48 protein-coding genes, 1 tRNA gene and 1 pseudogene (1 of these 50 only partly in view) are annotated in these 57,671 nt (G+C 60.7%); 26 read left to right on the top strand and 24 right to left on the bottom strand.

Translation table 11 applies throughout. The features are described from left to right. The 4 genes from AC4IHP_RS09985 to hutC form a co-directional block, all read right to left on the bottom strand. Window positions 1–1,197, bottom strand: the 5' portion of a protein-coding gene (locus tag AC4IHP_RS09985; RefSeq protein ID WP_490831595.1) for a purine-cytosine permease family protein. It extends 276 nt beyond the left edge of the window; the window shows 1,197 of its 1,473 coding nt (coding positions 1–1,197); it begins with the start codon at window positions 1,195–1,197; its stop codon lies beyond the left edge, outside the window. 149 nt (window positions 1,198–1,346) lie between these two features. Further along, entirely contained in the window at window positions 1,347–3,035 is a 1,689-nt protein-coding gene (hutU, locus tag AC4IHP_RS09980) for a urocanate hydratase (protein WP_434767432.1), read from the bottom strand. 448 nt (window positions 3,036–3,483) lie between these two features. Continuing rightward, window positions 3,484–4,056: a HutD/Ves family protein gene (locus tag AC4IHP_RS09975; RefSeq protein ID WP_490831594.1), complete on the bottom strand. Its 573-nt coding sequence runs from the start codon at window positions 4,054–4,056 to the stop codon at window positions 3,484–3,486. After that, window positions 4,053–4,763: a histidine utilization transcriptional repressor HutC gene (gene hutC / locus AC4IHP_RS09970; protein ID WP_162803449.1), complete on the bottom strand. Its 711-nt coding sequence runs from the start codon at window positions 4,761–4,763 to the stop codon at window positions 4,053–4,055. The genes AC4IHP_RS09975 and hutC overlap by 4 nt, the downstream gene beginning before the upstream one ends. 146 nt (window positions 4,764–4,909) lie before the next feature. Here hutC and AC4IHP_RS09965 point away from each other — a divergent pair, with 146 nt between their 5' ends. Next, complete coding sequence (locus AC4IHP_RS09965; RefSeq protein ID WP_490831593.1) at window positions 4,910–6,274, top strand: formimidoylglutamate deiminase; 1,365 nt, start codon at window positions 4,910–4,912, stop codon at window positions 6,272–6,274. Between the two features lie 121 nt (window positions 6,275–6,395). Here the strand turns inward: AC4IHP_RS09965 and AC4IHP_RS09960 are convergent, their stop codons facing one another. Together AC4IHP_RS09960 and AC4IHP_RS09955 are read right to left on the bottom strand one after the other, a co-directional pair. After that, window positions 6,396–6,965 carry a lipocalin family protein gene (locus tag AC4IHP_RS09960; RefSeq protein WP_460123097.1) on the bottom strand — a complete coding sequence of 190 codons (570 nt, stop codon included), beginning with the start codon at window positions 6,963–6,965 and terminating at the stop codon, window positions 6,396–6,398. Between the two features lie 29 nt (window positions 6,966–6,994). After that, window positions 6,995–7,249, bottom strand: coding sequence for a hypothetical protein (locus tag AC4IHP_RS09955; RefSeq protein ID WP_016772095.1), 255 nt, complete (start codon window positions 7,247–7,249; stop codon window positions 6,995–6,997). Between the two features lie 281 nt (window positions 7,250–7,530). Between AC4IHP_RS09955 and AC4IHP_RS09950 the strand changes: the two genes are divergently transcribed. Continuing rightward, entirely contained in the window at window positions 7,531–9,423 is a 1,893-nt protein-coding gene (locus tag AC4IHP_RS09950; RefSeq protein WP_490831592.1) for a methyl-accepting chemotaxis protein, read from the top strand. A gap of 107 nt (window positions 9,424–9,530) precedes the next feature. Here AC4IHP_RS09950 and AC4IHP_RS09945 read toward each other — a convergent pair whose 3' ends face one another. The 5 genes from AC4IHP_RS09945 to AC4IHP_RS09925 form a co-directional block, all read right to left on the bottom strand. Further along, on the bottom strand, window positions 9,531–10,133 hold the full coding sequence (locus AC4IHP_RS09945; RefSeq protein WP_460123091.1) for a DUF924 family protein: 603 nt from the start codon (window positions 10,131–10,133) through the stop codon (window positions 9,531–9,533). Window positions 10,134–10,136: 3 nt separating this feature from the next. Beyond that, entirely contained in the window at window positions 10,137–11,147 is a 1,011-nt protein-coding gene (locus AC4IHP_RS09940; RefSeq protein ID WP_039756611.1) for a class 1 fructose-bisphosphatase, read from the bottom strand. A gap of 293 nt (window positions 11,148–11,440) precedes the next feature. Further along, entirely contained in the window at window positions 11,441–12,805 is a 1,365-nt protein-coding gene (locus AC4IHP_RS09935; protein WP_490831591.1) for a DUF3999 domain-containing protein, read from the bottom strand. After that, window positions 12,802–16,383 (bottom strand): DUF2339 domain-containing protein, encoded by a 3,582-nt coding sequence (locus tag AC4IHP_RS09930; protein ID WP_490831590.1) that lies wholly within the window; start codon window positions 16,381–16,383, stop codon window positions 12,802–12,804. The genes AC4IHP_RS09935 and AC4IHP_RS09930 overlap by 4 nt, the downstream gene beginning before the upstream one ends. Window positions 16,384–16,552: 169 nt before the next feature. Continuing rightward, the gene (locus AC4IHP_RS09925) at window positions 16,553–19,003 is read right to left on the bottom strand and encodes a glycogen/starch/alpha-glucan phosphorylase (RefSeq protein ID WP_366300833.1); all 2,451 of its coding nucleotides are present in this window, start codon (window positions 19,001–19,003) and stop codon (window positions 16,553–16,555) included. 259 nt (window positions 19,004–19,262) lie between these two features. On the opposite strand from AC4IHP_RS09925, the gene AC4IHP_RS09920 reads away from it, so the two are divergent. Further along, the gene (locus AC4IHP_RS09920; RefSeq protein WP_460123081.1) at window positions 19,263–19,700 is read left to right on the top strand and encodes a YkgJ family cysteine cluster protein; all 438 of its coding nucleotides are present in this window, start codon (window positions 19,263–19,265) and stop codon (window positions 19,698–19,700) included. Between the two features lie 215 nt (window positions 19,701–19,915). On the opposite strand, the gene typA is transcribed toward AC4IHP_RS09920, so the two are convergent. Then, on the bottom strand, window positions 19,916–21,736 hold the full coding sequence (gene typA / locus AC4IHP_RS09915) for a translational GTPase TypA (protein ID WP_016772102.1): 1,821 nt from the start codon (window positions 21,734–21,736) through the stop codon (window positions 19,916–19,918). 139 nt (window positions 21,737–21,875) lie between these two features. Beyond that, window positions 21,876–23,330 (bottom strand): tRNA uracil 4-sulfurtransferase ThiI, encoded by a 1,455-nt coding sequence (thiI, locus tag AC4IHP_RS09910; RefSeq protein WP_042608651.1) that lies wholly within the window; start codon window positions 23,328–23,330, stop codon window positions 21,876–21,878. A 327-nt stretch (window positions 23,331–23,657) separates the two neighbouring features. On the opposite strand from thiI, the gene glnA reads away from it, so the two are divergent. The 5 genes from glnA to ntrC all read left to right on the top strand — a co-directional run bounded on the left by glnA (window position 23,658) and on the right by ntrC (window position 29,223). Beyond that, on the top strand, window positions 23,658–25,064 hold the full coding sequence (gene glnA / locus AC4IHP_RS09905; protein WP_016772104.1) for a type I glutamate--ammonia ligase: 1,407 nt from the start codon (window positions 23,658–23,660) through the stop codon (window positions 25,062–25,064). A gap of 277 nt (window positions 25,065–25,341) precedes the next feature. Further along, a complete protein-coding gene (locus AC4IHP_RS09900) occupies window positions 25,342–25,854 on the top strand; it encodes a DUF4124 domain-containing protein (protein WP_490831589.1) in 513 nt (170 codons plus the stop codon). Then, window positions 25,851–26,474, top strand: a complete 624-nt coding sequence (locus tag AC4IHP_RS09895) for a DUF4124 domain-containing protein (RefSeq protein ID WP_490831588.1) — start codon at window positions 25,851–25,853, stop codon at window positions 26,472–26,474. The genes AC4IHP_RS09900 and AC4IHP_RS09895 overlap by 4 nt, the downstream gene beginning before the upstream one ends. Before the next feature lie 230 nt (window positions 26,475–26,704). Further along, the gene (gene glnL / locus AC4IHP_RS09890; protein ID WP_186552131.1) at window positions 26,705–27,790 is read left to right on the top strand and encodes a nitrogen regulation protein NR(II); all 1,086 of its coding nucleotides are present in this window, start codon (window positions 26,705–26,707) and stop codon (window positions 27,788–27,790) included. Further along, window positions 27,787–29,223 (top strand): nitrogen regulation protein NR(I), encoded by a 1,437-nt coding sequence (gene ntrC / locus AC4IHP_RS09885; RefSeq protein WP_016772108.1) that lies wholly within the window; start codon window positions 27,787–27,789, stop codon window positions 29,221–29,223. The genes glnL and ntrC overlap by 4 nt, the downstream gene beginning before the upstream one ends. 887 nt (window positions 29,224–30,110) lie before the next feature. On the opposite strand, the gene AC4IHP_RS09880 is transcribed toward ntrC, so the two are convergent. Beyond that, window positions 30,111–30,551 (bottom strand): hypothetical protein, encoded by a 441-nt coding sequence (locus AC4IHP_RS09880; RefSeq protein WP_490831587.1) that lies wholly within the window; start codon window positions 30,549–30,551, stop codon window positions 30,111–30,113. Here AC4IHP_RS09880 and AC4IHP_RS09875 point away from each other — a divergent pair. Beyond that, window positions 30,550–31,005, top strand: a complete 456-nt coding sequence (locus AC4IHP_RS09875; RefSeq protein WP_460123065.1) for a tRNA (cytidine(34)-2'-O)-methyltransferase — start codon at window positions 30,550–30,552, stop codon at window positions 31,003–31,005. The genes AC4IHP_RS09880 and AC4IHP_RS09875 overlap by 2 nt on opposite strands. Before the next feature lie 122 nt (window positions 31,006–31,127). On the opposite strand, the gene secB is transcribed toward AC4IHP_RS09875, so the two are convergent. The 3 genes from secB to AC4IHP_RS09860 are packed head-to-tail and all read right to left on the bottom strand — an operon-like array spanning window position 31,128 to window position 32,340. Then, the gene (gene secB, locus AC4IHP_RS09870) at window positions 31,128–31,613 is read right to left on the bottom strand and encodes a protein-export chaperone SecB (RefSeq protein WP_016772114.1); all 486 of its coding nucleotides are present in this window, start codon (window positions 31,611–31,613) and stop codon (window positions 31,128–31,130) included. A gap of 57 nt (window positions 31,614–31,670) precedes the next feature. Continuing rightward, on the bottom strand, window positions 31,671–31,925 hold the full coding sequence (grxC, locus tag AC4IHP_RS09865) for a glutaredoxin 3 (protein WP_130911997.1): 255 nt from the start codon (window positions 31,923–31,925) through the stop codon (window positions 31,671–31,673). Between the two features lies 1 nt (window position 31,926). Beyond that, on the bottom strand, window positions 31,927–32,340 hold the full coding sequence (locus tag AC4IHP_RS09860) for a rhodanese-like domain-containing protein (RefSeq protein WP_016772116.1): 414 nt from the start codon (window positions 32,338–32,340) through the stop codon (window positions 31,927–31,929). Window positions 32,341–32,493: 153 nt separating this feature from the next. Here AC4IHP_RS09860 and gpmI point away from each other — a divergent pair, with 153 nt between their 5' ends. The 5 genes from gpmI (at window position 32,494) to AC4IHP_RS09835 (ending at window position 39,146) form a co-directional block, all read left to right on the top strand. Continuing rightward, window positions 32,494–34,023 (top strand): 2,3-bisphosphoglycerate-independent phosphoglycerate mutase, encoded by a 1,530-nt coding sequence (gene gpmI, locus AC4IHP_RS09855; protein ID WP_460123061.1) that lies wholly within the window; start codon window positions 32,494–32,496, stop codon window positions 34,021–34,023. A gap of 217 nt (window positions 34,024–34,240) precedes the next feature. After that, window positions 34,241–35,527, top strand: coding sequence for a murein hydrolase activator EnvC family protein (locus AC4IHP_RS09850; protein WP_490831586.1), 1,287 nt, complete (start codon window positions 34,241–34,243; stop codon window positions 35,525–35,527). A gap of 31 nt (window positions 35,528–35,558) precedes the next feature. Further along, window positions 35,559–36,878 carry a S41 family peptidase gene (locus AC4IHP_RS09845; RefSeq protein WP_460123058.1) on the top strand — a complete coding sequence of 440 codons (1,320 nt, stop codon included), beginning with the start codon at window positions 35,559–35,561 and terminating at the stop codon, window positions 36,876–36,878. Between the two features lie 2 nt (window positions 36,879–36,880). After that, window positions 36,881–37,657 carry a divergent polysaccharide deacetylase family protein gene (locus tag AC4IHP_RS09840; RefSeq protein WP_460123055.1) on the top strand — a complete coding sequence of 259 codons (777 nt, stop codon included), beginning with the start codon at window positions 36,881–36,883 and terminating at the stop codon, window positions 37,655–37,657. Between the two features lie 115 nt (window positions 37,658–37,772). Then, on the top strand, window positions 37,773–39,146 hold the full coding sequence (locus AC4IHP_RS09835) for a Vps62-related protein (RefSeq protein ID WP_490831585.1): 1,374 nt from the start codon (window positions 37,773–37,775) through the stop codon (window positions 39,144–39,146). On the opposite strand, the gene AC4IHP_RS09830 is transcribed toward AC4IHP_RS09835, so the two are convergent. The 7 genes from AC4IHP_RS09830 to AC4IHP_RS09800 all read right to left on the bottom strand — a co-directional run bounded on the left by AC4IHP_RS09830 (window position 39,127) and on the right by AC4IHP_RS09800 (window position 45,095). After that, window positions 39,127–39,882 carry a substrate-binding periplasmic protein gene (locus AC4IHP_RS09830; RefSeq protein WP_460123048.1) on the bottom strand — a complete coding sequence of 252 codons (756 nt, stop codon included), beginning with the start codon at window positions 39,880–39,882 and terminating at the stop codon, window positions 39,127–39,129. The two genes, AC4IHP_RS09835 and AC4IHP_RS09830, sit on opposite strands and share 20 nt — an antisense overlap. Before the next feature lie 73 nt (window positions 39,883–39,955). Next, entirely contained in the window at window positions 39,956–40,726 is a 771-nt protein-coding gene (hisF, locus tag AC4IHP_RS09825) for an imidazole glycerol phosphate synthase subunit HisF (RefSeq protein ID WP_460123044.1), read from the bottom strand. Between the two features lie 94 nt (window positions 40,727–40,820). Then, window positions 40,821–41,570: a 1-(5-phosphoribosyl)-5-[(5-phosphoribosylamino)methylideneamino]imidazole-4-carboxamide isomerase gene (gene hisA / locus AC4IHP_RS09820; protein WP_460123041.1), complete on the bottom strand. Its 750-nt coding sequence runs from the start codon at window positions 41,568–41,570 to the stop codon at window positions 40,821–40,823. 103 nt (window positions 41,571–41,673) lie between these two features. Then, the gene (locus AC4IHP_RS09815; RefSeq protein WP_011332018.1) at window positions 41,674–41,934 is read right to left on the bottom strand and encodes a DUF2164 domain-containing protein; all 261 of its coding nucleotides are present in this window, start codon (window positions 41,932–41,934) and stop codon (window positions 41,674–41,676) included. Beyond that, on the bottom strand, window positions 41,935–42,573 hold the full coding sequence (hisH, locus tag AC4IHP_RS09810) for an imidazole glycerol phosphate synthase subunit HisH (protein ID WP_016772124.1): 639 nt from the start codon (window positions 42,571–42,573) through the stop codon (window positions 41,935–41,937). Further along, on the bottom strand, window positions 42,573–43,166 hold the full coding sequence (hisB, locus tag AC4IHP_RS09805; RefSeq protein ID WP_016772125.1) for an imidazoleglycerol-phosphate dehydratase HisB: 594 nt from the start codon (window positions 43,164–43,166) through the stop codon (window positions 42,573–42,575). The genes hisH and hisB overlap by 1 nt, the downstream gene beginning before the upstream one ends. A 264-nt stretch (window positions 43,167–43,430) precedes the next feature. After that, complete coding sequence (locus AC4IHP_RS09800; RefSeq protein ID WP_212615073.1) at window positions 43,431–45,095, bottom strand: OFA family MFS transporter; 1,665 nt, start codon at window positions 45,093–45,095, stop codon at window positions 43,431–43,433. Window positions 45,096–45,456: 361 nt separating this feature from the next. On the opposite strand from AC4IHP_RS09800, the pseudogene AC4IHP_RS09795 reads away from it, so the two are divergent. The 12 genes and pseudogenes from AC4IHP_RS09795 to AC4IHP_RS09740 all read left to right on the top strand — a co-directional run. Continuing rightward, window positions 45,457–45,644, top strand: a pseudogene (locus AC4IHP_RS09795) (acetyl-CoA sensor PanZ family protein); the annotation flags it as partial. A gap of 45 nt (window positions 45,645–45,689) precedes the next feature. After that, a complete protein-coding gene (locus AC4IHP_RS09790; RefSeq protein ID WP_490831584.1) occupies window positions 45,690–47,939 on the top strand; it encodes an AsmA family protein in 2,250 nt (749 codons plus the stop codon). Continuing rightward, window positions 47,936–49,003: an A/G-specific adenine glycosylase gene (gene mutY, locus AC4IHP_RS09785; RefSeq protein ID WP_490831583.1), complete on the top strand. Its 1,068-nt coding sequence runs from the start codon at window positions 47,936–47,938 to the stop codon at window positions 49,001–49,003. The genes AC4IHP_RS09790 and mutY overlap by 4 nt, the downstream gene beginning before the upstream one ends. After that, entirely contained in the window at window positions 49,000–49,272 is a 273-nt protein-coding gene (locus AC4IHP_RS09780) for an oxidative damage protection protein (RefSeq protein WP_016772129.1), read from the top strand. The genes mutY and AC4IHP_RS09780 overlap by 4 nt, the downstream gene beginning before the upstream one ends. Before the next feature lie 91 nt (window positions 49,273–49,363). Next, a tRNA-Phe gene (locus AC4IHP_RS09775) sits at window positions 49,364–49,439 on the top strand. Between the two features lie 406 nt (window positions 49,440–49,845). Then, window positions 49,846–50,820 carry a 2,3-diaminopropionate biosynthesis protein SbnA gene (gene sbnA / locus AC4IHP_RS09770; protein WP_490831582.1) on the top strand — a complete coding sequence of 325 codons (975 nt, stop codon included), beginning with the start codon at window positions 49,846–49,848 and terminating at the stop codon, window positions 50,818–50,820. A gap of 5 nt (window positions 50,821–50,825) precedes the next feature. Then, complete coding sequence (sbnB, locus tag AC4IHP_RS09765; protein ID WP_490831581.1) at window positions 50,826–51,857, top strand: 2,3-diaminopropionate biosynthesis protein SbnB; 1,032 nt, start codon at window positions 50,826–50,828, stop codon at window positions 51,855–51,857. After that, entirely contained in the window at window positions 51,851–53,632 is a 1,782-nt protein-coding gene (locus AC4IHP_RS09760; RefSeq protein ID WP_490831580.1) for an FAD/NAD(P)-binding protein, read from the top strand. The genes sbnB and AC4IHP_RS09760 overlap by 7 nt, the downstream gene beginning before the upstream one ends. Beyond that, window positions 53,629–54,243 carry a glutathione S-transferase family protein gene (locus AC4IHP_RS09755; RefSeq protein ID WP_460123017.1) on the top strand — a complete coding sequence of 205 codons (615 nt, stop codon included), beginning with the start codon at window positions 53,629–53,631 and terminating at the stop codon, window positions 54,241–54,243. Before AC4IHP_RS09760 ends, AC4IHP_RS09755 begins: the two co-directional genes overlap by 4 nt. A gap of 15 nt (window positions 54,244–54,258) precedes the next feature. After that, window positions 54,259–55,683 (top strand): L-lactate permease, encoded by a 1,425-nt coding sequence (locus AC4IHP_RS09750; RefSeq protein ID WP_490831579.1) that lies wholly within the window; start codon window positions 54,259–54,261, stop codon window positions 55,681–55,683. A gap of 27 nt (window positions 55,684–55,710) precedes the next feature. After that, window positions 55,711–57,189, top strand: coding sequence for an aminotransferase-like domain-containing protein (locus AC4IHP_RS09745; protein ID WP_490831578.1), 1,479 nt, complete (start codon window positions 55,711–55,713; stop codon window positions 57,187–57,189). Between the two features lie 22 nt (window positions 57,190–57,211). Beyond that, window positions 57,212–57,556 (top strand): hypothetical protein, encoded by a 345-nt coding sequence (locus tag AC4IHP_RS09740; RefSeq protein WP_490831577.1) that lies wholly within the window; start codon window positions 57,212–57,214, stop codon window positions 57,554–57,556. Window positions 57,557–57,671: the final 115 nt, after the last annotated feature.

Genomic DNA, 57,671 nt, shown 5'->3' with positions numbered 1-57,671 from the left:
GCCGTAGCGACCGTTCGGATCGGCCAGCGCCGGGACGTCGTAGCGCTCGCGGGTGATGCAGTAGTAGTCGACCAGATTGATCGCGCTCCACGGGGTGAAGAAGGCGAGCAGAAACAGGATGAACGACTTGAACGCACCGAGGAACGAGTGCTGCCCGAGCAGCGCAATCAGTGTCGCCGCGCCGACGATGAACAGCACGAACACCAGCCGCTGCATGCGGGTAACCGTCAGGTGTCCTTTGAACCCGCTGATGACGGTGGCGATGCACATGAAGCTGCCGTAGGAGTTCAGCGTCGAAATGGTCACTTTGCCGAACGCGATGCTGAAGTACAGCAGCGCTGCGGTGGCGCCGGTACCGCCTAAACCGACGATGTAGGCGACTTCATGGCCAGCGAATTGACCGTTGGCCGAAGCGGCGGCAAACACACCGAGGATCATCGCCACCTGTGCGCCGATCACCGACCCTGCGCCAGCGGCGAAAAAGGTTTTTACCGACGAAGTGGCGCTCGGCAGGTAGCGCGAGTAGTCCGCCACATACGGGCCAAAAGCGATCTGCCAGGACGCCGCCAGCGACACTGCCAGGAGGAAACTGCTCCAGCTGAAATGACGAATCTGCAGGAGTGCGCCGACGTCGGTCTGGCTCATCAGCCGCCAGAACAGAAACACGAAAGCGATCACGCCAATCACGCTGGCGACGCGGCCGATCCAGTGGATCACGCGATAGCCGAGCACCGTGACCAGCACGATGACACTGGCGAAAATCAGGATGCCTACGCTGTCGCTGACACCGAACAACTGACCCAGCGCCTGTCCCGACAGCACCGTCCCGGTGGCAGTGAAACCCAGGTACATCAGGCACACCAGCACGATCGGAATTGCCGCCCCATAAACGCCGAATTGCACACGACTGGAGATCATCTGCGGCAAGCCCAGTTTCGGCCCTTGCGCGGCATGCAGCGCCATCACGCCACCGCCGAGCAACTGGCCGATCAACAGACCGATCAGCGACCAGAACACATCACCGCCAAGCACCACCGCCAGGGCCCCGGTGACGATCGCAGTGATCTGCAGGTTGGCGCCCATCCACAGGGTGAACTGGCTGAACAGACGACCGTGTCTTTCCGCTTCCGGGATGTAGTCGATCGAACGCCTTTCGATCAACGGGGTACTGCCTGCACGTTCGTTGTTAACCGCCATGATTCAACCTCTGTGGATTGCTATTCGGGTTCACTGAAATTCCTCTGTGGGAGCGAGCCTGCTCGCGAATCGGGTGTATCAGTCACAGCAGTAGCGACTGACACGACGCCTTCGCGAGCAGGCTCGCTCCCACTTAAAACCAGAGCGTGTTACCCGCCAGTGATCATCGGCAGATTCAGCCCCTGCTCTTTCGCGCAATCGATCGCAATCTGATAACCGGCATCGGCATGGCGCATGACGCCAGTCGCCGGGTCGTTATGCAGCACACGAGCAATGCGCTCGGCGGCTTCGTCAGTACCGTCGCAGACGATCACCATCCCCGAATGCTGCGAGAAGCCCATGCCGACCCCGCCGCCGTGGTGCAAGGAGACCCAGGTCGCGCCGCTCGCGGTGTTCAGCAGTGCGTTGAGCAGCGGCCAGTCGGACACGGCGTCGGAGCCGTCCTGCATCGATTCGGTTTCGCGGTTGGGACTGGCGACCGAGCCGGAGTCGAGATGGTCGCGACCGATCACCACCGGGGCCGACAGCTCGCCGCTACGGACCATTTCGTTGAAGGCCAGACCGAGCTTGGCGCGCTGGCCCAGGCCGACCCAGCAGATACGTGCCGGCAGACCCTGGAAGCTGATGCGCTCGCGGGCCATGTCCAGCCAGTTGTGCAAGTGCGCGTCGTCGGGGATCAGCTCTTTGACCTTGGCGTCGGTTTTGTAGATGTCCTGCGGATCACCCGACAGCGCCGCCCAACGGAACGGGCCGATGCCACGGCAGAACAGCGGACGGATGTAGGCCGGTACGAAGCCTGGGAAATCAAAGGCGTTCTCGACACCTTCTTCCTGAGCCATCTGGCGGATGTTGTTGCCGTAGTCGAAGGTCGGAATGCCTTGCTTCTGGAACTCCAGCATGGCTTTGACGTGCACCGCCATCGACTGCTTGGCGGCTTTGATCACGGCTGCCGGTTCGGTCTTGGCGCGGGCGCGGTATTCGTCCCAGCTCCAGCCGGCCGGCAGGTAGCCGTTGAGCGGATCGTGGGCGCTGGTCTGATCGGTGACCATGTCCGGGCGCACGCCGCGCTTTACCAGTTCAGGGAGAATTTCGGCAGCGTTGCCGAGCAGCGCGATGGAAATCGCTTTGCCCTCTTTGGTGTATTTGTCGATGCGCGCCAGGGCGTCGTCGAGGTCTTTGGCTTGCTCGTCGACGTAACGGCTTTTCAGGCGGAAATCGATGCTGACCTGCTGGCATTCGATATTCAGCGAGCAGGCGCCGGCCAGGGTGGCGGCCAGCGGTTGCGCGCCGCCCATGCCACCGAGGCCGGCGGTGAGCACCCAGCGACCCTTGAGGTCAGCGTTGTAATGCTGGCGCCCGGCTTCGACGAAGGTTTCGTAGGTGCCCTGAACGATGCCCTGGCTGCCGATGTAGATCCAGCTGCCGGCAGTCATCTGGCCGTACATGGCCAGGCCTTTGGCGTCGAGTTCGTTGAAGTGCTCCCAGCTCGCCCAGTGCGGCACCAGATTGGAGTTGGCGATCAGCACGCGCGGTGCGTTGGCGTGGGTCTTGAACACGCCGACCGGTTTACCCGACTGCACCAGCAGGGTTTCGTCGTCGTTCAGGTTGGTCAGGCTCTCGACGATCTTGTCGTAGCACTCCCAGTTGCGCGCGGCGCGACCGATGCCACCGTAGACCACCAGTTCCTTCGGGTTCTCGGCAACTTCCGGGTCGAGGTTGTTCATCAGCATGCGCAGCGGAGCTTCGGTCAGCCAGCTCTTGGCGGTCAGCGTGTTACCGCGTGCGGCGCGGATCTGCACGTCACGAAACTTGTTGCTGTTCTGGGTATTGTCAGTCACGAAAAAGACTCCTCAGCGATCAATTCAAACCAACCCTGGCAGTGGGCAGCAGCCTGCGCGCCTCGATGCGCGACAAGCGAATCAGTGGACGCTGCGGGGAGTCTCGACCGACTCATACGCATACGTCTTTACTTGTACATACAAGCATATGCAATCAAGCGGCCAACTTGTGGGAGGAGCGTTCAGGAAAAATCGCGAGCGAGGCTGGAGAGCGCCTGAATCGAGGGTTCTGGCGTGGATGAAATTTTTCCGGAAGGAGATTCTGGGGAGATGCAGCTGGGCCAGGTGAGCGCGGTTTTGCGCCACGCTGGGGCGTTCGGTAACAAGTTGGTGCGTGGTTGGGAACACCCCAAAAGCAAAAAATCGCAGCCTTCGGCAGCTCCTACACTGGGTTTGATGTACACCCTGTAGGAGCTGCCGAAGGCTGCGATCTTTTAAGATTTCTGAATCAGCGTCCAGTCAGTTCAATGACGCAGCAACCCGCATTGGTGGAGACTTCGGCCAGACCGCTGTTACCGTCCAGTTGCAGGCAATCATGTCGCCCCAACTGCGAAACACTGTCACCGATCCGGACTTCCAGCAACTCACTGACACTGAACACCAGCAACGTCGATGCCGAGCTGAAAAACCGCTGCTCACCGTCCAGCCACTGCAACCGCGCGCTGTAACGCTGCGGCGCGTAGATCAGATTGAAATCGCGAATTGCACCGCCGAGCAAGGTGCAGGACACCTGACTTTCGCCGCTGAACGCATACGGGTCGAGCGGTAACAGTGGGCGGGAATCGTCACCGTCGACGCACAGGGTCATGCCGTCGCCCTGCAACACGGTGATGACCCGCTGGAAACCGGCGAATGTCGAGAAAGCGCCCGATTCAGCGATGTCGGCAATCGATAGGCGCCAGCCAAAACCGTCCAGGCCTGCGCCCGCATCACGGGTAATTTCCTCGGTGCTGCCGCCGCCATTTTTCCACGGCATGCGCGGGTAGCCTTCGGCGCGTAAAATTTTCACTTGATAATTCATTTATGAAAGCGCCCTTCCAGACGATGGCGCGACCCCGGATGGATCAAACGCGCAGCGGTCACCGGCTGACGTCCCGACCACGTGCGGCGACGGATCAACAGACATGGCTCGCCCTTTTCGATCTGCAGTAACTTGCATTCCGACGGCTCGGCAAGAATCGCTTCGACCACGTGCTCGCCTTCGGTCAGCGGCGCGACCTGGTTGAGATAGGCATAGGGTGTTTGCAGGGTGAAATCCTGCTTGAGGTATTCCGGGGCTACCAGTGCGTTGACGAAACGGTCTTCGATTTGCACGGGGATGTCGTTTTCGTAATGCACGATCAGCGAGTGGAAGACTTTCTGGCCTTCGCGCATGTCCAGCGCCAGCGCGCGCTCGGAGCCGGCGGCCTCTTCTTCGAGGGTGATGACCTGGCAAGTGTGGCGATGGCCGCGCGAGGCGATTTCATCGGCGATGTTGTGTACTTCGAACAGCGCTGACTGGCTCTTCGGCTCGGCGACAAATGTGCCGACGCCTTGCATGCGCACCAACAAGCCGTCGGCGGTCATCTCGCGCAGGGCGCGGTTGATGGTCATGCGGCTGAAGCCGAGCTGGCTGACCAGTTCGCTTTCGGACGGCACGCGGTAGTGCGGCGGCCAGTTACCGCTGTCGATCTGCTGGGTGATCATCTGTTTGACGCGGGCGTACAAAGGCGCCGGACTGTCGCCCATGTTCGCGGCCAACGGAGAAACTGGAGGCGGAGTCGGCACGGTTGATCCCTGTTCATTGGATGAAAGTGACTAGCTTGCCGGAGTTTACCGGGCAGGCAAACGTCTGTATATGTATATACAAATAACACACGATGGGGTGCCGAACGATGTCCGCCTTCTTTGCCGAATGCGCACTGCTGCCTAACGGATGGGCCAATAATGTACGTCTCGAGGTCAGCGCCGATGGCCTGTTGACCCGGATCCAGGCCGATTCCAGCGCAGACGGCGCCGAACGGCTGCGCGGGCCGTTGCTGCCGGGAATGCCCAATCTGCACTCTCACGCCTTCCAGCGCGCCATGGCTGGATTGGCCGAAGTGGCCGGCAACCCCAACGACAGTTTCTGGACCTGGCGCGATCTGATGTATCGCCTCGTCGGAAAAATCAGCCCCGATCAGCTCGGCGTTATCGCTCGCCAGCTGTACATCGAAATGCTCAAGGCCGGTTATACCTCGGTCGCCGAATTTCACTACGTGCACCACGACAGCAACGGCCAGCCGTACGCCGATCCGGCCGAACTGGCCTTGTGCATCAGCCAGGCTGCCAGCGAAAGCGGAATCGGTCTGACCCTGCTGCCGGTGCTTTACAGTCATTCCGGTTTCGGTGGCCAGACGCCCAACGATGGCCAGCGTCGGTTTATCAACGGCACCGAGAATTACCTGAATCTGCAAGCGCGGTTGCAGCCACTACTGGCGCGGCAGAAGGCGCAGTCGCTGGGTCTGTGTTTCCACTCGTTGCGTGCGGTGACGCCGCAGCAAATCAGCGAAGTGTTGGCGGCCAGCGACAAACAATGCCCGGTGCACATCCATATCGCCGAGCAGCAGAAAGAAGTCGACGATTGCCTGAGCTGGAGCGGTCGTCGTCCGTTGCAATGGCTGTACGAGAACGCTGAAGTCGATCAGCGCTGGTGCCTGGTCCACGCCACCCACGCCAACCCGGAAGAAGTCACGCGGATGGCCAACAGTCGCGCAATCGCGGGGCTGTGTCTGACCACTGAAGCGAATCTGGGTGACGGGATTTTCCCGGCAGTAGATTTTCTCGCCCAAGGCGGGCGCATGGGCATCGGCTCCGACAGCCATGTCTCGCTGAGCGTAGTGGAAGAATTGCGCTGGCTGGAATATGGCCAGCGCCTGCGTGATCAGCGGCGCAATCGCTTGTACGGTGCGGACCAACCGATGGTCGGCCGCACGCTGTATGACGCGGCACTGGATGGCGGCGCCCAGGCATTGGGGCAACCGATTGGTGCGCTGGAAGTGGGCAAGCGCGCGGACTGGATTGTTCTGGACGGTAGCGATCCGTATCTGGCGACGGCTTCGGGGGACGGGATTCTCAATCGCTGGTTGTTTGCTGGCGGTGATCGACAGGTGCGCGATGTGCTGGTCAATGGTCAGTGGGTGGTGCGCGATGGACGGCATGCCGGCGAAGAGCACAGCGCTCGCGCATTCACCCAGGTCCTGCGCGATCTCCTGGGCTGACCCAAAACCAAACTGTGGGAGCGAGCCTGCTCGCGAACGCGGTGTATCAGTCAACATTCATATCGACTGACACACCCTCTTCGCGAGCAGGCTCGCTCCCACAGTTGATTTGTATCGAGGCTTAATTGGAGGTCTTGGCCATCTGCCGATCCGACGCGCGCCAGATCAGGCGTGTGGTGTCGTAACCCTGCTGACGCGCCTTGCTCAGCAATTCTTCACGCACTACACCGTTAACGGTTGGCGTGCGTGACAACAGCCACATGTACTTGCGACTCGGATCGCCGACGATGGCGGTCTTGTAATCGTCGCTGACGTACAACACCCAGTACTCGCCCTTCGCCACACCCGGCACCAGGCGCGAGAACCAGTTATCGAATTCGACCCAGAGCTTGTCGGTCTTGCCTGGCACTTGTGGATAAGCCGTGCCTTTGGCTTCTTCCCACTGCCACTCCGGGGTCAGGCAACGGTTGAGCACGCCGACGTTACCGTCAGGCTTGAGGGTGTAGTGGGCTTCGGATTGCGCGCAGTGGCGCTGAAAGAACATCGGCAAACGTGCCAGTTCATACCAGGTTCCCTGATAACGCTTGAGATTGACGCTGTTGACGGTCTTCGGCGCCAACGGGTCGACGCCGGAAGTGGCGCAGCCAGCCAGTACCAGGCCAGCAAAAAGGATCAGCAATAACCGCTTCATTTTTTTCTCCGTGGGCGCGAAGCCCCGGTTTACTTCAGGCCTTGGCCGGAAAACATCAGCACTTTGTCACCGGCGTATTGCACGCTGATAAAGCTGTTCTTGTCGCCCCAGGTGCAGCTGGACATACCGAGCGCGCCCGAGCAATCGGTGGGCTTGCCGAGGAGGGTTTCCACTTCGGACTTGGCCATGCCGGCCGAGAGCTTGGAGTAGTTTTCCTGATTGACCTTGCTGCATGCGGCCAACAGCACGCAAAACGACAGCAGGGCGATAGATCGCAGCGACATGGTGAAACTCCTGGAACGAGGGGGGATGGCATGGTGCCAACCAGAAGCTTAGAAGAGAAAAGTGTCATCTGGTTCCGTGCTCAATTGCCTATTTATCAGCCCGCCTGTCTGACTTTTGCCGATAAATCAGAAACTTTGTGAAGCTGTCGAGCATTTCGTCGACTTTCCCCACAAGCGCCTAATCTTTGGCGCGGCGCGGTCGAAATAAGAGCAGCGCAACGCTGCCGAATATGGCAAATTGCCGCCCTTTCTTGACCAGCCCCTTCGCGGTAGTTCATTCGATGACCAGAAACATGAAATTCAGCCACAAAATCCTGTTGGCTGCTGCCCTTGTGGTGGCCGTTGCGTTCGCCTGTTTCATCTTCTTCAACGACTATCGCCAGCGTCAGGCTTTGAGCAGCAGCACCGAAGCGACCATGCAGGAGCTGGGCAGCCTGACCACCAGCAACATCCAGACCTGGCTGGAAAGCCGCATTCAATTGCTGCAATCGCTGTCGCAGCAGGTCACAGTCGATGGCAACGCGCCCGCCAGCCTGAAGCGCATCATCGACCTGCCCGCCTACACCGGCAATTTCCAGCTCAGCTATTTCGGTGGCGCTGACGGCGTGATGTTCTCGGTGCCTGCCGGCAACCGTGCGCCGGACTACGATCCACGCGCGCGCGGCTGGTACAAAGCGGCCAACAGCGCACAACAGACCATCGTCACCGAACCGTACATCGCCGCCTCGTCGGGCAAACTGGTGATCACCGTCGCCACCCCGGTACAACGTCAGGGCCAGATGCTCGGCGTCGCCGGTGCCGACATTGATCTGACCAGCGTCAGCGCGATCATCAACTCGCTGAACTTCGGCGGCCACGGTCATGCGTTCATCGTCAGCGCCGAAGGCAAGATCCTCATCCACCCGGACAGCAAACTGGTGCTCAAAACGCTGGCCGAGGCCTATCCGAACGGCGCGCCTCAAGTCAGTCCGGGCCTGAAAGAAGTCGAGTTCGGCGGCAAGACCCAGTTGATTTCCTTTACTCGCGTCAACGGCGTGCCTTCGGCTGACTGGTACGTGGCGCTGGTCCTCGACAAAGACACCGCGTTCTCGATGCTCAGCGAATTCCGCACCTCGGCACTGATCGCCATGGTCATCGCCGTACTAATCATCATCGGCCTGCTCGGCATGCTGATTCGCGTGCTGATGCAACCGCTGCTGACCATGGGCCGCGCGATGCATGACATCGCTGAAGGCGAAGGCGACCTGACCAAGCGCCTGGTGATTCACGGCAACGATGAATTCGGCGCGCTGGGCACTTCGTTCAACCGCTTCGTCGAGCGCATTCATACGTCGATCCGCGAAGTATCCTCGGCCACCGGCCAGGTCAACGAAGTCGCCCTGCGTGTGGTCGCTGCCTCGAACTCGTCGATGTACAACTCCGACCAGCAAGCCAGCCGCACCAACAGCGTCGCCGCTGCGATCAATCAGCTTGGTGCCGCCGCCCAGGAAATCGCCCAGAACGCCGCCCTCGCCTCGCAACATTCCAGTGACGCGCGCAACCTGGCGGTCGATGGCCAGCAGGTCGTGGATAAAACCATTCAGGCCATGCAGCAACTGTCGGCAAAAATCAGCGACTCCTGCGGCAACATCGAAACGCTGAACAGCAACACGGTGAACATCGGCCAGATTCTCGAGGTGATCACCAGCATTTCCCAGCAGACCAACCTGCTCGCGCTCAACGCCGCCATCGAGGCTGCACGCGCCGGTGAAGCCGGACGCGGTTTCGCCGTGGTCGCCGACGAGGTGCGCAACCTCGCGCACCGCACCCAGGATTCGGCGCAGCAAGTGCAGAAGATGATCGAAGAGTTGCAGGTCGGCGCACGCCAGGCGGTGACCATCATGACCGAGAGCCAGCGCGAGAGCGAAAGCAGCGTCGGCATCGCCAACCAGGCCGGCGAGCGTCTGGGCAGCGTGACCCAGCGCATCGGCGAAATCGACGGCATGAACCAGTCGGTAGCCACCGCGACCGAAGAGCAGACCGCCGTGGTCGAGTCAATCAACGTTGATATCAACGAGATCAACACGCTGAATCAGGAGGGTGTGGAAAACTTGCAGGCGACGTTGCGCGCGTGTTCGGACCTTGAGCAGCAGGCGGCACGGTTGAAGCATCTCGTCGGCAGCTTCAGGATTTAAGCTGCGGCCTCAGGCCTCTTCGCGAGCAGGCTCGCTCCCACAGTGGAATGCATTTCAATTGTGGGAGCGAGCCTGCTCGCGAAAGCGGCATGAGCCGCACTGAAGATTCAGAATCTTGAGCCGGGCCTGGACAGGAACTCCAATTCCTCAGACGTAGACTCCCGCCCCAACACCGCATTGCGATGCGGAAACCTTCCAAACCGCGCAATCACGTTCTGATGCCGCTCGGCATAATCCAGATTGTCGGCAAACACCGCCCGCTCCGACTCTGGCTGTTCAGCCACCAACCCAATAAATCTGGAAACGGCTTCGTTCTGCACTGCGAGGTTTTCGCAGTGTTCGAATACCAGATAAATGAATACCCGCTGAATCGGTTTCAACTGCCGATCGAAATCCGCTGCAATGCCTTGCGCGACAAGCTTCTGCGCACGCAGATCACCGGAAAAGGCTTTGGGAGTGTCGCGATAGATCATGCGCGGCAGTTGATCGAGCAACAGCACCACCGCCAGCCAACCTTCGGGACATTGCGTCCACTCGGTCAATTCACCGGCCAGCGCCTGATCGACAAAGACCCCGAAACGCGTCTGCGCTTCGAGGTCTTGGCTGTTTCGCTTACCGAACCACAACTTGCCCTTTTCGGCCGCTACTGCGTTGGCTGATTCGGCGTGTCCGAACCACCAGTCGAGCAACGGCTGCCAGGGCGCGTGCATGGTTTATTCCTTGTGGTAGGCCGTGGCGCGAGCGACTTCTTCTTTCGAACCAAGGAACACGGCAACGCGCTGGTGCAGGCCTTCGGGCTGAATGTCGAGAATGCGCTGGTGACCATCGGTGGACGCGCCGCCGGCCTGTTCGACGAGGAACGACATCGGGTTGGCTTCGTACATCAGGCGCAGCTTGCCCGGTTTCGACGGCTCACGGCTGTCGCGCGGATACATGAACAGACCGCCACGGGTCAGAATGCGGTGTACGTCGGCAACCATCGCCGCGACCCAACGCATGTTGTAGTTTTTCTTCAACGGGCCTTCTTCACCGGCCAGCAGCTCGCCGACATAGCGCTGTACCGGGGCTTCCCAGTGGCGCTGGTTGGACATGTTGATGGCGAATTCCTGAGTGGTCTCCGGAATGGTGATGTCTTCGTGAGTCAGGACGAAGCTGCCCATTTCGCGGTCCAGGGTAAAACCTTTGACGCCATCGCCCAAGGTCAGTACCAGCATGGTTTGCGGGCCGTAGATCGCGTAACCGGCGGCAACCTGTTGGGTGCCTGGCTGCAGGAACGCTTTTTCGTTCAGCGGCTCGTTCTGGCTCAGGTATTCGTTCGGGCAACGCAGTACCGAGAAGATCGTGCCGACCGGGGCGTTGATGTCGATGTTCGACGAGCCGTCCAGTGGGTCGAATACCAGCAGGTATGCGCCTTTCGGGTATTTACCGGGGATCTGGTAGGCGTTGTCCATTTCTTCGGACGCCATGCCGGCCAGGTGACCGCCCCATTCGTTGGCTTCGAGGAGGATTTCGTTCGACAGCACGTCGAGCTTCTTCTGCACTTCGCCTTGCACGTTCTCGGTGCCCATGCTGCCCAGAACACCACCCAGGGCGCCTTTGGATACGGCGTGGCTGATCTCCTTGCAGGCACGCGCCACCACTTCGATCAAAAAGCGCAGATCGGCAGGAGTGTTGTTGCTGCGGGTCTGCTCAATCAAATAGCGACTCAAGGTAACGCGGGACATGGACGGCTCCGGTGGAATGGGGGGCGGAAAACCCGCGCAGTTTACAGGGAGTCTGAAAACCTAGCGAGCGAAGACGCCGGCTAACGTGCGCCTGGGTGTATTTGCCTGTATGAGACGTGATTGTCGGTGGAGAGTTCAGGTGTCGGATTGAGCGTAGTTCGGTTCAGCATGACCGGTTGAGGATTTTCAGTGTCTGCCCGGGCGCTTTCGCGAGCAGGCTCGCTCCCACAATGGAATGCATTTCAACTGTGGGAGCGAGCCTGCTCGCGAATGGCGCGCAGCGCCGGCCATGCTCAGGTATTGGCAGGCGGCTTGCGCAACAGGCTGAACGCCATGGCTGCGAGAAACACCACACTGAGCAGCAACACCGCCCACAAGCCGAACTTCTTCCAGTTCGTCCCGGCCACCGCCGCCGTCGTCGCCGTCGAGGTCTGCGTGGCCAGCGCTTCGCCCTGCACCGTCGCCTTGCCGAGGCTCGCCAGCTTCTCTGGCTTGAAATCCGGAATCAACGTTGCCAGCGGCAGGTTCGCCGTTTTCACCGTGGCATTGCCCAAGGCCAGGCTGTACGGCCCGTCGCCCCGGGCGAGGAAGATCACCTGCGTGGCGCGCACCGCATATTTCAGGTCCGGCGCCTGCTCACCCAACCCGCCGCCGCGCTCATCCACGGTCAGCTTGAGTTGCTGCACGGTCTGCCCGGACAGCGGGATTTCGTTCTGCACCACATCCTGATTGTTCTGGGTCAGGCGATAGAGCAAACCGCTGCTCAGTGGCTGCCACGGCAAGTTGCTTTCACGTCGCCCAGCCAACGTGACCGGCGCCAGACTGTTCGGCTGTTTCAGCTCAACCTGCACCCGCTCGACATTCAGACCCATGGGCAACTGCCAGGTGTATTCCCCGGACTTGGTGCTGCTGCCGGCCACGCTTGGCGACCAGACCAAAGGCAGCGGCAGGTTGCGCGGGTCGCTGCTTTTCAATTGCGCCGACGTCAGGACGGGCGCCGACCCCGGCGACTCCCACAACAGGCGCACATAACGCGCGGTCTGCCCCGGCAGGCTCACTTCGTGCTGTTCGATGCGCTCATCGGAAAAGGTCAAGCGTGCCACCTGGCCCTCGCCCCATGACTGCCAGTGCTGCAGATCGTCGCTGGCCTCGATGCTGAAACGCTGGAATCCGTCGCGCTCGCTGGTCCAGTCGAGGATCAACTGTTGCAACGGCGCCTTGATCGCACTGGCATCGAGCAGCCAGCCGCGCAGCACTTCTTCGCCCGCTTCCAGTTGCGAGGACGGCTGCACTTCGACCAGGGTGCCATTGGAGGTCGACTGCACGCGTACATTCGGCGCGCGCTCGCTGGCGTCGGCGGCGTTGTACAGCGGGAACCACTTCACTTCGTGCAGCTTGCCGTCGTCGCGGGTCTGTGCCGATTCGCGAGCCAAGGCGTAGGCCTGCGCTTCGCCGGCGGCGTTGAACACACGCAAATCGCTGAGATCGGTCTGGCGCGCCTGCAATTGCGCGCTCAGCGGCAGGTCGAGGCGATACCACGGGCCGTTGCCGCTCACCGTCAACGGCACTTGCGTGGCGAAGTCCGCCGGTTTTTCCTGAGCGCCAGCGACCATCACCACGCCCAGCGCCAACCACCCCAGATTCAGCATGCGACTCAAGATGCAACTCCTTCGGTTTCCGGCGCGGGTTTGTCCGCCGCCGGTTCAGCCTCAACGCGTTTCGGTGGCAGCGGCGCAAAGTAGCCGACCACCAGCAGCAACACACCGACGCCGATAAACGAGACGATCCGGGCGAGACCGCCACGGTTGCTCAGTTCGACAAAAATCAGTTTGGCCACCACCAGCGCAATCAGCGCCGCGCCGATCAGCCACACTTCGCGGCGATGGCGCAGATGGCCGCCGATCATCAGCCCCAGCGCCATCAACGTCCAGACGATGGACAGGCCGGCCTGCACCAGCATCGACGCGAGCAGTTGATCGAGCTCGAACGGAATGCCGGCCCAGTGATGCGCCGCGCGGGTGACCAGTGCGGTGCAGAAGGCAAACAGCGACACACCGGCAATCAGTTGCGTGGCGTGGTCGGCGTAGTCCTGGCGGATCGACAACTGAGCAACCGCGCTGCGCGACCAGACATAAACGCCGAACAGCGCAAACAGCAGACCCAACTCCAAAGGATTAAGCAGCGGCACGTAAGGCAACGGTTCGGCATTGCCATCGCTTACGCCATTGGCCAGCCAGAACCACGCCAGCATCAGCACCGCCAGCGGTGCCGCCGCATACAAGCGGTACTCGCGGGCAAACGCGGCCACCGGCCACGGCCACGTACGTGGAGCAGCCATCAGCAACAGATAGAGGCTCGGCAGAATCGCCCAGCCCAGCCAGCGCCAGGCATTGTACTGCTCGGACAACAGCAGCAGGCCGTAACGCAACTCCAGCGCCAGCACGCCAATCAGCAGCGAGCAACCGAGCACATGGGCCACGCTCAATGCGCGCGCCGGCAACATCGACGCCAAGCGGCGCAGGCTGAAGAAGTGCACCGCGAACAGCGCCGGCCACGCCAGCCAGCCGAAGTCGGCAGCCGGGTGATAGCGTGCATGCCACGCTCCGAGCAAGACCAGCGCCGCCGCCGGAATCAGCAAAGTGCAGAGCAAACCCAGCGCCGGCCATCTCAGGCGCAACGACAACACCGTCCACAGCGCCCCACTGATCGCAGCGACCAGCAGCAACAACGTGCCTTGCAGGTCCGGCGAGGCGAAACGCAGGATTTCGCTGACCCACGCCAGCGTCCACCAACCAGCGCCCCAGACCAGCAGCACTTGCGACAAGCGCTGCAAACTCAAGGCATCAAAAGCACTGGCATGGTTGCCCAGTTGCAAGCGCCACGCACCGATCAGCGCGGCCAGCCCCAGCACCAGCGGCGTCCAGAAGCCACCGTGGGCAAACGGTGTCAGCCCTTCACTGGACAGCGGCCCGAGCCATTCGGGGCCGGCGAGCAGAAACGCTGCGCCGCCGATCACCTGCAACAGCAGACCGAAAACGAAACTCAGACGCTGTTGCAGGTACAGGCTCAGCCAAATGATCAGCAAACCGCTGGCCGCCCACACTGCACTCGCGGTTTGCCACGGCAGCACGAACAGCACCGCCAGATTGATCAGCACCAGCCCGGCCAGCAAGATCACCGATAAGCCACGCAGCAAACGCACATCCGCGCGCACCATCTCATCGCGAGCCGCGAGCAGCATGCCGCCGATCAAGGCCAGCCCGATCAGCGACGCACTGAGCAAACCGCTCCAACCGGCGCTGAACACCGCCGCCGCGTCTTCGTCGGCACTTTGCAGGCGCAACAGGAACAACGCGCCGCCCAGCAACTGCACGGCGAACGCGGTAAACAGGAATGTGCGCGATTGAATTCGCAAGCCAACCAACAAGGTCGCCAACCCGGCCAAGGCCCAACTGATCGCCGTGCCCTGGATGAACAGGAACAACGGTGCCAGCAGATACAGGAAAGTCAGGCCCAGACATGCCAGCACTGGAAGCCCCTGGCGTTCCCACGGCGATGTCTGCTCAGGCGTAGCCTTGCGCAGTTGAAGGAAACTGAACAGCAGCGCGGCGCCGAGCATCAGCGCGCCCAGCGGTGCGCCGTCGAGCAGGCTGCTCTCGCCGGGCTGCAATTGGCTGAGAAACGCCAGCGCCGAACCCAGTTGCAACAACAAGGCAAAAGCCCGGGCGAACGGCCGATGCTGACGTAAACCAAGCCAGAAAATCCCTGCGCCTTCAACGGCCCACGCCGCAGAAGTCCAGCGCGCATCGAGCCCCAGCGGAATCGCCAGGCTGGCAAAAATCACCCCCAGCGCCAGGCAGGTTTCCCCCAGCAGCATCGCGCGCCCGCCCATCAAAACTCTAGCCAGCGCCATATAGATCATGCCCAGCGCCAAGGCACTGAACGCCGCCGCAAATTCGAGATGCTGGACCAAAGCAAACTGCAAACCGAAGCCAATGATCGGCGGGCCGAACAGCATGGTGCCGTCGACGTAATCGCCCTTGCGGGCCGACCATTGCAGCAGCGCCTCACGGTCAGCGTCCGCCGGAGCATCCTGCAGGTCGCGCAATTTGCGTCGGGCGAAGAGCAGGCCGATGGCGAGGTACATGAGGAAAAACAAAATCAGGAACGGCTCGGTGCTCCACAGCAGTTCCGGCGTGTACGAACGCAGGCCCCAGGCGAACCCGATACCGAAGGTGCCGACGAAGCCGATGAGGTTGAGCAGGCGCCAGGCCTTGAACCAGGCGATAGCAAGAATGCCCGCGTTGAGCAGAGCGAAATAGCTGAACAGCGCTACATGATTTCCCTCGCCGGTAGAGGTGAGAATCGGCGCGGCGAAACCGCCGAGTGCCGCCGCTGCCGCCAACCCCAGCGCGTCCTGGGTGATCGCCAGAATTGCCGAGAACACCGTGACGGCCACCAGCAGGCCGAGTGCGGCGGATGGATCAAGCAACGGATGCAGACGCATCGCCGCGAACACCGTCAGGTACAGCACTGCGATCCCGGTGCCTTGCAGCATCAATGCATAGTTGCTGTTGCGTCGGCGCAGCCACCAGCCCAGCGCCAGCAAGGCCAACGCTGCTGCCGCAACGCCGGCGTAACGCAACTCGATCGGCACCACCATGCCTTCGGTGGCGTAACGCAGCAAAAATGCCAGGCCGAAGAACAGCAGTACTACACCGACGCGCAGAACAGTGTTGCCGCCAAACAGCCAATTGCGCGCAGCGCTGATGCCGCGTTCGATCAGGTTCGGGCCTCGGGGTTCGGCAGGTTTTTGTGCGGGTGCAACAAGAGCCGGTTCGGCGCGCCAGACATTGGCCGGCAGGGGTTGACTGGTTTCGCGGGCGACGGCGGAGATGGGTTCGAGGTCGGGCGGCAGTTCCCAGATCAGCTCAGGGGTCGGGGCAGCCTGCTCAGCCACGTCGACGGGTGCGGCGACCGGCTCGACTTCAGGTGGCGGTGGTGGCGCATGCGAGGGCGACCCCTCCAGCACGAACAAGCGCTGAGCCACTCCTTGCAAGGCTTCACGCACCTGCTCCAGTTGGCGCTGTTGCTCCGCCGCCTGCGAGCCAAGACGCGCGATGCGCAGCATCTGGCCGATGACCAGCCCCAGCAGCGCACCCAACAGCGCGCCACTGAACGACTCGTCGAGCAGTCCACCGAGCACCAGCCCGATCAACATGAACATCCATTGCATGGTCGATATCCCTGAGCGCAAAGGCCAATCCGGGAAGATTAGCGCAGCCTGTCGCAAAAAGATCGCAGCCTGCGGCAGCTCCTACAAAGGTTTATGCGAACACCTGTGTAGGAGCTGCCGAAGGCTGCGATCTTTTCCGGCGCGCGATTATATCGAGCCGAGTGGAAAGTTACTCCAGCGCTTTCCAGATATCCGTGGCGTACTCGCGAATCGTCCGGTCCGAGGAGAACCAGCCCATTCGCGAGGTGTTGAGCACCGCCGAACGCCACCAGTTCTGCGAGTCATGCCAATGCGCATCGACACGCTTCTGCGCTTCCCAGTAGGAGTCGAAGTCGGCGCAGACCAGGAAGCGGTCATAGTCGATCAACGAGTCGATCAGGCCGGTGTAACGCGAGGTGTCGTCCGGCGAGAACACACCGCTGCGAATCGCTTGCAGCACATCGTTCAAACGATGCGAGGCGGCGATGTCGGGTACGGCGCTGAATTCATGGTTCTGTTTGCGCGCTTCAACCTGTTGCGCGCTGAGGCCGAAAATGAACATGTGCTCGGCACCGATGCGCTCGCACATTTCTACGTTGGCACCGTCAAGGGTACCGATGGTCAGCGCGCCGTTGAGGCCGAACTTCATGTTACTGGTGCCTGACGCCTCGAAACCGGCGGTGGAAATCTGCTCGGACAAGTCCGCCGCCGGGATGATGCTTTCAGCCAGGCTGACGTTGTAATTGGGCAGGAACACCACTTTCAGCAGGCCGCGCACGGTTGGGTCGTTGTTCACCACCCGAGCGATGTCGTTGGTCAGCTTGATGATCAGCTTGGCCTGGTGATAACTCGCCGCCGCTTTACCGGCGAAGATCTTCACCCGTGGCACCCAGTCGACTTCCGGCTCGGCACGAATCGCTTGGTACAACGCCACGGTGTGCATCAGGTTGAGCAACTGACGCTTGTATTCGTGGATACGTTTGACCTGCACGTCGAACATCGCCGCCGGGTTGACCGCGATCCCGAGGCGCTCGTGAATCAGATAGGCCAGCGCCTTCTTGCTGTGCAGACGCTGCTCGGCGAAGGCTTTGCGGAACGCGGTTTTCTCGGCGAACGGTTCGAGTTCGAGCAGACGCTCTTCGGGATGATCGAGCACGTCCGGGCCGAGAGCGTCGATCAGCATCGAGGTCAGTTCAGGGTTGGCCTGATACAGCCAGCGGCGGAAAGTGATGCCGTTGGTTTTGTTGTTGATCCGCTCCGGGTAGAGCTTGTGCAGTTCGGCAAATACGGTCTTGCGCATCAACTGTGTATGCAGACCCGACACACCGTTGACGCTGTGCGAACCGAGAAACGCAAGGTTGCCCATGCGCACCCGGCGACCGTTGTCTTCTTCGATCAGCGACACCGCGCGCAATACGTCGAAGTCGTGAATGCCCTTGGCTCGCAGCGAATCGATGTGCTGCGCGTTGATCAGATAGATGATCTGCATGTGCCGTGGCAGCATGCGCTCCATCAGCCCGACCGGCCAGGTTTCCAGCGCTTCCGGCAGCAGCGTGTGGTTGGTGTACGACAGCGTGTCGACGGTGACTTGCCACGCCGCGTCCCATGCGACGTCGTAGACATCGACGAGTTGGCGCATCAGTTCGGCCACCGCGATTGACGGGTGAGTGTCATTGAGCTGGATCGCCGCGTGGTCACCCAGGGTCAGCACCGAGGTGTGCATGTTGCGGTGACGGCGCAGCAGATCCTGCAGCGAAGCGGCGACGAAGAAGTATTCCTGGCGCAGACGCAGCTCTTGCCCGGCTTCGGTGCTGTCTGCCGGGTAGAGGACGCGGGAGATACTTTCGGCGCGGGCCACTTCCGCCACGGCGCCCAGGTGGTCACCGGCGTTGAAGCGCTCCAGGTGCAGGTCTTCCATGGCGCGGGCACGCCACAGACGCAAGGTATTGACGCTCGCCCCGCGCCAGCCGACTACCGGCGTGTCGTAGGCAATCGCGCGCACGGTTTCGGCCGGCGACCAGACCTGACGAGTCTTGCCCGAGGCATCGGTGACGGTTTCGACGCTGCCGCCGAAGCCGATCGGGTACACCACCTCCGGCCGTTCGAATTCCCACGGGTTGCCGAAATCCAGCCAGTGTTCGGTCTGTTCCTGTTGCCAGCCATCGACGATCGCCTGACGGAACAAGCCGTGCTCATAACGAATGCCATAGCCATGGCCGGCGATGCCGAGGGTCGACATGCTTTCCATGAAGCACGCCGCGAGACGACCGAGGCCGCCGTTGCCCAAGGCCGCGTCGGGCTCCAGCAGGCGGATACGCTCCAGATCGACGCCCAGTTCGGTCAGCGCTTCACGGGCGACGTCGAGCAGGCCCAGGTTGCTCAGGCTGTCGTAGAGCAAACGGCCGATGAGAAACTCCAGCGAGAGGTAATAAACCCGCTTCTGGCCTTTGCGATAGATCTGTCGGGTGTGGTCCATCCAGTGTTCGACCATGTGATCACGCGCAGCCAGGGCAATGGCTTCAAACCAGTCATGGTCGAAGGCGTGATCGGGGTCTTTGCCCACGGCGTAGGTGAGTTTGGTCAGGACGGCGTCGCGGAACGCGGCCACCTCTGCTTCGCGAACTAGTGGTTCTTGAGTCATCAACAGGACCTCGAGCGAGCGGGAATTTTCTGAGCCTAGACGGTCTGACCGGCGGTAACGGCTCTGGTTCGGCAGTATTTGCGCGGACTGTGCGCCAGTCCGACATAACCTTGGCGGATGAGCCAATGAATGCAGGGGCCGTGCCGTCCTGTCGGGCAAAATGCGGCGGCTGTGAAAATATCCGGCGAAAGGTTGTTCAAAAATCCACCGCTCCCGGTATGATCGCGCGCCCTGATGCATACACGCCTGGTAACTCCCGATGATGAAGCCCAACCTGATCGCCGCCGCCGAGATTGATCGTCTCGATACGTGGGCCAAATACTCGGCGCCGATGTGCGGCTCTTGCATGTCCAGCTGCTGCACGCTGCCGGTCGAAGTGAAGATCAAGGATCTGGTGCGCATCGGTGTGGTCGACGAGTTCGAACTGGGCGATCCGCCGAAGAACATCGCCAAGCGCCTGCAAAAGGAAGGTCTGGTCGAACGCTTCAATCAGAAGTCTGGGATCTTTACCCTGCAGCGCATGAGCAACAACGACTGCTATTACCTGGATCGTAAAACGCGCCTGTGCACCATTTATGACAAGCGCCCGGACACCTGCCGCAACCACCCCAAGATCGGGCCACGCCCGGGGTATTGCGCGTACAAGCCGAAAGAAGTCGAGCGGGTGCAGCATTTCCGGGCCATCGACAAATTTTGATCGCTGGTGAAGTTTTCGGCGGCTGATCGGCCGCTTTCGCGAGCAGGCTCGCTCCCACAATAGAGATCAGTGAACACGGATTTTGTGTGCACCCGAAATCCCCTGTGGGAGCGAGCCTGCTCGCGAAAGGGCCAACGCATACACTGCATAAACGCCAGACAAACAAAAACGCCCCCGGTCTCGCGACCGGGGGCGTTTTCTATTCCAGGGCTGAATTACGCCTTGGCTTTCTTGGCAGCGCGGGTACGCTCGCTTTCGTCGAGGATCTTCTTGCGAAGACGGATCGACTTAGGCGTAACTTCGCACAGCTCGTCTTCCTGGATGTATTCCAGAGCCTGTTCCAGGGTGAAGCGAACAGGTGGGACCAGAGCGATGGTTTCGTCTTTACCCGAAGCACGCATGTTGTCGAGCTTCTTGCCTTTGGTTGGGTTGACACCCAGGTCGTTGTCGCGGCTGTTCTGACCAACGATCTGACCGTTGTAGATCTCCTGGCCGTGTTCTACGAACAGCTTGCCACGAGCCTGCAGGGTTTCCAGCGAGTAGGTCAGAGCCTTGCCGGTTTCAACCGAAACCAGAACGCCGTTCTGACGGCCGGACATGTGGCCCGACTTCACTGGAGCGTAACGGTCGAAGATCGAGGTCAGGATGCCAGCACCGTTGGTCAGGGTCAGGAACTGGTTACGGAAACCGATCAGACCGCGAGCAGGGATGTTGTATTCCAGACGAACACGGCCCTTGCCATCCGGCACCATGTTGCTCAGGTCGCCCTTACGCAGACCCATCTCTTCCATGACCTTGCCCTGCGATTCTTCAGGGATGTCGATGGTTACGTTTTCGAACGGTTCCTGCTTCACGCCGTCAACTTCACGGATGATCACTTCAGGACGGCCCAGGGCCAGCTCGAAGCCTTCGCGACGCATGGTTTCGATCAGTACCGAGAGGTGCAGCTCACCACGGCCGGACACCTTGAACTTGTCAGCCGAGTCGCCTTCTTCAACGCGCAGTGCAACGTTGTACAGCAGCTCTTTGTCCAGACGATCCTTGATGTTACGGGAGGTCACGAACTTGCCTTCTTTACCGCAGAATGGCGAGTCGTTTACCTGGAAGGTCATGGAAACGGTTGGCTCGTCAACGGTCAGCGGCTTCATCGCCTCGACGGTGTTGATATCGCACAGGGTGTCGGAGATGAACAGCTCGTCGAAGCCGCTGATGCAGACGATGTCGCCGGCTGCTGCTTCGTCAACGTCAATGCGGTGCAGACCGTGGTGACCCATCAGCTTCAGGATACGACCGTTGCGGCGCTTGCCGTCGGCGCTGATAGCGACAACCGGGGTGTTCGGCTTGACGCGACCACGAGCGATACGGCCAACACCGATAACACCCAGGAAGCTGTTGTAGTCCAGAGCGGAGATCTGCATCTGGAACGGACCGTCACGGTCAACGGCCGGAGGCGGAACGTGGTCGACTACTGCCTGGTACAGCGGAGTCATGTCTTCCGCCATGGCGGTGTGGTCCAGACCGGCAATACCGTTCAGGGCCGAAGCGTAAACAACCTGGAAGTCCAGTTGTTCTTCGGTCGCACCGAGGTTGTCGAACAGGTCGAAGATCTGGTCCAGAACCCAGTCCGGACGCGCGCCTGGACGGTCAACCTTGTTGATGACCACGATTGGACGCAGGCCGGCTTCGAAAGCCTTCTTGGTCACGAAACGGGTTTGCGGCATAGGGCCGTCTTGAGCGTCAACCAGCAGCAGAACGGAGTCGACCATCGACATTACGCGTTCAACTTCGCCGCCGAAGTCGGCGTGGCCCGGGGTGTCCACGATGTTGATGTGGTAGCCGTTCCAGTTGATGGCGGTGTTCTTCGCCAGAATGGTAATACCGCGCTCTTTTTCCTGGTCGTTGGAGTCCATCACGCGCTCGTCGTTGAGCTCGTTGCGCTCCAGGGTGCCGGATTGACGCAGGAGTTTGTCTACCAGGGTGGTTTTACCGTGGTCAACGTGGGCAATGATGGCGATGTTGCGTAGATTTTCGATCACTTGTGTATCTCGATCAGAGGATTCGGTTTGCTGACAAGTCATGGCAGCGATTAGCAGTAGTGTCCGGCATGGCCGTTACAGCTTGACGGCGGTGTCGGGGGGCCGGTGACGCAGGCCACAGGCAAACAGCCCCGGGCACTTAGCTCGGTCGATAAACGCGCACATTGGCATGCCCCTCACTGAGCAAATGGTGGGCATGCAGGCGACTCATCACGCCTTTGTCGCAATACAGCAGGTACTGGCGAGTAGGGTCCAGTTCCTTGAAACGTGCGTTCACTGCATAGAACGGCATCGTCTGTACCTCTATGCCAGCGAGCTCCAGCGGGTCATCCTCGGCGGCATCCGGGTGGCGGATGTCGATGACGATCTGACCGGCCAGCGCTTCGCTGACTTCTTCAATCTGCAAATCCTGGCCCAATTCGTCGATTACCCGATCGATCGGTACCAGTTTGGCGTTGGCGAGCGCACGCTCGAGCACCGCCATGTCGAATTCTTTCTCTTCGTGCTCAACCCGGCCACGCTTGGCGGCGGTCTTGGGATTGACCGAAATCACGCCGCAATATTCCGGCATGTGCCGGGCGAAATCGGCGGTGCCGATCTCGTTGGCAGTGTCGATGATGTCCTGCTTGTGCGCGACGATCAGCGGACGCAGCACCAGCTTGTCGGTCACGCAGTCGATCACTGACAGGTTCGGCAGCGTCTGGCTCGATACCTGGGAGATCGCTTCACCGGTCACCAGTGCATCGATGTGCAGGCGTTCGGCGATCTCGGACGAGGCGCGCAACATCATACGCTTCAAAACCACGCCCATATGACTGTTATCGACTTTGCCGAGAATTTCGCCCAGCACTTCCTCAAACGGCACACTGACAAATAGCACGCGTTGCGAGCTGCCGTATTTCTTCCAGATGAAGTGCGCGACTTCCATCACGCCCAATTCGTGGGCACGCCCGCCGAGATTGAAGAAGCAGAAGTGCGCCATCAGGCCGCGACGCATGATCTGGTAAGCCGCCACGGTCGAATCGAAGCCGCCTGACATCAATACCAGCGTCTGCTCCAGCGCACCCAGCGGGTAGCCGCCGATGCCGTTGTGCTGGCTGTGAATCACGAACAACCGTTTGTCGCGAACTTCGATACGGACTTCGATTTCCGGCGCTTTAAGGTCGATTCCGGCTGCACCACACTCGCGACGCAGCTTGCTGCCGACGTATTTTTCCACGTCCATCGAGCTGAACGCATGCTTGCCCGCGCGCTTGCAGCGCACCGAGAAAATCTTCCCGGCCAGCGCGTCGCCGTAGTGCTGTTTGCACTTTTCGGTGATGTCGTCGAAGTCGCCCAGCGGGTACTCGTCGATCTGCAGAAAATGCGCGATGCCCGGCATGCAGGTCAGGCGCTCACCCATCTCTTTCAAGGCTTTGGGGTCGGTAACGCGGGTTTCCAGCTCGAGATTGTCCCACACGCCGTTCACCACCACGGCCGGGTCCAGGTCACGGAGCACGGTGCGGATGTTCTTGGCCAACTGGCGGATGAATTTCGTCCGGACAGGTCGGCTTTTGATGGTGATCTCGGGGAAGACTTTTACGATTAGTTTCATGAAAACAGCGCGCGAACGGCCAGCCGAAAAAGGGGGGCGCGGATTATAGCGGAAATTGCTCAAGGTTTAACCAGTTAATGTGCAGAAGGTTTTGCTTGCACCAAAACAGGTCATTTCTGAATTTAAACGCAACATTAAGGGGCGGGATTTGTCGATTCATAGGCTCGCGCGCCTTAATAAGCGTGAATTTGGGGCAAAAAACCCATGCTGGGGCACTGGCATGCAATTTGCTCCCTTGTGAGGCAGGTTGCCTTGGCAGAGTATTCGCGCCGGCATCACCATTATTAAGGGCATCCACTACCCGCCCTAATTCACCCGGAGGACACTATGTCGAAGTCGGTTCAACTCATCAAAGATCATGACGTCAAGTGGATTGATCTGCGCTTCACGGACACCAAAGGCACTCAGCACCACGTGACCATGCCGGCTCGCGATGCGCTGGATGACGACTTCTTCGAAGTCGGCAAGATGTTCGACGGTTCCTCCATCTCCGGCTGGAAAGGCATCGAAGCCTCCGACATGATCCTGATGCCGGTCGACGAAACTGCCGTACTCGATCCGTTCACCGAAGACCCAACTCTGATTCTGGTCTGCGACATCATCGAGCCTTCGAGCATGCAAGGCTACGATCGCGACCCACGTGCGATCGCCAAGCGCGCCGAAGAGCACCTGAAAGCTACCGGTATCGGTGACACCGTATTCGCAGGCCCAGAGCCTGAGTTCTTCATCTTTGACTCGGTGAAATTCAAGTCGGACATCTCCGGCTCGATGTTCAAGATCTACTCCGAGCAAGGTTCGTGGATGTCCGACCAGGACATCGAAGGCGGCAACAAGGGTCACCGTCCAGGCGTGAAAGGCGGCTACTTCCCGGTTCCACCGTTCGACCACGACCACGAAATCCGTACCGCCATGTGCAACGCACTGGAAGAAATGGGTCAGTCGGTTGAAGTTCACCACCACGAAGTGGCAACTGCCGGCCAGAACGAAATCGGCGTCAAGTTCAACACCCTGGTGAAGAAAGCTGACGAAGTTCAGACCCTGAAGTACGTTGTGCACAACGTTGCCGACGCTTACGGCCGCACCGCGACCTTCATGCCGAAGCCACTGTACGGCGACAACGGTTCGGGCATGCACGTGCACATGTCGATCTGGAAAGACGGCAAGAACACCTTCGCAGGTGAAGGCTATGCCGGCCTGTCCGATACCGCTCTGTATTTCATCGGCGGCATCATCAAACACGGTAAGGCCCTGAACGGCTTCACCAACCCGGCGACCAACTCCTACAAGCGTCTGGTGCCAGGCTTCGAAGCTCCGGTAATGCTGGCCTACTCGGCGCGCAACCGTTCCGCTTCGATCCGTATTCCATACGTGTCGAGCCCGAAAGCCCGCCGTATCGAAGCACGCTTCCCGGATCCGGCTGCCAACCCGTACCTGGCTTTCGCAGCGCTGCTGATGGCCGGTCTGGACGGTATCCAGAACAAGATCCACCCAGGCGACGCCGCTGACAAGAACCTGTACGACCTGCCGCCTGAAGAGGCGAAAGAGATCCCACAGGTTTGCGGCAGCCTGAAAGAAGCCCTGGAAGAGCTGGATAAGGGCCGCGCCTTCCTGACCAAGGGCGGCGTGTTCTCCGACGACTTCATCGACGCTTACATCGCGCTGAAATCGGAAGAAGAAATCAAGGTTCGCACCTTCGTACACCCACTGGAATATGAGCTGTACTACAGCTGCTGATCCGATAGCGCTGCGCAAGTGGCGCGCCAGAAAGAGGCCTTCTTCGGAAGGCCTTTTTTATTGCCCGACGCAATGCATTTCTCATGTGGGAGCGAGCCTGTTCGCGAAGGCGGTAGGTCATTGAAGGTGATGTTGGCTGATACGACGCCTTCGCGAGCAGGCTCGCTCCCACCGGGGATTTGTGGTGTTTGAATAATCTCTGGATGCTTCGCCAGTTGGGCCAACCGCCCCACCTGTCCTATGCTGCTACCCATCGCTTCCAACCCCGGTCGATTTCATGGGTCGCACGTTTCTCTCCATTCTGCTGCTGATCGCCCTGCCCGCCGCCGCGCAGATCTACAAGTACACCGACGCCAACGGCAACACCGCGTACAGCAATCAGCCGCCGGACGGCGTGCAGGCGCAACCGGTCGAGTTGCCACCACTCAACCGGGTCGAGCCGCAAGCACCGAGTGCGCCGCAAGCACCCACTGCAGAACAACCCCAACCACCGCGCAACGTTTACGACATCCTCGAGCTAGCCGGTCTGCCCACTGACGAAGCCCTGCGCGCCAACAACGGCACGTTCACGGTCAATGTTCTGATCAAACCGCGCCTGCAACCACCGCATCAATTAAGGCTACTGCTCGACGATCAGCCCTATGGCCAACCGAGTAACGTGCCGGTTCTGCAATTGATCAACGCCGATCGCGGTGAGCATCGCCTGGCCGTGCAAGTGATCGACGGCCAGACCGTCATCCAGCAGAGCCAGCCCGCCGTTTTCACTGTGCAACGCGTGCACACGCCATGATCCGCGCGGGGCTGGCACTCATTCTGGCGCTGATGGCGCTGCCCGCCGCGGCTGAGGTCTTCACTTATATCGACGCGCAGGGCAACCGCGTCTACACCGACCAACCACGCGCCAATGCCAAGCGAGTGCCGATCGCGACCAGCAATCGTATGGCTGTCCCTGCCAACACCGCAGCGCCGATCACCACAGCGAAAAAATCCGTCGAACCACCACCCTTTCATTACGACATGCTGCGCATTCTGATCCCGGAGCCCGATGCCACTTTGCGCAGCAGCGCCGGCGAGCTGATCGTCAGCGTTACCAGCGAGCCTGGCCTGCAAAGCGGCCATCGTTATCGCCTGTTGCTGGATGGCGAGGCCACGGGCGAGCCCGGCGTCAGTCCGGTATTTGCCCTGAGTAATATTGATCGCGGCAGCCACAGCCTTTCCATCGAAATCCTCGACGCCGCCGGGCGCACCGTGGAACGTACTGCCAACCAGCCGTTCCACATGCTGCGCATTTCCCTGGCGCAGAAGCGTCAGGTCAAACCCTGTGTCGCCGAAGATTATGGCGTGCGTGCGGAATGCCCGCTCAAGGACAAACCCGCAGAGCCGAAAAATCCCTTTCTGCGCTTCTTTTAACGCCCGGCAGCCGCTCGCACTCTATTGGTGCACTAAACTGCAACCCGCCCACAACCCAACCCATTTTGGTTCGAAACTTCCCGTTTGAGCTGGCTTCGTGCCATACAAACGCGCGTCAAACGCCTGTTTCAGGGTTTAAACGCTTCTTTTCGGAGCCTTGGTTTGGTTTTTGCATTTTCTCGACATCAGCGCTTTGTTCTCGCGCACGCCTTGCTCCAAAAGGGGTCCAGATGACCATAAGCGACGCTATTCACCGTTTGCTGCTCGACAACCTGACCACGGCGACCATCCTGCTCGACGCCGAACTGCGCCTGGAGTACATGAACCCGGCGGCGGAGATGCTGTTGGCTGTCAGCGGTCAGCGCAGCCACGGCCAGTTCATCAGTGAGCTGTTTACCGAGTCTCCCGAGGCGCTCAATTCTTTGCGCCAGGCGGTTGAGCAGGCGCACCCGTTCACCAAACGCGAAGCAATGCTCACCGCCCTCACCGGCCAGACCCTGACTGTGGATTACGCGGTCACACCGATTCTGAGCAACGGCGCGACCTTGCTACTGCTCGAAGTCCACCCGCGTGACCGCCTGCTGCGGATCACCAAGGAAGAGGCGCAGCTGTCCAAGCAGGAAACCAGCAAGATGCTGGTGCGCGGCCTCGCCCACGAAATCAAGAATCCCCTCGGCGGCATCCGTGGTGCCGCGCAGTTGCTGGCCCGCGAGCTGCCGGAAGAAAGCCTGCGCGATTACACCAATGTGATCATCGAAGAGGCTGACCGCCTGCGCAATCTGGTTGATCGCATGCTCGGCTCGAACAAACTGCCGTCGTTGGCCATGTGCAACGTCCACGAAGTGCTTGAACGCGTCTGCCATCTGGTCGAAGCCGAAAGCCAGGGCTGCATCACTCTGGTGCGCGATTACGATCCGAGCATTCCCGACGTATTGATCGACCGCGAACAAATGATTCAGGCGGTGCTGAACATCGTGCGTAACGCGATGCAGGCGATCAGCAGCCAGAACGAGCTGCGTCTGGGCCGTATCAGCCTGCGCACCCGCGCCATGCGCCAGTTCACCATCGGCCACATCCGCCATCGTCTGGTGACCAAAATCGAGATCATCGACAACGGCCCGGGCATCCCGGCGGAACTGCAGGAAACCATTTTCTTTCCGATGGTCAGCGGCCGCCCCGACGGTACCGGGCTGGGCCTGGCCATTACCCAGAACATCATCAGTCAGCACCAGGGCCTGATCGAGTGTGAGAGCCATCCAGGCCACACCACCTTCTCGATCTTCCTGCCACTGGAACAAGGAGCCACATCGACATGAGCCGTAGTGAAACCGTGTGGATCGTCGATGACGACCGTTCTATCCGTTGGGTCCTGGAAAAGGCCTTGCAGCAGGAAGGCATGACCACCCAGAGCTTCGACAGCGCCGATGGCGTGATGAGTCGTCTGGCCCGGCAGCAGCCGGACGTGATCATTTCCGATATCCGCATGCCGGGCGCCAGTGGCCTGGATCTGCTGGCGCGGATTCGCGAACAGCATCCACGGCTGCCGGTCATCATCATGACCGCCCACTCCGATCTGGACAGCGCTGTCGCCTCGTATCAGGGCGGTGCTTTCGAGTACCTGCCCAAACCGTTCGATGTCGACGAAGCCGTTTCGCTGGTCAAACGCGCCAATCAACATGCGCAGGAACAGCAAGGCCTGGAAGTTGTGCCAGCCTTGACCCGCACCCCGGAAATCATCGGCGAAGCGCCGGCGATGCAGGAAGTGTTTCGTGCCATCGGGCGCCTGAGCCACTCCAACATCACCGTGCTGATCAACGGCGAATCCGGTACCGGTAAAGAACTGGTCGCCCACGCCCTGCACCGCCACAGCCCACGCGCGGCTTCGCCGTTCATTGCGCTGAACATGGCGGCGATTCCCAAGGACCTGATGGAATCGGAACTGTTCGGCCACGAGAAAGGCGCATTCACCGGCGCCGCAAACCTGCGACGCGGGCGCTTCGAACAGGCCGACGGCGGAACCTTGTTTCTCGATGAAATCGGCGACATGCCGGCGGACACCCAGACGCGTCTGTTGCGCGTGCTGGCCGATGGCGAGTTCTATCGCGTCGGCGGTCATGTGCCGGTCAAAGTGGATGTGCGCATCATCGCCGCCACCCACCAGAATCTCGAAACACTGGTCCACGCCGGTAAATTCCGCGAGGACTTGTTCCACCGTCTCAACGTGATCCGCATCCACATTCCACGCCTGTCGGATCGTCGCGAAGACATCCCGACCCTGGCCCGGCACTTCCTCAGCCGCGCCGCACAGGAACTGGCGGTCGAGCCCAAACTGCTGAAAAGCGAAACCGAGGAATACCTGAAAAACCTGCCGTGGCCGGGCAACGTGCGTCAGCTGGAAAACACCTGCCGCTGGATCACCGTGATGGCCTCCGGCCGTGAAGTGCACATCAGCGATTTGCCGCCAGAGCTGCTCAACCTGCCGCAGGATTCGGCGCCGGTAACCAACTGGGAACAGGCCCTGCGCCAGTGGGCCGATCAGGCCTTGGCCCGTGGCCAGTCGAGCCTGCTCGACAGCGCGGTGCCTGCGTTCGAGCGAATCATGATCGAGACGGCGTTGAAGCACACCGCCGGGCGCCGTCGTGATGCCGCCGTTTTGCTCGGCTGGGGGCGTAATACCCTGACGCGCAAGATCAAGGAGTTGGGGATGAAGGTTGATGGTGGGGATGATGATGAGGGGGAAGAGGGTTAGGTCTGCCGTTCTGCGTTGAACCCATTCGTCGAAGCTTTTTGGGCCAGCATGCACCGCATCAATGCACGATGACCCGGGATCGCGCAGACCCCGAATCCCATCGCCCTGTTTCAACGTGCTGAAAAATCCCGCTTCGAATAACTGAAAGCCCCGAATTCCGGGGCTTTCGCGTTTTCGAAGCGTTTTTTGTTTCAGCACATTAAAAACTGGCACGCCCCCTGCAATAACTATCTCAGGTGATTCGTTTCACCACCCGTTTCGGGGACCTTGGTACAGGCAGGCCGGGGATTCCCCTCTTTACATCGGGCTCAGACCGCAACGGATGAGCCCACCCTTTTGGGATCCTTGGTACAGGCAGGCCGGGGGTTCCCTCTTTACACCGGACTGACGCCGAACGCGAAGTCCAGGCTTTTGGGAACCCTGATACAGGCAGGTCAGGGATTCCCGCTTTTACACCGCCACTGCGCCCCAACGAATTACTCAAGCCGGGGGCGCTTGAGCCGGTGATGTAACGGCGAGTTCCGCCGCCCCCCCGTCATATTTTCGAATTTCCGCTACCAGCCAATCCAGCATGTTCCCAGGACTTGGTTCAAATTCGACGATTGTGCTCAGCCACGCTCGCTCCACCGCATCCGCCTGACTGAAATTTTCCAGAACCCGCCAGACTCGACGCTGTAAAAGCGGCCGCTCAACATGAAATCCAGGCGTGCGACTCAGCGTCCGGACACCGTTCAGCATCGTACTCCAGGGCCCTTCGAAACTATCATCCTGCCCTTTGAACGTGAAAGCGGACGATAGCGCGCTGGCGGTGGCTGGGGGCCGGAAAGGTCAACGGCAGCGGTGGGAAATGCCGTTAAAAAACGTCAGAGGTAACGATGAGTTTCAGCTCATTGCTCTCGTAACCGAACTTCCAGCCGCCAGCGGTCATCGACCTCGCTGCCGATCCAGTCACCGCCCAACGGCCGCGCCGCCAGCACCGTCAGCAACAATCCGCCGTCACTCTTGCGCGTGCGCCAGTTCACATCCCTGCCGTCGAGCTTGAGCTGGCCCTTTTGCGGCCGACCTTGCGCCTGAAACAGCAATGCGATGGTGCCGTCGATGATCTCGCCGTGCAGTTTCGGCTCATTGTTGAACCACACCACCAAACCGCCGTCGGTAACCTCGACCCGCTCCAGCACGCTCGGCTCCGGCGTGGTCAGGCGACCGATCATCAGGCCGATCATCATTCCGACGATGGCCAGCGAACCGATGACTCGAGGGAATAGTTTCGAACGGTTGTCCACAGGCGGCGTAGAATGCCGCTCATCTTTACCTTCGGAGCCGTGCATGTTTCACGTCATCCTTTTTCAACCAGAAATTCCGCCGAACACCGGCAACGTTATCAGGCTGTGCGCCAACAGTGGCTGCCACCTGCATTTGATCGAACCGCTGGGTTTCGAGATGGACGACAAGCGCTTGCGCCGCGCCGGTCTCGATTACCACGAATATGCCACGCTGCAGCGTCATGCTGATCTGGCCAGTTGTCTTGAGAGTCTGGGCAACCCGCGCGTATTCGCCTTCACTACCAAAGGTTCACGACCGTTTCATGATGCCGCATTCTTGCCAGGCGACGCGTTTCTGTTTGGCCCGGAAAGCCGTGGCCTGCCAGCGGACGTGCTCGACGCCCTGCCTGGCGAACAGCGCCTGCGCCTGCCGATGCGCGAAGGCTGCCGCAGCCTGAATCTGTCCAACACCGTGGCGGTCGCCGTGTACGAAGCGTGGCGGCAGAACGACTTCAAGTAACGCCGCAAGCAAATGTGGGAGCGAGCCTGCTCGCGATTACGGAGTGTCAGTCAACATTGATGTGTCTGACAGACCGCTTTCGCGAGCAGGCTCGCTCCCACATGGGGTCTTGCTGAACCGTCTTACTGAACGGTCGGGGTCTCGCCGCTTTCCTGCATGCGCTGCAGCTCTTGCGCGTACAGGGCGTCGAAGTTCACCGGGGCCAGCATCAGCGCCGGGAACGAGCCACGGGTGACCAGGCTGTCCAGGGTTTCGCGAGCGTACGGGAACAGGATGTTCGGGCAGAACGCACCCAAGGTGTGGCTCATCGAAGCCGCGTCCAGATTCTTGATCAGGAAGATACCGGCCTGTTGCACTTCAGCGATGAAGGCCACTTCTTCACCGTTTTTCACGGTAACGGAAAGAGTCAGCACCACTTCGTAGAAATCGCCTTCCAGCGCTTTCTGACGGGTGTTCAGATCCAGACCGACCGCCGGATCCCACTGCTGGCGGAAGATCGCCGGGCTTTTCGGGGCTTCGAAGGACAGGTCGCGTACATAGATGCGCTGCAAGGAGAATTGCGGTGCGGTTTCTTCTTCGCTGGCTGCAGTGTTCTGTTGGTCAGTCATCTCAGATCCTTATCGATCTTGGGTCTTTTAGGGAGTGCTGTACGTGGGTGCAGCCGTTCAGCCCTTGAGCAGCGCGTCGAGTTTGCCGGCGCGCTCCAGGGCATATAAATCATCACAACCGCCGATGTGTTTGCTGCCGATCCAGATCTGCGGCACGGACGTACGCCCGGCCTTCTTGGTCATTTCGGCGCGCAACTGCGGCTTGCCATCGACCTTGATCTCTTCGAAGGCCACGCCTTTGCTGGCGAGCAGATGCTTGGCGCGCGAGCAGTAGGGGCAGTAATCGCTGGAGTAGACGATGACTTCGCTCATGTCATTTCACCAACGGCAGGTTGTCGCCCTTCCAGCTGGAAATCCCGCCGGACAGCTTGGCGGCGGTGAAGCCGGACTTCATAAGTTCGCGGGCGTGGGTGCCGGCGGTCTGACCGAGGGCATCGACCAGAATGATGGTCTTGGCCTTGTGCTTTTCCAGCTCGCCGACGCGGGCAGCCAGTTTGTCTTGCGGGATGTTCACAGCGCCGACGATGTGGCCTGCGGCATAATCCTTGGCCGGACGGATGTCCACCACCACGCCTGCATCTTTATTGACCAGTGCGGTCAGCTCGCCGGTGCTCAGGCTCTTGCCGCCGCCCTGCATCGTGTGCGCCAGCAACAGAGCCAGCAGTACGACGAAGATACCGACAAGAATGTAGTGGTTAGTGGCAAATTCAATCAGGTGAGCAACCATCGAAGGAGGTTCCAGGGCGTTAAAATGTCGGCCAGTATACACAGCCACTATGGTCGGCCAAACCCCGTCCGGCGGTGACGCGGTCGGAACTTCGCTTTAAACTCCAACTCCGTTTTCCATCGCCCTCTTCTTTATCAGCCACGAGTGGATTCCATGACGACTACGCCCAAACCTTTGGTCCTGATGATTCTCGACGGCTTCGGTCACAGCGACAGCCCCGAATCCAATGCCGTGTTCGCGGCGAAGAAACCTGTGCTGGATCGTCTGTGGGCTACCGTGCCGAACGGCTTGATTTCGGGCAGCGGCATGGACGTCGGCCTGCCGGACGGCCAGATGGGCAACTCCGAAGTCGGCCACATGAACCTCGGCGCCGGGCGCGTGGTGTATCAGGACTTCACCCGTGTGACCAAAGCGATCCGCGACGGCGAATTCTTCGAAAACCCGACCATCTGCGCCGCTGTGGATAAAGCCGTGGCCGCCGGCAAAGCCGTGCACTTTATGGGCCTGCTGTCCGATGGCGGCGTGCACAGCCACCAGGATCACCTGATCGCCATGGCTGAACTGGCCTTCAAGCGCGGCGCCGAAAAAATCTATCTGCACGCCTTCCTCGATGGCCGCGACACGCCGCCGAAAAGCGCTGCTTCGTCGATCGAACTGCTCGACGCGACTTTCCAGGCCTTGGGCAAAGGCCGGATCGCCAGCATCATCGGCCGTTATTTCGCCATGGACCGTGACAACCGCTGGGATCGCGTCGCCCAGGCCTACAACCTGATCGTCGACGGCAACGGCGAATTCAACGCCGCCACCGCTCAGGAGGGCCTCGAAGCCGCCTATGCCCGTGGCGAAAGCGACGAGTTTGTCAAAGCCACCTCCATCGGTGAGCCGGTGAAGGTCGAAGACGGCGACGCCGTGGTGTTCATGAACTTCCGTGCCGACCGCGCCCGCGAGCTGACCCGGGTGTTCGTCGAAGACGATTTCAAGGAATTCGAGCGCGCCCGCCAGCCGCAACTGGCCGGTTTCGTCATGCTGACCCAGTACGCCGCAAGCATTCCGGCACCGTCGGCCTTCGCCGCCGGCAGCCTGGAAAACGTTCTCGGTGATTACCTGGCGAAAAACGGCAAGACTCAACTGCGCATCGCTGAAACCGAAAAATACGCCCACGTGACCTTCTTCTTTTCCGGCGGTCGCGAAGAACCGTTCCCGGGCGAAGAGCGCATCCTGATCCCGTCGCCGAAAGTCGCTACTTATGACTTGCAGCCGGAAATGAGCGCCCCGGAAGTCACCGACCGCATCGTCGACGCTATTGAAAACCAGCGCTACGACGTGATCGTGGTCAACTACGCCAACGGCGACATGGTCGGCCACAGCGGTGTGTTCGATGCGGCGGTGAAAGCGGTCGAGTGCCTCGACACCTGCGTCGGTCGCATCGTTGAAGCGCTGGAAAAAGTCGGCGGCGAAGCACTGATCACGGCTGACCACGGCAACGTCGAGCAAATGGCTGACGAATCCACCGGCCAGGCGCACACCGCGCACACCACCGAGCCGGTGCCGTTCATCTACGTCGGCAAGCGCGACCTGAAAGTGCGCGAAGGCGGCGTGCTGGCGGACGTGGCACCGACCATGCTGATGCTGTTGGGTCTGGAAAAACCGGCGGAGATGACCGGTACCTCCATCCTGGTGTAAACCACACCTAACCTTGTGGGAGCGAGCCTGCCCGCGAATACGGTGGATCAGTCGACAGCGATGTCGCCTGACACACTGCTTTCGCGAGCAGGCTCGCTCCCACATTGGTTTTGGGGTGTTTTTCAGGCCAGTTATCACACAGCCCCAATTGGGCGTTTTTTTTGCAGCCTCGGGCGGGCATACTAGGCCGTCCCTTACCCTGGTGCCGCCCGCCCCTATGCTTCGCGTCCTGATCGCCCTTGCTCTGACCTGTCTGCTCCAGCCGGCCTTTGCCGACGAGCGCGCGCAAACCCAACAGCAGTTGGAGGCCACGCGTCAGGATATCGCCGAGCTGAAAAAGCTTCTGGGCAAGCTGCAGGAAGAAAAGTCCGGCGTGCAGAAAGAGCTCAAGGGCACTGAAACCGAGATGGGCAAGCTGCAGAAGCAGGTCGACGCCCTGCAGAAAGAACTGCAGAAGAGCGAATCCGAGCTACAGCGGCTCGATGCAGAGAAAAAAAAACTCCAGAGCGCGCGCACTGAACAGCAGCGACTGATCGCCATTCAGGCCCGAGCGGCCTACCAGAACGGCCGCCAGGAATACCTCAAGCTGCTGCTCAACCAGCAGAATCCCGAGAAATTCGCCCGTACCCTCACCTATTACGACTACCTGAGCCAGGCACGCCTGGAGCAGTTGAAGAACTTCAACGAAACCCTGCGCCAACTGGCCAATGTCGAAAAAGACATCGGTCTGCAGCAGGCGCAGTTGCTGGTACAGAAAAGCGACCTCGACACTCAGCGCGAAGCACTCGAGAAGGTCCGCAAGGAACGCCAGCAGGTTCTCGCCAGACTCAATGACGACGTGAAAGCCCGCGACCAGAAACTCGCCGCCCGCGAGCAGGATCAGGCAGACCTGTCTAAAGTCCTTAAAACCATCGAAGAAACCCTGGCCCGACAGGCTCGTGAGGCAGAAGAAGCGCGGCAGAAAGCGCTGATCGCCCAGCAGGAAGCGGAAAAAAAGCGTTTGCGTGAGGCGCAGGCTGACAGCAGCGACGCCCCACGAAAACCCGCCAGATCAAGCCCCGGCGCGCTGGTATCGAGCAGCGGCGAAACGTTTGGCGGGCCATTTGCTGCAACCCGGGGAAAACTTCCGTGGCCGGTTGATGGTCGATTACTCGCACGCTTCGGTGAAAGCCGTGGCGACGACGCCCGCACCAAGTGGGATGGCGTGATGATCAGCGCCTCCGCCGGCAGCCAGGTGCACGCCGTACACGGTGGGCGCGTGGTGTTCGCCGACTGGCTGCGCGGTGCCGGTTTGCTGGTGATTCTTGATCACGGCAATGGTTTTCTGAGTCTTTACGGCCACAACCAGACGCTGCTCAAGTCGGCGGGTGATGTGGTCAAGGCGGGCGAGTCGATTTCCACTGTCGGTAACAGTGGCGGTCAGGACACGCCAGCGCTGTATTTCGCAATTCGTCAGCAGGGTCACCCGAGTGATCCGGCGCAATGGTGTCGTGCGCAAGGATAAGCGCACCATCTAATTCAGGAGTTCGTTCGACATGCTGCATTTGTCCCGCCTTACCTCGCTGGCCCTGACGATCGCTGTGGTGATCGGCGCGCCTCTGGCGTTCGCCGCACAACCGGCCCCGACCGTCGCTCCGGCAGGCACTGCCGCGACCGCCAAGGCGCCGTTGCCGCTGGAAGAGCTGCGCACCTTCGCTGAGGTCATGGACCGGATCAAAGCCGCGTACGTTGAACCTGTGGACGACAAGACCCTGCTGGAAAACGCGATCAAGGGCATGCTCAGCAACCTCGATCCGCATTCGGCCTACCTCGGCCCGGAAGATTTCACCGAGCTGCAGGAAAGCACCAGCGGTGAGTTCGGTGGCCTGGGTATCGAAGTCGGCGCCGAAGACGGCTTCATCAAAGTCGTCTCGCCGATCGATGACACGCCAGCGTCGAAGGCCGGCATTCAGGCCGGTGACTTCATCGTCAAGATCAACGGTCAGCCAACCCGCGGCCAGACCATGACCGAAGCCGTCGACAAGATGCGCGGCAAGATCGGCCAGAAAATCACCCTGACCCTGGTTCGCGATGGCGGCACGCCGTTCGACGTGACCCTGGCCCGTGCAGTGATTCAGGTCAAAAGCGTCAAGGCGCAACTGCTGGAATCGGGCTACGGCTATATCCGCATCACCCAGTTCCAGGTCAAGACCGGCGAAGAAGTCTCCAAGGCTCTGGCCAAGTTGCGCAAGGACAACGGCAAGAAGCTCAACGGCATCATTCTCGACCTGCGCAACAACCCGGGCGGCGTGCTGCAATCGGCGGTAGAAGTGGTCGACCATTTCATCACCAAAGGTCTGATCGTCTACACCAAGGGCCGTATTGCCAATTCCGAGTTGCGCTTCTCCGCTACCGGCAAGGACGAAAGCGAAGCAGTGCCGATGGTCGTGCTGATCAACGGTGGCAGTGCCTCGGCTTCGGAGATCGTCGCCGGCGCTCTGCAGGACCAGAAACGCGCCGTGGTCATGGGCACCACCAGTTTCGGCAAGGGCTCGGTGCAGACCGTGCTGCCGCTGAACAACGACCGCGCGCTGAAGATCACCACCGCCCTGTACTTCACGCCGAACGGCCGCTCGATCCAGGCTCAGGGCATCGTGCCGGACATCGAAGTGCGCCGCGCCAAGATCACCAACGAAGCCGACAGCGAATACTTCAAGGAAGCCGATCTGCAAGGTCACTTGGGCAACGGCAACGGCGGCGCCGACAAACCGAGTGGTTCCGGCGGCAAGGCCAAAGCGATGCCACAGGATGACGATTACCAGTTGGCCCAGGCCCTGAGCCTGCTCAAAGGCCTGAGCATCACTTCCGGCCGCTGAGGATGTTGCTGCGTTCCCTTTGCGTTCTGTTGTGCTGTCTGGCGGGTTTTGCCCAAGCAGAGCCCGCCAGCTCCACGCCGCACAAAGCCTACCTGACATTGATCATCGACGACCTGGGGCAGAACCTGCCCCGGGATCGTCGCGTGCTCGCCCTGCCTGGCCCGGTCACGGCAGCGATCATGCCCGACACCCCGCACGCCAGCGAATTTGCCCGCGAAGCCCATCGCGCCGGCAAGATCGTCATCCTGCACATGCCCATGGACCCGGCCACCGGACCTTACGCCTGGCACCCCGAACTGCCAATCGAAGAGCTGCAGAAACGCCTGAATGCCGCGTTCGAGAAAGTCCCGTTCACCGCCGGCATCAACAATCACATGGGTAGCCGCATGACCGCGCAGCCGGCGGCGATGGCGTGGTTGATGGCTGAGTTGCAGCGTCGGCACAAGTTCTTCGTCGACAGCCGCACCAGTGCTCAAACGGTCGCTGCGCAGCAGGCGCAGAAAATCGACCTGGCCAGCGTTTCCCGAGATGTGTTTCTCGATGACGAACGCACCGAAGCAGCCATTGCCACTCAGTTGCAGACCGCGATCGCCCTGGCGCACAAACAGGGTTCAGCGGTGATGATCGGCCATCCGTACCCGCAGACCCTGGCGGTGCTCGAGCGCGAGCTGCCCAGGCTGAAGGCGCAAGGCATCGACTGGATCGATATCAGGCAGATGATCAGCGTGCGCAGTAATCGCGCGATGGCTGGGCATGGCAAGGACGGCATTTACCGGTAACAACTGGTCACGGTGCAATACATAGTTACCACCACGCACCCCACCCCGTTCCGGATAGTGAGACCTGCTACAGGTCGCGGCTCCCTCGAGCCGCTTTCAACTATCAGGAGTGCCCATGACGAACAATGCCCCGATCATCCCGCCCATAGGGCGAACTGAACCGATCCGAATCGATAACCTGTTGATCAATTTCACAACAGAGTTTCTGCGCATCTGGGATACCGACGGTCTTTCGGCCAAACCGGCGTCGTTCTGGCGCCCGACCCCCGCTCCCGACGCGCTGCCCGGTTATTTCCCCTTGGGCGATGTCGTCACCAGGGGCTTGGGCAATATCAATGGCGAACGCGTGGTGGCGGTGGCTTGCGAAGCGGACATTGCCAGCACTGATCCCACGAAAGGCAGAGCACTGCGGCGTCCCGATGATTACGAGCTGGTCTGGAAAGATTCCGGCTCAGGCTCGAAAAGAGATCTGTCGATCTGGCGACCGCTGCCTCCCGCAGGCTACGTGGCGCTGGGATCGGTGTGCTCGAATGATCATGAAAAGCCGTCGCTTAACGCGGTGCGCTGCGTTCGCGCAGATCTGGTGATCGCGTCCAATTCCAGCGAGCTGATCTGGGACGACAAAGGCAGCAAAGCCCGGCAGCGCGTGAGTAGCTGGAGTGCCGTTCCTCCCGCAGCTTTATCTGGTGAGGTCTACTTGGCATCAGGCAGTTTTTTCAGCTTGAGTGACTACTCCAGACCGGCCAGCTTCCCTGTCTACTGTTTGCGTCTGCGGATTGGCCTGGAGCTGTACACACGCCCATCGCCACCTGTGCTGTGCGGGGAAACGCCGACATCTGTCGATCCTACGGACGATGCTACTCACACGGCCATACTCCCTTGGTTCACGGTCAGGGATCCGCGTTACACCGTCACCGAGCAGTGGCGCCACTCGCCCTTCTACCTGTTGGAGCGCAAGGATCGGTATGTGCTCGTCGGTCACGCACACAACAGTGGCAACGACAGCCAGATATTCAGGTGGACTGCGCCTCGCGCTCAGCGCAATGCCGGTTTGCGGACTTTCACCCAAACGACTTCCGTCGAATTCGGCGCCCAATGGCAAGCCGGACAGCACAGCGCGCTGATGTTTTCCGCACGGCTGGGCCATGATTTCACCCAATGCGAACTGCATTCGAATGACTGGCTCAATGCGGCGGCAATTGAAGTGGTTGCGGTGGTGGACAAAAATCGTTCCGTGGCGGCCTATCTGGTGCAGAGCGACTACCGCCTGGTGCGCGCAGACAGCACCACAGTGACGGAGGGCTTCAGCTACACCGATGGCAATAGCCTGCACATCAGCCAGTACACGCCAAGCGAGCCTGAAATCATCGTCGCGTCGGAGGCGGAGGCGGTCGAAGATCAGACTGTGCTTGCGTCTCTGACCAATGACGACATCAGCGCCCCGCTGCCAGAGCCAGACGAGTCAACCGCTACAGATAGCGCGCCATGATTTCATCGACCACGCCTTCTTTGCGCAACTGATCCAGCGCGGTCTGAAGCTTGTTGACCACGTCATCGGAAACGTCCTTGTTCAGCGCCAGGTACAACTCGGCGCTGTTGAAGCGCAGCACGGTCTTCAGGCCGGTCACGCCATCCTGCCGCGCCAGATAACGGCCGGCAGGATCACCGGTGGCCCACAGATCGATCTGGCCATTGAGCAGTTTTTTTGCGTTGTCCTGATCGCGCAGCACCACCACCGGCTTGAGCCCCTGCTTGGTCAGTGTCTCGGCAATCGCATCTCCCTTGTAGGCACCGATCTTGTACTTGCGCGCGTCATTGAGGGTTTCGAGGGTGATCTTGCTGTCCGCCTTGGCCAGCAGGATCCAGTCGTCCGGGCCGATCGGGCCGACCCATTTGAACAGTCTTTCGCGATCGGGCAGGCGCGCCATGACGAAGGCGCCGTAACCGGGATTTTCCAGGGCGAGTTTGTAGACTCGCTCCCAAGGGAAACGCAGGGTCAGGCTGTACGTGAGGCCGGCGCGCTGGAACATCTCGCGGACGATGTCGGTGGCAATACCGTTGATGTTGTCGCCCTGGGCGAAATTCTTGCCGTTCTTCGCCATGTTGTACGGCGGGAAGTTTTCGGTGAGCAGCACCAGATCGGTGTCGGGACCGTTTTCGGCGCGAGCATTGCTGATCAACAACAATGAGGCGCTGGCGAGAACAACAAGCAGGCGTTTGATCATGTCTGGCTACCGGAATCCATGGCGTGCCCAAGAGTGCCTTGGGCGCGCCATGCTGTCCACTGGCCTGTACGCTTTAGCGCATGACGATGCCGCGATGCGACATGTAGGCCTTGGCTTCCTGCACGGTGTATTCGCCGAAGTGAAAAATACTCGCCGCCAGCACAGCGCTGGCATGGCCTTCGAGAATGCCATCGGCCAGATGCTGAAGATTGCCCACGCCACCGGAAGCGATCACCGGAATGCCCAGCGCATCACTGATGGCGCGGGTCACGCCGAGGTCGAAGCCGCTTTTCATACCGTCCTGATCCATGCTGGTCAGGAGGATTTCGCCGGCACCGAGGCCTTCCATTTTCTTCGCCCACTCGACTGCATCGAGGCCGGTCGGCTTGCGCCCGCCGTGGGTGAAGATTTCCCAGCGCGGCGTTTCGCCGGGGCCGGAAACCTTCTTGGCGTCGATGGCGACGACGATGCACTGCGAACCGAAATGCTGCGCGGCTTCACCGACAAACTCCGGATTGAACACGGCAGCGGTATTGATCGACACCTTGTCCGCGCCGGCATTGAGCAGGTTGCGGATGTCCTGCACGGTGCGCACGCCACCGCCGACGGTCAGCGGGATGAACACCTGACTGGCCATGCGCTCGACGGTATGCAGCGTGGTATCGCGGCCATCGACGCTAGCGGTGATGTCGAGAAAGGTAATTTCGTCGGCACCCTGCTCGTCGTAACGACGGGCGATTTCCACCGGGTCACCGGCGTCGCGGATGTTCTCGAACTTCACGCCCTTGACCACCCGGCCGTTGTCCACGTCCAGGCAAGGGATGATGCGCTTGGCTAACGCCATAAGGCTTAATCTCCGATTAAGAGTTGCAAGCTTCAAGCTACTAGCTGCAGGAAAGAGCCGATCGCGGTCGAGTTTCTAACTTGCAGCTTGCAGCTTACAACTTGGAGCTGGCCGCGTAGCCATCACAAAAAGCTTGAGCATCTGCAACATCCAAAGTGCCCTCATAGATCGCGCGGCCCGTGATCGCGCCGATGATGCCCGGTGCCTTGGCGTCGAGCAGCGACTTGATGTCACCCAGATTGTGGATGCCGCCGGAAGCGATCACCGGAATCTTCGTCGCAGCGGCCAGAGCAGCGGTGAACGGCACGTTGCAGCCCTGCATCATGCCGTCTTTGGCGATGTCGGTATAAACGATCGACGACACGCCGTCGGCTTCGAACTGCTTGGCCAGATCGATCACCTGTACGGTGCTGATTTCAGCCCAGCCATCGGTGGCGACGAAACCGTCTTTGGCATCCAGACCGACGATGATCTTGCCCGGGAATGCGCGGCAGGCCTCAGCGACGAACGCCGGATCCTTGACCGCTTTGGTGCCGATGATCACGTAGCTGACGCCCGCCTTGACGTAATGCTCGATGGTTTCCAGCGAACGGATGCCGCCACCGATCTGAATCGGCAGGCTCGGGTAGCGCTTGGCGATCGCGGTGACCACTTCGCCGTTGACCGGCTGGCCTTCGAACGCGCCGTTGAGGTCGACCAGATGCAGACGACGGCAACCGCCCTCCACCCATTTGGCAGCCATGCTCACCGGGTCATCGGAGAACACCGTGGAATCTTCCATGCGGCCCTGGCGCAGACGTACGCAGGCACCGTCCTTGAGATCGATAGCGGGGATAATCAGCATGCTTTTTCCTTCGTCAAAAGAGCGGCAAGCTGCAAGCCATAAGCTGCAAGCGCGCACGCGCGTCTATCTCTTGCAGCTTGCAGCTTGACGCTTGCCGCTGCTCTTAATTTTTTTCGAGCGCCCACAGGTCGCTTTCGATGCTTTCAAACCGTTCCTTGAGGTGGGTCTGCACATCGAAAATCGCCCTGTTGTAATAGTGCGGAGCAATCTCGCGGGTAAACAGCTCAAGAATTTCCGCCGCTTCGAATGAACCCAGGTCCAGTTCGAAACGGTCTTCCATGAACCGCTGAATCTTGCGATTGGCCTCGCTCTCCTGCTCGGGAGTGAGGGTCAGAATCGGCGGTTTGGACTTCTTGACAGCCATTTACCAGCGACCGTCCCACGCAGCGAAGTTCTGCAGCAGTTGCAGGCCATGGGTATGGCTTTTCTCCGGGTGGAACTGCACGGCGAAACGCGAGCCATCGGCCAGCGCTGCGGCGAAATCGACACCGTAATGACCGCTGCCCACCACCTGACGCGCATTGGCGGCGGCGATGTAGTAGCTGTGCACGAAGTAGAAACGCGCCAGATCCGGGATGTCATGCCACAACGGGTGACTGATGTTCTGCTTCACCTCGTTCCAGCCCATGTGCGGGACCTTCAGGTGCTCGCCGTCTTCGTGCAGATCCTTGCCGAAGAACTTCACCGCGCCCGGAAACAGGCCGATGCAGTCGACGCCGGCGTTCTCTTCGCTGGTATCGAGCAAGGCTTGCATGCCGACGCAGATGCCGAGGAACGGCCGATCCTGGCTGACCTCACGGACCAGCGAGTCGAAACCGAGGCGACGGATCTCCGCCATGCAATCGCGAATCGCGCCAACGCCGGGGAATACCACGCGGTCGGCCTCCCGAATCACGTTCGCGTCGCTGGTAATCAGCACCTTGCCGGCGCCGACGTGCTCGAGAGCCTTGGCCACCGAGTGCAGATTGCCCATGCCGTAGTCGATAACTGCAACCGTCTGCATTACAGAACGCCTTTGGTCGATGGCATTTGCCCGGCCATGCGCTCGTCCAGCTCGACGGCCATGCGCAGCGCGCGGCCGAAAGCCTTGAACACGGTTTCGATCTGGTGGTGAGTGTTGGTGCCGCGCAGGTTGTCGATGTGCACGCTGACCAGCGCGTGGTTGACGAAGCCCTGGAAGAATTCCTGGAACAGGTCAACGTCGAAACCGCCGACGGTGGCGCGGGTGTACGGCACGTGCATCTGCAAGCCTGGACGACCGGAGAAATCGATCACCACGCGCGACAGCGCCTCATCGAGCGGCACGTAGGCATGGCCGTAGCGACGGATGCCTTTTTTGTCGCCGATGGCTTTGGCGAAGGCCTGGCCGAGGGTGATACCGACGTCTTCCACCGTATGGTGGTCGTCGATATGCAGATCGCCCTTGCATTCGATATCCAGGTCGATCAACCCGTGACGGGCGATCTGATCCAGCATGTGCTCAAGAAAAGGTACACCGATATCAAATCGGGCCTTTCCGGTGCCATCAAGGTTGATCGAGGCTTTGATCTGGGTTTCCAGAGTGTCGCGCTCGACAGACGCCTTACGTTCGGCCATCACCAGCTCCGCAAAATCATTGGGCGAAAAAGGCAGCCATTATAGGCACGCAGAAGGCAAACAGAAACACGAGAGGTGAGATGCCTGACGGATAGAACGCCCGGCTGTCGCGGGTAGACATGTCCATACAAGCAAAAAGATCGCAGCCCCCGGCAGCGACTACAGTCTCAGCATGCGAACACTGACTGTAGGAGCTGCCGAAGGCTGCGATCTTTTCGGCTTGAATCCAATGCACCTGACACTACCTCTCAGGTGCACCAATGCTTAGTGAAACAGTACCGCGGTCTTCTGCAGGGTCACCCACACACCCCACGCCAATGGAATACCCACCACCAGCCAGGCAGCGATCGCCAAAGGCTTGGTGCCCGGCGCCGCTTTCCACTCCAGAACGGTGCTGGCATCAGCACCCTTGTCGTGGCCCAGCGCCTGTTCGGCAGCCAGTTCGGCGTCGGTCATGAAGTACTTGTCGGCCACCGGGCGCACCATCAGGTTGCACAGGAAACCCAGCACCAGCAGGCCGGCGAGGATGTACAGGGTGATGTCGTAAGCGGCAGCGCGTTCCACGCCGATGCTCAACTGATACTCACGCAGGTAGTTGACCAGCACCGGACCGAGCACACCGGCGGCAGCCCAGGCAGTCAGCAGACGACCGTGGATCGCACCAACCATCTGCGTACCGAACAGGTCCGCCAGATAGGCCGGAACCGTGGCAAAACCACCGCCGTACATCGACAGGATGATGCAGAACGCCGCCACGAACAGGGCAACGTTGCCCAGATGGCCCATGTTCGGAATCAGCGCGTACAGGGCAAAGCCCAGCGCGAAGAACACGAAGTAAGTGTTCTTGCGGCCCAGGTAGTCCGAGAACGATGCCCAGAAGAAACGGCCACCGATGTTGAACAGGCTCAGCAGACCGGTGAAGCCCGCTGCGATCGCCGCGATCGAGGCCAGCTGGCCCGCGTCGAGCTGACCGAACGGCACATCAACGCCCAGCAGCTTGCCGCCGAACACTTCCTGCAACAGTGGCGAAGCCATACCGAGGATGCCGATACCCGCCGACACGTTCAGGCACAGCACCAGCCAGACCAGACGGAACTGCGGAGTTTTCCACGCCACGTTCACGTGGACGTGACGGTTGGTGATCATCGCATTCGAAGCTTTCTTCGCCGGAGCGGTCCAGCCTTCAGGTTTCCAGCCGGTTGGCGGCACGCGGTAGGACAGTGCGCCACCGATCATGAACACGAAGTAAATGGCCGCCATGGCCACGAAGCTCTGCCATACGCCCACGCCTTCTGGCGAAGCGAAGTGGCTCATCAGCGCAGTCGCCAATGGTGCGCCGACCATCGCGCCGCCACCGAAGCCCATGATCGCCATGCCGGTCGCCATGCCGCGCTTGTCCGGGAACCACTTGATCAGGGTCGACACCGGTGAGATATAGCCCAGGCCCAGACCGATACCGCCGATCACGCCCGAGCCGATCCACATCAGCCAGATCTGGTGGGTATAGATACCCAGCGCGGAAATCAGCAGACCACCGCACCAGCACAAGGCCGAGACCACGCCGGCTTTACGAGGCCCGGCGTGTTCCAGCCAGCCACCCCAGATCGCTGCCGAGCAGCCGAGGAAGATGAAGAACAGCGTGTAGATCCAGCCGAGCATGGAGATCGGCCAGTCGCAGTTCGACGAAAATACCTGTGCGATGAAGCTCATGTCCGGCGCGCAAGCCACTGGTGCGCTAACGCCCAGTGCCTTGGACAGCGGCAACCAGAACACCGAGAAGCCGTAGGCCATGCCGATGCACAGGTGAATGGCCAAAGCGGCCGGTGGAACCAGCCAGCGGTTGAAACCGGGCTTGGCGATGATGCGTTCCTTGGACAGGAACGCAGGCTGGTCGGCTTTGAGGCCGTCCGCCGTGATGCTCGTGCTCATTGTGTATCCCCCAATTGTTAGTATGGTTCGCCAGCCACTGCTCACCCTCGGCCTTATGCACGCAGGCATGACCGTTTTTTCAGGTGAAGCTCCTTGAAGGCGCGACGTTAAGTCGCAGACGGGCGGACGAACTGGCGAAGGTTACCATTCTCAGGTGACAGAAAAACCAAACTGATATCACCTTTTTTCTGTCAACTGTGTTCGCCCCCTGTAGGAGCTGCGGAACGCTGCGATCTTTTGATCTTTTTGAAAATGCCAAAATCAAACGATCGCAGCGTTCCGCAGCTCCTACAGACGGCATTTCAACGGGGCTACCATGCCGGATGTTTTCAAGTGCCTGACGACAGATACGTGCATTCGCTACTTGTCCCATTTATGCGTGCGAAAAGTTACCCGTCGCCTGGGCATGACTGAACGACTGGTGAACCAAGCGCAAAAAATGGCGTCGCAAGCGGGGCCGGATTGCGCCCTCTGGCGCCCGCCGGGCATCCTCAAACACAGATGCCGGTGACGAAGTGGCAGGTGCCGTTGCCGACCCTTGGCACATGACGCCACACCGAACCGGGTGCCGGCAGCGCTATACTCCCCGGCCATATGACCAATTCGACTAACTACAAGGACTCGCCCATGAAAGCGTTCGGCAAAATCCTGGGTCTGGTACTTCTCGGGCTGTTGCTGATCATTGTGGCGGCAGGCTTTGCCCTGACCCACCTCTTCGATCCCAACGACTACAAAGACGAGATCCGCCAGATAGCCCGCGACAAGGCCCACATCGAGCTGACGCTCAATGGCGATATCGGCTGGAGCCTGTTCCCGTGGCTCGGTCTGGAATTGCACGAAGCCAGCGTCGCCACCCTGGCCAAACCTGCCGAACCGTTTGCCGACTTGCAGATGCTCGGCCTGTCCGTGCGCGTGCTGCCGCTGTTGCGCCGCGAAGTGCAGATGAGTGACGTGCGCGTCGAAGGCCTCAACCTGCGCCTGAACCGTGACAAGAACGGCCACGGCAATTGGGAAGACATCGGCAAGGTGCCTGTGGCGCCCGGCTCGACTCCACCCGCCACACCGGGGGCGACCGCCAGCGAGCCGACCGTCGCTGTGGAAAAACCGGCGCAACCGATCCGCCTCGACATCGACAGCCTGACCGTCAACAACGCCCGCGTTGAATACACCGATGAGCTGACCGGCAAGCAGTTCAGTGCCGAAAGCATTCAACTGAGCACCGGCCCGGTGCACGACTCGACCAATATCCCGGTGAAAGCCACCGCGTTCCTCGGCACCAATCAACCGGTGCTGCGCGTGCGCACTGAGCTCAACGGCGAGCTGCGCTTCGAGCGCGCCCTCCAACGCTACAAGTTCGAAGACCTGAAGCTGACCGGCGAGCTCGCTGGCGATCCGCTGCAAGGCAAGACCATGACTTTCTCCGCTCAAGGTCAGTTGTTGCTGGACAAGGCAGCGAACGTCGCCGAATGGACCGGCATCAAGATTTCCGCCAACCAGTTGCGCGCTCTGGGCGAGTTGAAAGCCAACGACCTCGACAAGACGCCACAGATCAGCGGCGGCATTTCCATTGCCCAGTTCGATCTGGCGAAATTCATCGACAGCATCGGCCAGACACTGCCGGCGATGGGCGAAGGCAGCCTGAGCAAGGTCGAACTGGTCAGCCGCGTTGCGGCCACTCCGACCAGCCTGTCGTTCGACAACATCAACCTGAAACTCGATGACAGCAGCTTCAGCGGCCGCATCGCCATTGAGGACTTCGCCAAACAGTCGCTGCGTGCGATTCTCAAGGCCGACACCTTCAACGCCGATCGTTACCTGCCACCAAAATCGGCCCAGGCCAACAGCGCCACGCAAACCCGTCAGGCCGAAGTCGCCAGTACCGAGGCCGGCGCCGTCGCAGGTACCACGCCGCTGCCGGACAAACCGAGTAAAACCGCCTGGAGCACCGAGCGCCTGCTGCCGGTGGAGCGCCTGGCCAAACTCGACGTGGATGCCGACCTGACTTTCGGCCAACTGACCCTCGACAAACTGCCGATCCAGAACGCCGCGCTCAAAGCCACCGGCCAGGGCGGCCTGCTGACGCTGACTAACCTGAGCGGTGATCTGTACAACGGCGGCTTCGTCGCCAACGGCACACTCGACGTGCGCCCAAGCGCGCCGGTGTTGAACCTGCAGACCCGGCTCAATCGCGTGCCGGCGGAAAAAATCATCGAAAGCCAGGGCAAGAACCCACCGGTCAAAGGCCTGGTAACGCTGACCAGCAGCTTCACCGGCAGCGGCAACAGCCAGCAGGCGCTGATCGATACGCTGAACGGCAACGCCAGTTTCGTCATCAACAATGGCGTGCTCCTCAACGCCAACCTTGAACAGCAATTGTGCAAAGGCATCGCCACGCTCAACCGCAAGACCCTGAGCGGCGAGCCACGGGGCAAGGACACGCCGTTCGAGGAGCTCAAGGGCAACCTGACCGTGCGCAACGGCGTCGCCAGCAACCCCGACCTGAAAGTGCGCATCCCCGGCATGACCGTCAATGGTGACGGCGATATCGACCTGCGCGTTTTGGGTATGGATTACCGCGTCGGCATCATCGTCGAGGGCGATACCAGCGCCATGCCCGACCCGGCCTGTCAGGTCGGTGAGAAGTTCGTCGGCATCGAGTGGCCCCTGCGCTGCCGTGGACCGCTGGAACTGGGCGCGAAGGCCTGCCGCATCGATAATGACCGTCTCGGTCAGGTCGCCAGCAAAATGGCCGGCAACAAGCTCAGCGAAAAAATCGACGAGAAACTGGGCGACAAAGTCAGCCCGGAACTGAAAGACGCATTGAAGGGGCTGTTCAAGCGATGACAGCGGAGCAGTTTTCCACGGCGGTGCTGGAGTGGTTCGACCGCCATGGCCGTCACGACTTGCCGTGGCAGCAGGACATCAATCCGTACCGGGTCTGGGTGTCCGAAATCATGTTGCAGCAGACTCAGGTCAGCACCGTGCTCAACTATTTCGAGCGTTTCATGACGGCGCTGCCGACGGTCGAAGCGCTGGCTGAAGCGCCGGAAGACGAGGTGCTGCACCTGTGGACCGGGCTGGGTTACTACACTCGCGCACGCAATCTGCAGAAGACCGCGAAGATCGTCGTCAGCCAGTACGCTGGCGAGTTCCCGCGTGACGTGGAAAAACTCACCGAGCTGCCAGGCATCGGCCTGTCCACCGCCGGCGCGATCGCCAGCATCAGCATGGGCCTGCGCGCGCCGATCCTCGACGGCAACGTCAAACGCGTGCTGGCGCGCTTCACGGCGCAGGAGGGGTATCCCGGCGAACCGAAGGTCGCCAAGCAGCTGTGGGCCAACGCCGAGCGCTTCACCCCGCACGATCGGGTCAACGCCTACACCCAGGCGATGATGGATCTTGGCGCCACACTCTGCACGCGCAGCAAGCCGAGCTGCCTGCTGTGTCCGCTCAAGCGCGGTTGCGAGGCGCACATGCTTGGCCTGGAAACCCGTTATCCGATTCCCAAGCCGCGCAAAGCCATCCCACAGAAACGCACGCTGATGCCGATGCTGGCCAACGGCGAAGGCGCGATTCTGCTTTACCGCCGCCCGTCAACAGGCCTGTGGGGCGGGTTGTGGAGTTTGCCGGAACTGGATGGCCTCGATGATTTGCAACATCTGGCCGATCAGCACTCGCTGACCATGGGCCGGCAGCAGGCGCTGCCGAGCCTGGTTCACACCTTCAGCCATTTCCAGTTGTCCATCGAACCCTGGCTGGTCCAGGTGCAGGAAGCCAGCCATCACGTGGCCGAGGCCGACTGGCTCTGGTATAACCTCGCCACCCCGCCGCGCCTGGGCCTTGCTGCCCCGGTCAAGACCTTGCTCGAACGCGCGGCCGCCGTCTTGAATGCAGGAGAATCGCCATGACCCGCACCGTAATGTGCCGCAAGTACAAAGAAGAACTGCCCGCGCTGGAACGTGCCCCTTTCCCGGGGGCCAAGGGCCAGGATATTTTCGACCACGTCTCGGCCAAGGCCTGGGCCGACTGGCAGAAACACCAGACCCTGCTGATCAACGAAAAGCGCCTGAACATGATGAACGCCGAAGATCGCAAATACCTGCAGGGCGAAATGGACAAGTACTTCTCCGGCGAGGAATACGCCAAGGCCGAAGGCTACGTGCCGCCAGCCGAATAACCCGCAGATTTCGTAAGCGACGGAATTAATTTAAGAAATTTTCAAAAAGTCGTTGACGTAAATCCGAAAAACCCTTTTAATGCGCCCCGTTGCCCAGATAGCTCAGTCGGTAGAGCAGGGGATTGAAAATCCCCGTGTCGGCGGTTCGATTCCGTCTCTGGGCACCAAATACCGAAAACCCTGAATCGCAAGATTCAGGGTTTTTTTATGCCTGCGATTTGATCCCCCCTCCCTTTTCCCCCTTCGATACACCCCTGCATTCCAGCTGTACTGGAAAAAACCAGAAATCTGTATCTCTCCGCGCAGATGGCGTTTCGCCAATACTTCAAACAAGCCTTGGCGAGCCAGTGACTGGCTCTACTTTGCGCCCCGCAACACTCTGGGTTTGCGTAACCCTCAGAGCGCAAAACCTGATTTTTTGAATCGATCGGCGTCGCCCGCAAGGTCACTTCCTGTCCAGCAAAAAAATCTGAAACCCAACCCACAGGCGAACTGCAGTTAGTGCTTTTCAAACATTCCAGGATGAATGCTGGCGCTCCCGTGCGCCCGGCAAAAGAGCGAAATGGACGACGTATGATCAAGCAACTTATCAATGAAGACAGTTATGTGCAGATCGGCGATCTTTGCAGCGCAACGATCCAGCTGAAAATCGAAGGACTGAATCCCGCCGGCTCCATCAAGCTGAAGACCGCGCACGCGCTGATCACTGATCTTGAAGCCCGGGGACTGATCAACCACAAGACCCGACTGATCGAGTCCTCATCGGGGAATCTGGGCGTTGCGCTGGCCATGGTCTGCGCCGCCAAGGGTTACCAGTTCGTTTGCGTAATCGACCCGAATATTTCCGCGCCGAACCGCAAGCTGATTCAAGCCCTTGGCGCGCAAATGCTCATGGTCGATCAGCGCGACGAGAACGGCGGTTATCTGAATTCGCGGATTCGTCTGATCGAGCAACTGGTCGCTGATAACGCCGACTACATCTGGCTCAACCAGTACAAGAATCCGACCAACCCCCTCGCTCACTATCAAGCGACTGCCACGTCCATCGCGCGCAAATTTGCGCACGTGGATTACCTGTTCGTCGGCGCTGGCACCACTGGCACGCTGATGGGCTGCAAAAACTACTTCGCCGAACATCATCCGCAGACCAAAGTCATTGCCGTCGATACCGTCGGCTCGGTGACGTTCGGCCTGCCGGGCGGCACGCGCCATATCCCGGGGCTCGGCACCAGCCGTCTGCCGGAGATATTCGAGTCGTCGGGCATTCACGACTTCCTGTCGATTCCCGAGGAACAGACGATCAAGGTCTGCCGTTGGCTGGCGCAACGCTACGGCCTGCTCTTCGGCGGCTCCACCGGGACTGTGCTCGCCGGCATCCGCCAGTGGGCGCCGCATATCCGGCCCGACGATGTCGTGGTGGCGATCTCCCCGGACATGGGTGAGCGCTATCTCGAAACCATCTATTCCGACGACTGGGTCACCCAGCGGATCGGCGCAACCGCACTGCAGCCCCTTTTCCCTGAAATCGCTCTGGCACTCTCGGCGTAATCCTCATGACCACACAGAATCTGATCCAGCCGTTCCACGTCATCCCCGGCGCTGTCGTCAAAGACATCCTCAACGGGCTGCGGCATGCAACCATCGACATGGTCGCGCAGACCTACCTGACCCACGAGCGGGGCGAAACTGTTAACCCCGACAGTTATTTCCTGCGTTTCCCTGCGCAACCGGCGAACCGGATCATTGCGCTGCCGGCGGCCATCGTTGACAGCGAGGGCGATCAATCCGTCTCCGGAATCAAGTGGATTGCCAGTTATCCCGACAACATCAAGTCAGGTATTCCGCGCGCATCTGCGGTGCTGATTCTCAACGACCCCGAGACCGGCTACCCCTACGCGCTGCTCGAAGGTGCGCTGATCAGTGCCGTGCGCACAGCCGCGTCGGCAGTCTTGGGGGCTTGGTGGCTGAATGGCCAGAACCGGCACGCGGCGACACTTTCGATCATTGGTGGCGGGGTAATTTCAAGGAATATCCTCGAGACTTTCGTCGCGGACGATTGGTCCTTCGACAGCGTGGGTGTTCACGATCTCAATGCTGAGTCGGCGCAAGCCCTTGCGGAATTTGGTGAACAACTGGGCCTGCCGGATGTGCGTCTGCTGTCGCTCGAAGACGCACTGACAGCCGACATCGTGGTGTTCGCCACCAGCGCGGGCGAGCCGTACGTAAAAGGCCGGGGCACGTTCTGCCCGGGGCAGATTGTTCTGAACATCTCGCTGCGGGATATCGGCGCCGAAATCATCGAGGAAAGTTACAACTACTTCGACGACATCACCCATTGCCTGAAGGCCAATACCTCACCGCATCTGGCCGAGCAGCAATACGGCCATCGCGACTTTGTCACCGGCACGGTGGCGCAGCTGATTCGCGGCGACCTGCACGTCGCCCAGGACAAACCGCTGATCTATTCGCCATTCGGCATGGGCATTCTCGATCTCTCGATTGGCCGGATGATCCACGACATTGCGGTGGCGGCCGGTACGGCAATTGCCATCCCGTCATTTTTTGGCGAGGAGCGCAGATGGTGAAGGCGCCTGTGCACATTGGCCTGGTCGGCTGCGGTTCGCGCGGAATGTCGGTATTCGAGCGCCTGTTGAGCCGCGCCGAGGAACGCCCGCAACAACCGATCGTCATCGACATTTTCGAGCCCAACGTGCTCGGCAGCGGCGCGCACTGGCCCGATCAACCGGCCTACCTGTTGCTCAACACCGTCGCCGGTCAGCTCGGGGTATTTCCCGACGCAGCAGCGTTCGGTGATCTGACCGACGCTCGGGAACGGCCAGGGCCGGACTTTCTCGCGTGGTGCCGAGCACAGCACGTCAAGGTTGACCCCGACAGCGGCCTGCTCGCCGCCGACGGTCGCGACGTCGAGCCGGAGGATTTTCTGCCACGGCACCTGCTCGGGGCTTATCTGGCCGACGCCTTCACGCGGATCCTCGCGACCGCACCCGCTTGGGTCACGGTCAATCTGCATCGGCATCAGGTCACGGCGGTCGAGCGCCGCGAGAATCAGCAATACCTTCTGCTAACCGCCGACGGCGCTGCGGTGACGGTGGATCGTCTGGTGCTGACCGTTGGCCACACCGGACGCCTGCGCCTGGCGGGGCAGAACCGGGTCGACAACGTTTACCCGCTGCCGGGCAGCCTCTCCACCGTCGAGCCCGGCGAAACGGTGCTGATCGAAGGGCTGGGCCTGGGCGCCATGGACACCCTGGCGGCGCTGACGGCTGGCAGGGGCGGGATCTACAAACCCATGGCCGATGGCAGTCACACTTACCAGCCTTCGGGTCAGGAGCCGGTGATCTTCATCCAGTCGCGGGACGGGCTGCCGTTTCGCACGCGTCCCAATGGCTTGATCGGCTGCCCCCGCCATAGCGCCGTGCTGCTCACGAGCGAGCGCATCGAGTCGTTGCGGGTCAACGCGCACAACCGCCGACTGGATTTCGAACGGGACATTCTGCCGCTGATGCTGCTGGAGATGCGTGCCGCTGCGGTCGCCGTCCTGCATAAACCCTCAGCGCCGCAACAGTTGCTTGAGCAGCTCAGAACCGTCAGCGTTGTCGGCCCGGCAGGGGTTGTCGCCTGCGAAGCCTTGCTGCGCGAGTTCGAAACGATTGCCGGGGCAATCAATCCGCTGGAGCTGATCTGCCACGCACTGCCCGACAGCGTGACGCCTTACAACTATCACGCATGGATTTACGACACCCTCGAAGCCGACTTGCAAGAAGCGCGTCGGGGACGCGGCGCGTCGCCGATCAAAGCAGCCATTGAAGTCTGGCGCGACTTGCGTGACCGACTGCGTGAGGCAGTCGACTTCGACGGGCTCACCGAAGACTCGCATCGGCAGTTCTATGGCCGCTGGCACAAGGCGATCAACCGTCTGGTCGCCGGCCCGCAGAAGGAGCGCCACGCCGATCTGCTCGCGCTGTGTGATGCCGGTTTGCTGACCTTTCTCAAGCCCGGCTCACGCCCGGCGATCGAGCACTTCAAGCGAATCGCCGGTTACGTCCAGAGCAGCGGCGTCACCCACAGCGACTGCGCGCCGGTGCGCGACCTCGCGCGCCTGGGCCTTGTGCGTCCGCGCACCGATGTGCAGGGCATCGACGGCATCGATGTCGACGCAGCGTGCAACCCCAAGTCGAATAACGGCGAAGCGGTGCATGACATCTGGGTGCTGGGCCCGCTCGCTGAAGGCTCCTGTTATTACAACCACTACGTCACCTCGGCGGGCGCACCTTCGCGGCTGTTCATGGACGCCCATCGAGTCGCCACCGCCATCCTTGAGACAGGAACTCGCGCATGAAACTCTACTATCAGACGCATTCGCCTTACGCCCGCAAGGTGTTGGTGCTGGCTCACGAACTTGGCATCGCATCGAGCCTTGAGGTGATACATCACGAGACCAGCCCGACTTCACCGAACGCGACCATTTACCAGGCCAACCCGTTGGGCAAAGTGCCGGTGCTGATGCTGCCTGACGACACCGCACTGTTCGATTCCATCGTGATTTGCGAATACCTCGACGACCTGAGCGACGGCCGCAAATTCATCCCGGCCAGCGGCCCCGAGCGCTACAAGGCGCTGCGCCTGCAGGCATTGGCGCAGGGCATGTGCGATGTCGGCATCAAGCTGCGCTGGGAAGTCGAGCGGCGCCCCGAGGCCCTGCGCTATCCGGCGTATGCCGATGGCCAGGCCTACAAGCTCAAGGAGGCGTATCGCTTCATCGAAGAGCACGTCGACCTCAATGGCCCGATCACCGTAGGCCACATCGCCTTGGCAACCGCCCTGGACTGGATCGCTTTCCGTCAACTCTCGGACTTCTCGGCGCAGGCACGCCTGAGCGAGTGGTATCAGACGTTCTGCCAGCGCGCGTCCATGCGGGCGACCGAGTACAGCGGACAGACGCACGATTAAGCCAAGGAAACCGCTATGAGCTCTCTCTTGTTGCAAATGTCACCGATCGCGCTGGTGATCGCGCTGATCCTGATCCTCCGGCGTCCGCCGGTACAAGCGGCGCTGGCCGGTGTGGTGCTCGTGCTGGTGCTGTGGGCACTGGGCGCTGCCGGGCCGGTGTCGGCGGCGATCTCCTCGGCGATTTTTCAGGACACCACGATCCTGTTTCTCAGCACCGCGTGCGTCATCGTCCCGGGGCTGGCCTTCGTCATTCTGGTCGAGCGCGGCGGCGCGCCACAGGCCATCGGCGCGTGGGTCAAGGAACTCGGCTGGACACCCCCGGCGCAGGTGATTTTCATCGTGCTGGGCCTGGCGCCGCTGCTGGAAGCGATGACCGGCTTTGGCGTTTCGCTGATCGCCACGGTGCCGCTGCTGATGGGGCTTTTCACTCGCCAATCGGGGATGAAAATCGCTCTCGCCGGCATGGTGATCATGCCGTGGGGCACGCTGGGTCTGGCAACGGTGATCGGTGCCTTGCTGGCGCATTTGCCGGCGCATACCCTCGGCAGCCATTCGGCGCTGATCAGCGCGCCGGTGTTCCTCTGCCTGGCGTCGCTGGCGTTGTGGCAGGCCGGCATCCGCAGGATCACACCGTGGCTGGGGCTGCTTGTCGTGACCGCCCTGTTCGTTGCCGTGCTGTATTGCGTCAACCTGTGGCTCGGCCCGGAAGTTTCCGGTGTGCTGGCCGGGCTGGCCGTGGCTTGCGTCGGTCTGGGTATCTCCTGGGCGCAACGGAAAAAACTGGTGCGCTGGCCGAGCGCGGCATGGCCTTATCTGGCCTTGCTGGGAGTGATTGTGGCGTCGCGCGGACTGTTCGTGCTGTCGGGCTGGGATGGCCTGTGGGTCATCAGGGGCGAACACGTTTCATGGAAGCCGCTGGCGTCTCCAGGGCTGGCGCTGCTGATCGTGACCGTGCTGATGGCGTTCAGGCAGACCGCGGGCGCGGGCTTCCCGTGGCAAGCCCTGTTCAACCGGGCGAAGTTTCCGGTCACGACAATCTTCCTGTTCCTGCTGCTGTCCCAGGTGATGGTCAACGCCGGATTCCTCGTCGAGGCGCAAAGCGCGTTGCAATCCATGTCGGGTATTTCGCTGGCGCCGACGATCGCCCTGCTGGCAGGGATTGCCGGTTATGTCACCGGCTCCAATGTCGGCGGCAACACGCTGGTGATGCCATCCATTGCCGCGCTGAGCAGCGAACACGGGGCGTGGCTGGCGGCAATGGTCAACAGCGCCGCCGGTCATGGCGCACTTGGCTCGCTGTCGATCCTGTCGTTGATCACCGGACTTGCCGGTGCCAACCGCCAGGAAGAAAACAGCCTGATCCGCTTCGCCTTCGGTCTGGTGGCGCTGAACATCGTCATAGTTGCTGCAACGGGGATCGTTTTGCTCTACTTTCTGTGAATTGTTTCGAATCATCACAGAGAACTTATGGACAGGTTTGATTTGCCGGACAAGCGCTGGCGGATAGTCAAGGACTGGATTATTCGCCAGATCGACAGCGGTGACCTGGCGGCCGAAGCGAAACTGCCGTCAATCCGCGTTCTGGCGCGGATGTTCGAGACCAGCATCACCACGGTGCAGCGAGCGCTGGCCGACCTCGAGGCCGACGCCTACGTCACGACCGTGCCGCGCGTCGGCTACTTCGTCTCGGCGTCAGGACGGGCAAAACCGTCCGGCGCTTTCGACTTTTCCAGTGTCACCGTCAACGTCAATCATGCGGTGGTCGCGATGCTCTCCGAAGCGGCCTCGCGCACTACCGCATCGCTGAATTCGGCGGTTCTGCACAGCGATCTCACGCCCAACGTTTTGCTCAACAAATGTCTCTCGGTGTTGGCGGCCAAGACTGACAACGCGCTGAGCGGTCTGGTCGCGCCACCCGGCCTGCCGGCGCTGCGACGGCGCATCGCCGGGCTGATGCTGACCCGTGGTGTAGTCTGCGGGCCGGACGATATTCTGGTGACATCGGGCGACACCATCGCTCTCGAACTGGCCCTCGAAGCCGTCGCGTCCAAAGGCGCTACCGTCGCCATCGAAACCCCGACCTATTACGGCATTCTGCAGACCATCGAACGCCTGGGCATGCGCGCCTTGCCGATCCGCACCCACGGCCGCACGGGCCTGGATGTCGATCATCTGGAAGAAGCGCTGAAGCAAAAAAAGGTCGCGGTGATTTTTCTCAACCCGACGCTGCAGAATCCGCGTGGTTTCATCATGCCCGACGAAGCGCGCGCGCGACTTTCAAGGATCGCCCGGGAAGCGGATGTGCCGATCATCGAAGACGACATCTTCTTCGACCTGGTGCCCGAAGCTGATCGACCGCGCGCCCTCAAGAGCTACGACAGCAGCGGCCAGACGATCTACTGCTCTTCCTTTTCCAAAACCATCGCGCCGGGTTATCGCGTCGGCTGGTGTCTGGCCGGCAAATACCGCAATGCCATCCTCGCGCAGATGTTTTCGCGCAACCTGGCCGTTTCCAGCCTGGCGCAAAATGTTCTCAATGAATTCATCGGCCGTGGCTACATGGACGAGCACTGCGCCAGATTGAGGTCGCAACTCTCTTCGCTGGCGAGTTTTGTCGAAGCGCTGGTGCGCACCGATTTCCCGGCCGGCACCCTCTATGTTCCACCGCGCGGCGGCTTTATCCACTGGATCGAAATGCCGACACACACCGACATGCCGGCGCTGCAGCAATTGGCCACAGAGCGTGGTTGCCACGTGGCTGGCAGCGGGATCTTTTTCGCCGATGGCCAGGCTTCCACAGGCGTGCGCATCTGCCTCGGCACTGCGCTGACGCCGGCGGTGATCGGCATTCTCAAGGTGATCGCGGAATGCGCCCACCTTGCCGCACGCCCGGCGAGCCTGCGGCAGATGCCGACTGAACAACTGCAAGAGCCGGCAGTTTCCTGACCGGCTTGCGCGAGCCCTGCTCATGAATCAGAAAAGAACCCGTATTCGCTTGCCGCATCCCCCGCCGTATCGCCCGAGCCGCTGGACATTCTGGCTGACGGTGGTCGCCGCAGTGCTGATCGCCTTTGCCGTATGCCTTTCGATCTACATGCTCATCGAAAGCTGGATCAGCGGTTCCATCACCACCAACAATCGCGGGCCGCGCAGCACCTACACCTTGGCACTGCAACCTCGGCGATACTGGTTCGAGTTCATGTGGCAGAGCTTCTGGACTTCGTTCATGTTGGCCATCGGTGTGTTCGGGCTGTGGGTTTATCGCAAAGGGCGGATGCGTGAGCAGAGGCCGAAGGGCAAGCGCTCGCGATGATGCAACTGGGGCGCTTTTTTGAAGCAGCCTCTTACCTGCCTGTTCTTTCATTCCAGCGCAACACCAGATCGCTCACCACAGCGCTGCCAACTCTGCGGCGATTGACTGGGCAAAA

This window comes from Pseudomonas sp. UF-293 (genome assembly GCF_058245595.1).
Note: the sequence above shows the minus strand (reverse complement) of the source record. Positions and strands in the feature narration are given on the sequence as shown.

What these genes read in the sequence shown, in the direction of transcription:
- AC4IHP_RS09975 (WP_490831594.1), bottom strand. Translation starts at nt 4,056, where the DNA reads ATGAATTATCAAGTGAAAATTTTACGCGCCGAAGGCTACCCGCGCATG.
- hutC (WP_162803449.1), bottom strand. Translation starts at nt 4,763, where the DNA reads ATGGGCGACAGTCCGGCGCCTTTGTACGCCCGCGTCAAACAGATGATC.
- AC4IHP_RS09965 (WP_490831593.1), top strand. Translation starts at nt 4,910, where the DNA reads ATGTCCGCCTTCTTTGCCGAATGCGCACTGCTGCCTAACGGATGGGCC.
- AC4IHP_RS09960 (WP_460123097.1), bottom strand. Translation starts at nt 6,965, where the DNA reads ATGAAGCGGTTATTGCTGATCCTTTTTGCTGGCCTGGTACTGGCTGGC.
- AC4IHP_RS09955 (WP_016772095.1), bottom strand. Translation starts at nt 7,249, where the DNA reads ATGTCGCTGCGATCTATCGCCCTGCTGTCGTTTTGCGTGCTGTTGGCC.
- AC4IHP_RS09950 (WP_490831592.1), top strand. Translation starts at nt 7,531, where the DNA reads ATGACCAGAAACATGAAATTCAGCCACAAAATCCTGTTGGCTGCTGCC.
- AC4IHP_RS09945 (WP_460123091.1), bottom strand. Translation starts at nt 10,133, where the DNA reads ATGCACGCGCCCTGGCAGCCGTTGCTCGACTGGTGGTTCGGACACGCC.
- AC4IHP_RS09940 (WP_039756611.1), bottom strand. Translation starts at nt 11,147, where the DNA reads ATGTCCCGCGTTACCTTGAGTCGCTATTTGATTGAGCAGACCCGCAGC.
- AC4IHP_RS09930 (WP_490831590.1), bottom strand. Translation starts at nt 16,383, where the DNA reads ATGCAATGGATGTTCATGTTGATCGGGCTGGTGCTCGGTGGACTGCTC.
- AC4IHP_RS09925 (WP_366300833.1), bottom strand. Translation starts at nt 19,003, where the DNA reads ATGACTCAAGAACCACTAGTTCGCGAAGCAGAGGTGGCCGCGTTCCGC.
- AC4IHP_RS09920 (WP_460123081.1), top strand. Translation starts at nt 19,263, where the DNA reads ATGATGAAGCCCAACCTGATCGCCGCCGCCGAGATTGATCGTCTCGAT.
- thiI (WP_042608651.1), bottom strand. Translation starts at nt 23,330, where the DNA reads ATGAAACTAATCGTAAAAGTCTTCCCCGAGATCACCATCAAAAGCCGA.
- glnA (WP_016772104.1), top strand. Translation starts at nt 23,658, where the DNA reads ATGTCGAAGTCGGTTCAACTCATCAAAGATCATGACGTCAAGTGGATT.
- AC4IHP_RS09900 (WP_490831589.1), top strand. Translation starts at nt 25,342, where the DNA reads ATGGGTCGCACGTTTCTCTCCATTCTGCTGCTGATCGCCCTGCCCGCC.
- AC4IHP_RS09895 (WP_490831588.1), top strand. Translation starts at nt 25,851, where the DNA reads ATGATCCGCGCGGGGCTGGCACTCATTCTGGCGCTGATGGCGCTGCCC.
- glnL (WP_186552131.1), top strand. Translation starts at nt 26,705, where the DNA reads ATGACCATAAGCGACGCTATTCACCGTTTGCTGCTCGACAACCTGACC.
- ntrC (WP_016772108.1), top strand. Translation starts at nt 27,787, where the DNA reads ATGAGCCGTAGTGAAACCGTGTGGATCGTCGATGACGACCGTTCTATC.
- AC4IHP_RS09875 (WP_460123065.1), top strand. Translation starts at nt 30,550, where the DNA reads ATGTTTCACGTCATCCTTTTTCAACCAGAAATTCCGCCGAACACCGGC.
- AC4IHP_RS09880 (WP_490831587.1), bottom strand. Translation starts at nt 30,551, where the DNA reads ATGCACGGCTCCGAAGGTAAAGATGAGCGGCATTCTACGCCGCCTGTG.
- secB (WP_016772114.1), bottom strand. Translation starts at nt 31,613, where the DNA reads ATGACTGACCAACAGAACACTGCAGCCAGCGAAGAAGAAACCGCACCG.
- grxC (WP_130911997.1), bottom strand. Translation starts at nt 31,925, where the DNA reads ATGAGCGAAGTCATCGTCTACTCCAGCGATTACTGCCCCTACTGCTCG.
- AC4IHP_RS09860 (WP_016772116.1), bottom strand. Translation starts at nt 32,340, where the DNA reads ATGGTTGCTCACCTGATTGAATTTGCCACTAACCACTACATTCTTGTC.
- gpmI (WP_460123061.1), top strand. Translation starts at nt 32,494, where the DNA reads ATGACGACTACGCCCAAACCTTTGGTCCTGATGATTCTCGACGGCTTC.
- AC4IHP_RS09850 (WP_490831586.1), top strand. Translation starts at nt 34,241, where the DNA reads ATGCTTCGCGTCCTGATCGCCCTTGCTCTGACCTGTCTGCTCCAGCCG.
- AC4IHP_RS09845 (WP_460123058.1), top strand. Translation starts at nt 35,559, where the DNA reads ATGCTGCATTTGTCCCGCCTTACCTCGCTGGCCCTGACGATCGCTGTG.
- AC4IHP_RS09840 (WP_460123055.1), top strand. Translation starts at nt 36,881, where the DNA reads ATGTTGCTGCGTTCCCTTTGCGTTCTGTTGTGCTGTCTGGCGGGTTTT.
- AC4IHP_RS09835 (WP_490831585.1), top strand. Translation starts at nt 37,773, where the DNA reads ATGACGAACAATGCCCCGATCATCCCGCCCATAGGGCGAACTGAACCG.
- AC4IHP_RS09830 (WP_460123048.1), bottom strand. Translation starts at nt 39,882, where the DNA reads ATGATCAAACGCCTGCTTGTTGTTCTCGCCAGCGCCTCATTGTTGTTG.
- hisF (WP_460123044.1), bottom strand. Translation starts at nt 40,726, where the DNA reads ATGGCGTTAGCCAAGCGCATCATCCCTTGCCTGGACGTGGACAACGGC.
- hisA (WP_460123041.1), bottom strand. Translation starts at nt 41,570, where the DNA reads ATGCTGATTATCCCCGCTATCGATCTCAAGGACGGTGCCTGCGTACGT.
- AC4IHP_RS09815 (WP_011332018.1), bottom strand. Translation starts at nt 41,934, where the DNA reads ATGGCTGTCAAGAAGTCCAAACCGCCGATTCTGACCCTCACTCCCGAG.
- hisH (WP_016772124.1), bottom strand. Translation starts at nt 42,573, where the DNA reads ATGCAGACGGTTGCAGTTATCGACTACGGCATGGGCAATCTGCACTCG.
- hisB (WP_016772125.1), bottom strand. Translation starts at nt 43,166, where the DNA reads ATGGCCGAACGTAAGGCGTCTGTCGAGCGCGACACTCTGGAAACCCAG.
- AC4IHP_RS09800 (WP_212615073.1), bottom strand. Translation starts at nt 45,095, where the DNA reads ATGAGCACGAGCATCACGGCGGACGGCCTCAAAGCCGACCAGCCTGCG.
- AC4IHP_RS09790 (WP_490831584.1), top strand. Translation starts at nt 45,690, where the DNA reads ATGACCAATTCGACTAACTACAAGGACTCGCCCATGAAAGCGTTCGGC.
- mutY (WP_490831583.1), top strand. Translation starts at nt 47,936, where the DNA reads ATGACAGCGGAGCAGTTTTCCACGGCGGTGCTGGAGTGGTTCGACCGC.
- AC4IHP_RS09780 (WP_016772129.1), top strand. Translation starts at nt 49,000, where the DNA reads ATGACCCGCACCGTAATGTGCCGCAAGTACAAAGAAGAACTGCCCGCG.
- sbnA (WP_490831582.1), top strand. Translation starts at nt 49,846, where the DNA reads ATGATCAAGCAACTTATCAATGAAGACAGTTATGTGCAGATCGGCGAT.
- sbnB (WP_490831581.1), top strand. Translation starts at nt 50,826, where the DNA reads ATGACCACACAGAATCTGATCCAGCCGTTCCACGTCATCCCCGGCGCT.
- AC4IHP_RS09760 (WP_490831580.1), top strand. Translation starts at nt 51,851, where the DNA reads ATGGTGAAGGCGCCTGTGCACATTGGCCTGGTCGGCTGCGGTTCGCGC.
- AC4IHP_RS09755 (WP_460123017.1), top strand. Translation starts at nt 53,629, where the DNA reads ATGAAACTCTACTATCAGACGCATTCGCCTTACGCCCGCAAGGTGTTG.
- AC4IHP_RS09750 (WP_490831579.1), top strand. Translation starts at nt 54,259, where the DNA reads ATGAGCTCTCTCTTGTTGCAAATGTCACCGATCGCGCTGGTGATCGCG.
- AC4IHP_RS09745 (WP_490831578.1), top strand. Translation starts at nt 55,711, where the DNA reads ATGGACAGGTTTGATTTGCCGGACAAGCGCTGGCGGATAGTCAAGGAC.
- AC4IHP_RS09740 (WP_490831577.1), top strand. Translation starts at nt 57,212, where the DNA reads ATGAATCAGAAAAGAACCCGTATTCGCTTGCCGCATCCCCCGCCGTAT.